Source organism: Deminuibacter soli (assembly GCF_003412455.1).
Classification (GTDB): Bacteria; Bacteroidota; Bacteroidia; order Chitinophagales; family Chitinophagaceae; genus Deminuibacter; species Deminuibacter soli.
The window spans coordinates 115,343-164,425 of the sequence record NZ_QTJU01000011.1 but is presented as its reverse complement, the minus strand read 5'-3'; the positions used below and the strand labels follow the sequence as shown (position 1 = coordinate 164,425).

The 49,083-nt window shown below is 46.8% G+C and carries 41 protein-coding genes and 1 tRNA gene (1 of these 42 running past the window's edge); 28 read left to right on the top strand and 14 right to left on the bottom strand.

Annotated elements, in window-relative coordinates; genetic code table 11:
• Positions 1–151: 151 nt before the first annotated feature.
• Positions 152–307 carry a hypothetical protein gene (locus DXN05_RS24785; protein WP_158559394.1) on the bottom strand — a complete coding sequence of 52 codons (156 nt, stop codon included), beginning with the start codon at positions 305–307 and terminating at the stop codon, positions 152–154.
• Between the two features lie 364 nt (positions 308–671).
• On the opposite strand from DXN05_RS24785, the gene DXN05_RS21725 reads away from it, so the two are divergent.
• Positions 672–1,622, top strand: coding sequence for a hypothetical protein (locus DXN05_RS21725; protein WP_116849398.1), 951 nt, complete (start codon positions 672–674; stop codon positions 1,620–1,622).
• A gap of 39 nt (positions 1,623–1,661) precedes the next feature.
• On the opposite strand, the gene DXN05_RS21720 is transcribed toward DXN05_RS21725, so the two are convergent.
• Positions 1,662–2,303, bottom strand: a complete 642-nt coding sequence (locus DXN05_RS21720; RefSeq protein WP_116849397.1) for a putative polyvalent protein kinase domain-containing protein — start codon at positions 2,301–2,303, stop codon at positions 1,662–1,664.
• A gap of 344 nt (positions 2,304–2,647) precedes the next feature.
• On the opposite strand from DXN05_RS21720, the gene atpD reads away from it, so the two are divergent.
• The 4 genes from atpD (at position 2,648) to DXN05_RS21700 (ending at position 6,309) form a co-directional block, all read left to right on the top strand.
• Complete coding sequence (gene atpD, locus DXN05_RS21715) at positions 2,648–4,147, top strand: F0F1 ATP synthase subunit beta (protein ID WP_116849396.1); 1,500 nt, start codon at positions 2,648–2,650, stop codon at positions 4,145–4,147.
• Between the two features lie 114 nt (positions 4,148–4,261).
• Positions 4,262–4,516, top strand: a complete 255-nt coding sequence (atpC, locus tag DXN05_RS21710) for an ATP synthase F1 subunit epsilon (protein ID WP_116849395.1) — start codon at positions 4,262–4,264, stop codon at positions 4,514–4,516.
• 497 nt (positions 4,517–5,013) lie between these two features.
• Positions 5,014–5,649: a DUF4136 domain-containing protein gene (locus DXN05_RS21705; RefSeq protein WP_116849394.1), complete on the top strand. Its 636-nt coding sequence runs from the start codon at positions 5,014–5,016 to the stop codon at positions 5,647–5,649.
• Positions 5,650–5,682: 33 nt separating this feature from the next.
• On the top strand, positions 5,683–6,309 hold the full coding sequence (locus DXN05_RS21700; protein WP_116849393.1) for an outer membrane beta-barrel protein: 627 nt from the start codon (positions 5,683–5,685) through the stop codon (positions 6,307–6,309).
• A gap of 83 nt (positions 6,310–6,392) precedes the next feature.
• On the opposite strand, the gene DXN05_RS21695 is transcribed toward DXN05_RS21700, so the two are convergent.
• Positions 6,393–6,947: a YqgE/AlgH family protein gene (locus tag DXN05_RS21695; RefSeq protein WP_116849392.1), complete on the bottom strand. Its 555-nt coding sequence runs from the start codon at positions 6,945–6,947 to the stop codon at positions 6,393–6,395.
• Between the two features lie 123 nt (positions 6,948–7,070).
• On the opposite strand from DXN05_RS21695, the gene DXN05_RS21690 reads away from it, so the two are divergent.
• Positions 7,071–8,426 carry a sensor histidine kinase gene (locus tag DXN05_RS21690; RefSeq protein ID WP_116849391.1) on the top strand — a complete coding sequence of 452 codons (1,356 nt, stop codon included), beginning with the start codon at positions 7,071–7,073 and terminating at the stop codon, positions 8,424–8,426.
• Positions 8,427–8,490: 64 nt separating this feature from the next.
• Here DXN05_RS21690 and DXN05_RS21685 read toward each other — a convergent pair whose 3' ends face one another.
• Positions 8,491–9,729: an S-adenosylmethionine:tRNA ribosyltransferase-isomerase gene (locus DXN05_RS21685; protein WP_116849390.1), complete on the bottom strand. Its 1,239-nt coding sequence runs from the start codon at positions 9,727–9,729 to the stop codon at positions 8,491–8,493.
• Between the two features lie 338 nt (positions 9,730–10,067).
• On the opposite strand from DXN05_RS21685, the gene mraZ reads away from it, so the two are divergent.
• From mraZ to DXN05_RS21610, 15 genes are all read left to right on the top strand, one after another.
• A complete protein-coding gene (mraZ, locus tag DXN05_RS21680) occupies positions 10,068–10,523 on the top strand; it encodes a division/cell wall cluster transcriptional repressor MraZ (protein WP_116849389.1) in 456 nt (151 codons plus the stop codon).
• Between the two features lie 34 nt (positions 10,524–10,557).
• The gene (gene rsmH / locus DXN05_RS21675; protein ID WP_116849388.1) at positions 10,558–11,484 is read left to right on the top strand and encodes a 16S rRNA (cytosine(1402)-N(4))-methyltransferase RsmH; all 927 of its coding nucleotides are present in this window, start codon (positions 10,558–10,560) and stop codon (positions 11,482–11,484) included.
• 22 nt (positions 11,485–11,506) lie between these two features.
• Entirely contained in the window at positions 11,507–11,860 is a 354-nt protein-coding gene (locus DXN05_RS21670) for an FtsL-like putative cell division protein (protein WP_116849387.1), read from the top strand.
• 75 nt (positions 11,861–11,935) lie between these two features.
• Positions 11,936–14,053: a penicillin-binding protein gene (locus DXN05_RS21665; protein ID WP_116849386.1), complete on the top strand. Its 2,118-nt coding sequence runs from the start codon at positions 11,936–11,938 to the stop codon at positions 14,051–14,053.
• A gap of 21 nt (positions 14,054–14,074) precedes the next feature.
• Positions 14,075–15,538 carry a UDP-N-acetylmuramoyl-L-alanyl-D-glutamate--2,6-diaminopimelate ligase gene (locus DXN05_RS21660; RefSeq protein ID WP_116849385.1) on the top strand — a complete coding sequence of 488 codons (1,464 nt, stop codon included), beginning with the start codon at positions 14,075–14,077 and terminating at the stop codon, positions 15,536–15,538.
• A gap of 44 nt (positions 15,539–15,582) precedes the next feature.
• Positions 15,583–16,890 (top strand): phospho-N-acetylmuramoyl-pentapeptide-transferase, encoded by a 1,308-nt coding sequence (mraY, locus tag DXN05_RS21655; RefSeq protein WP_116849384.1) that lies wholly within the window; start codon positions 15,583–15,585, stop codon positions 16,888–16,890.
• 3 nt (positions 16,891–16,893) lie between these two features.
• A complete protein-coding gene (gene murD / locus DXN05_RS21650; protein ID WP_116849383.1) occupies positions 16,894–18,234 on the top strand; it encodes a UDP-N-acetylmuramoyl-L-alanine--D-glutamate ligase in 1,341 nt (446 codons plus the stop codon).
• 7 nt (positions 18,235–18,241) lie between these two features.
• Positions 18,242–19,537: an FtsW/RodA/SpoVE family cell cycle protein gene (locus DXN05_RS21645; RefSeq protein WP_116849382.1), complete on the top strand. Its 1,296-nt coding sequence runs from the start codon at positions 18,242–18,244 to the stop codon at positions 19,535–19,537.
• 12 nt (positions 19,538–19,549) lie between these two features.
• The gene (gene murG, locus DXN05_RS21640; protein WP_116849381.1) at positions 19,550–20,635 is read left to right on the top strand and encodes an undecaprenyldiphospho-muramoylpentapeptide beta-N-acetylglucosaminyltransferase; all 1,086 of its coding nucleotides are present in this window, start codon (positions 19,550–19,552) and stop codon (positions 20,633–20,635) included.
• 52 nt (positions 20,636–20,687) lie between these two features.
• A complete protein-coding gene (gene murC / locus DXN05_RS21635; RefSeq protein ID WP_116849380.1) occupies positions 20,688–22,070 on the top strand; it encodes a UDP-N-acetylmuramate--L-alanine ligase in 1,383 nt (460 codons plus the stop codon).
• 7 nt (positions 22,071–22,077) lie between these two features.
• Entirely contained in the window at positions 22,078–23,157 is a 1,080-nt protein-coding gene (locus tag DXN05_RS21630; RefSeq protein ID WP_116849379.1) for a cell division protein FtsQ/DivIB, read from the top strand.
• Between the two features lie 42 nt (positions 23,158–23,199).
• Positions 23,200–24,579, top strand: a complete 1,380-nt coding sequence (gene ftsA / locus DXN05_RS21625) for a cell division protein FtsA (protein ID WP_116849378.1) — start codon at positions 23,200–23,202, stop codon at positions 24,577–24,579.
• Between the two features lie 122 nt (positions 24,580–24,701).
• Complete coding sequence (gene ftsZ, locus DXN05_RS21620; RefSeq protein ID WP_116849377.1) at positions 24,702–26,576, top strand: cell division protein FtsZ; 1,875 nt, start codon at positions 24,702–24,704, stop codon at positions 26,574–26,576.
• 123 nt (positions 26,577–26,699) lie between these two features.
• Positions 26,700–27,626 carry a TIGR01777 family oxidoreductase gene (locus DXN05_RS21615; RefSeq protein ID WP_116849376.1) on the top strand — a complete coding sequence of 309 codons (927 nt, stop codon included), beginning with the start codon at positions 26,700–26,702 and terminating at the stop codon, positions 27,624–27,626.
• A 39-nt stretch (positions 27,627–27,665) separates the two neighbouring features.
• Positions 27,666–28,124, top strand: coding sequence for a hypothetical protein (locus DXN05_RS21610; protein ID WP_116849375.1), 459 nt, complete (start codon positions 27,666–27,668; stop codon positions 28,122–28,124).
• A gap of 66 nt (positions 28,125–28,190) precedes the next feature.
• Here the strand turns inward: DXN05_RS21610 and DXN05_RS21605 are convergent, their stop codons facing one another.
• The 3 genes from DXN05_RS21605 to DXN05_RS21595 form a co-directional block, all read right to left on the bottom strand.
• Positions 28,191–29,024 carry an ABC transporter permease gene (locus tag DXN05_RS21605; RefSeq protein ID WP_116849374.1) on the bottom strand — a complete coding sequence of 278 codons (834 nt, stop codon included), beginning with the start codon at positions 29,022–29,024 and terminating at the stop codon, positions 28,191–28,193.
• A 5-nt stretch (positions 29,025–29,029) separates the two neighbouring features.
• Entirely contained in the window at positions 29,030–29,923 is an 894-nt protein-coding gene (locus DXN05_RS21600) for an ABC transporter ATP-binding protein (protein WP_116849373.1), read from the bottom strand.
• A 216-nt stretch (positions 29,924–30,139) separates the two neighbouring features.
• Positions 30,140–30,721, bottom strand: a complete 582-nt coding sequence (locus DXN05_RS21595; RefSeq protein WP_116849372.1) for an RNA polymerase sigma factor — start codon at positions 30,719–30,721, stop codon at positions 30,140–30,142.
• Between the two features lie 235 nt (positions 30,722–30,956).
• Between DXN05_RS21595 and uvrA the strand changes: the two genes are divergently transcribed.
• Positions 30,957–33,794 carry an excinuclease ABC subunit UvrA gene (gene uvrA / locus DXN05_RS21590; protein ID WP_116849371.1) on the top strand — a complete coding sequence of 946 codons (2,838 nt, stop codon included), beginning with the start codon at positions 30,957–30,959 and terminating at the stop codon, positions 33,792–33,794.
• A 258-nt stretch (positions 33,795–34,052) separates the two neighbouring features.
• Here the strand turns inward: uvrA and DXN05_RS21585 are convergent, their stop codons facing one another.
• Positions 34,053–34,475 carry a DUF4293 domain-containing protein gene (locus DXN05_RS21585; RefSeq protein ID WP_116849370.1) on the bottom strand — a complete coding sequence of 141 codons (423 nt, stop codon included), beginning with the start codon at positions 34,473–34,475 and terminating at the stop codon, positions 34,053–34,055.
• Between the two features lie 104 nt (positions 34,476–34,579).
• Positions 34,580–35,860, bottom strand: coding sequence for a serine hydroxymethyltransferase (locus DXN05_RS21580; RefSeq protein WP_116849369.1), 1,281 nt, complete (start codon positions 35,858–35,860; stop codon positions 34,580–34,582).
• A gap of 258 nt (positions 35,861–36,118) precedes the next feature.
• Between DXN05_RS21580 and DXN05_RS21575 the strand changes: the two genes are divergently transcribed.
• Complete coding sequence (locus tag DXN05_RS21575; protein WP_116849412.1) at positions 36,119–37,111, top strand: sugar phosphate nucleotidyltransferase; 993 nt, start codon at positions 36,119–36,121, stop codon at positions 37,109–37,111.
• 165 nt (positions 37,112–37,276) lie between these two features.
• Here the strand turns inward: DXN05_RS21575 and DXN05_RS21570 are convergent, their stop codons facing one another.
• Positions 37,277–38,605 carry an ABC transporter permease gene (locus DXN05_RS21570; protein ID WP_116849368.1) on the bottom strand — a complete coding sequence of 443 codons (1,329 nt, stop codon included), beginning with the start codon at positions 38,603–38,605 and terminating at the stop codon, positions 37,277–37,279.
• Positions 38,606–38,636: 31 nt separating this feature from the next.
• Entirely contained in the window at positions 38,637–39,569 is a 933-nt protein-coding gene (locus DXN05_RS21565; protein ID WP_116849411.1) for an ABC transporter ATP-binding protein, read from the bottom strand.
• A 143-nt stretch (positions 39,570–39,712) separates the two neighbouring features.
• Here DXN05_RS21565 and DXN05_RS21560 point away from each other — a divergent pair, with 143 nt between their 5' ends.
• The gene (locus tag DXN05_RS21560; RefSeq protein WP_116849367.1) at positions 39,713–40,717 is read left to right on the top strand and encodes a zinc dependent phospholipase C family protein; all 1,005 of its coding nucleotides are present in this window, start codon (positions 39,713–39,715) and stop codon (positions 40,715–40,717) included.
• 181 nt (positions 40,718–40,898) lie between these two features.
• On the opposite strand, the gene DXN05_RS21555 is transcribed toward DXN05_RS21560, so the two are convergent.
• Together DXN05_RS21555 and DXN05_RS21550 are read right to left on the bottom strand one after the other, a co-directional pair.
• Complete coding sequence (locus DXN05_RS21555) at positions 40,899–42,542, bottom strand: NAD(P)/FAD-dependent oxidoreductase (RefSeq protein WP_116849366.1); 1,644 nt, start codon at positions 42,540–42,542, stop codon at positions 40,899–40,901.
• Positions 42,543–42,737: 195 nt separating this feature from the next.
• On the bottom strand, positions 42,738–43,130 hold the full coding sequence (locus DXN05_RS21550; protein ID WP_116849365.1) for a DUF3127 domain-containing protein: 393 nt from the start codon (positions 43,128–43,130) through the stop codon (positions 42,738–42,740).
• Between the two features lie 218 nt (positions 43,131–43,348).
• Here DXN05_RS21550 and DXN05_RS21545 point away from each other — a divergent pair, with 218 nt between their 5' ends.
• The 4 genes from DXN05_RS21545 (at position 43,349) to DXN05_RS21530 (ending at position 46,898) form a co-directional block, all read left to right on the top strand.
• Positions 43,349–44,086 (top strand): 5'-nucleotidase C-terminal domain-containing protein, encoded by a 738-nt coding sequence (locus DXN05_RS21545; RefSeq protein ID WP_116849364.1) that lies wholly within the window; start codon positions 43,349–43,351, stop codon positions 44,084–44,086.
• Positions 44,076–45,011 (top strand): bifunctional metallophosphatase/5'-nucleotidase, encoded by a 936-nt coding sequence (locus tag DXN05_RS21540; protein ID WP_116849363.1) that lies wholly within the window; start codon positions 44,076–44,078, stop codon positions 45,009–45,011. The genes DXN05_RS21545 and DXN05_RS21540 overlap by 11 nt, the downstream gene beginning before the upstream one ends.
• A 138-nt stretch (positions 45,012–45,149) precedes the next feature.
• Entirely contained in the window at positions 45,150–46,580 is a 1,431-nt protein-coding gene (gene dnaA / locus DXN05_RS21535; RefSeq protein WP_116849362.1) for a chromosomal replication initiator protein DnaA, read from the top strand.
• A gap of 229 nt (positions 46,581–46,809) precedes the next feature.
• Positions 46,810–46,898: transfer RNA gene (locus tag DXN05_RS21530), tRNA-Ser, on the top strand.
• Between the two features lie 296 nt (positions 46,899–47,194).
• On the opposite strand, the gene DXN05_RS21525 is transcribed toward DXN05_RS21530, so the two are convergent.
• On the bottom strand, positions 47,195–49,083 hold the 3' end of the coding sequence (locus DXN05_RS21525; RefSeq protein ID WP_116849361.1) for a carbohydrate-binding protein. It continues 2,176 nt past the right edge of the window; 1,889 of the gene's 4,065 nt are visible here — the last part of the coding sequence; its start codon lies beyond the right edge, outside the window — the gene reads right to left on this strand; the stop codon is at positions 47,195–47,197.

The window sequence follows — 49,083 nt, the reverse complement described above, 5'->3', positions numbered from 1 at the left end:
CTGCAACGAAAAAATATCCAGATCAGGTGTATAACTATAAAAACAAAATGAGGCTGCCTCTTTCTTGAAGTGCCCCCTAAAAGCGTCTAACTTTAAGGGGGCACTTCATCTTTTGAGACAGCCTCTTATCATAATGAATACACCGGGAAGCTTAGTTGCCGGGAGGGTTGGTTGGTGGTTTAGGCGGTATATGACCTGTTTCGCCACCGGTATCCGCGGTTGCTTCTGAGTTGGTACGAACGGTTGTTGTGTGGTTATGATTAGGGCATGCGAGTGCCATAACCATGGCTATAAAAAGCTGGAACATTGTTTTTGATTTTTTGGAATTAGAAAAGGTGTTACACCCGGCAGCAAAGTGCCGGTGCAACGTTGAGGAGGTAAGCAAGAAGCGCTTCTTGCTTTGTTTGGGAAGAATGCGGGCCTTGGGGCAGAAGCTTATAAACGCTTCCCAGGCCGGGTACAAACCGCTGCTTCCGCAGCCCGCTGAAATTCATTTGTACAGTGGGCGCCCATTAGCCAGGCAGGCGTCCGATGAATTTCGAAAACGAAGATAGGACGGTGTAAGTGGTTGATCCTAAGGTTGTTCCGGTAATTCCGGTCATTCCTTTCAGATTCCGGTAATTCCGGTGAGATTCCGATAATTCCGTTAGTAAATCCTTATAAATACTGAAATGTTTCCCGATTATGAATTGCTGGTATGGCAGGACTACCAGAAAAAAAAGACTGCCAATGTGCTCCCGGTAAGTTTAACTGAGCCTACACCCGGTCAATTAAAAACTGAATGCGCCGCTGTCTGCAATGTGCGCTTTAGAAAAAAAGATGAGAAAATATTGGTGGCTGTGTTTGGAAAAAATGACGACCTGAAAGGGTATTTAACAGCGATTGATCAATACAAAACAGACCTGTTCAAGTCACTTGTAAACTATTTGAAACAAGAAACCAAGAGTACAAGTAAGAAGAATATAGAGTTGTTGGCCTGGCTGATCGACTTTGAGCCAAGACCCTTCGAATACGGAAAAAAATATGTCATTAAAGAGGAGGAAAAAGAAATTTTTGAAGAGATAGAGGAAACAGAGAAAGAAGCAGACGTTATCGCTGAAGGTGTGAAAGAGGAAGGAGAAACAAAGAAGCCAGAAGCCGTTAACCCACCCACAATAATACCCGGCAAACCACACCCGTCTTCCAAAATCAGGAGCATAATAGCAGCGGTTGCACTTTTACTAGTGGCGGTAGGTGGCTTTACCTTGTTTCACCTGTGGCGGGCTAGTAATACACAAATGGCAGCAACCCTGCCGACCGATAATAATGATACTACTAACAAGCACCTAGTTCCCGGGCAATGCATGCACTGGACAGGAGATCATTACGAAGTTATTGCCTGCAATCCGGGTACCGGTGACACGTTTAACCGGGTACCGCTTGATACAGCAATACTTAACAATTTTAAGCGAATAGTTCAATGGGATACAATTACTTATAAGTCAATAGGTTTTGTGTGGTATGTGAAGGTCAACCGTGATAGTTTAGAATATTACACTTCCAGCGGCTTCCACCCAATATACAATCAACTACGCCTCAGGCAGATTACCCGTTATATTATTGACAAGCATATACTCCACTAGAGTGAATGAGTATGTTTCAGGCATGTAAGTGCGTGTGATTTACCCCATTATGTAGAATACCGTATCAATAAAAAATAAGATATCGCCCTGGTTAAGAACATTTTCATCATGCATATCTTCAAGTGCCAGGTTAAATTCATTATTATAATAGTCCTGGCGCCTGCTTTTCGCAAAGCCGTTAAAATTCAAAAGTTCTTCAATAGCCTCCAATGCTGCATTTTCGCCTTCAATAAAGGGTTGTTGCAACACAGCCAGGAGCTGATTTTCATTTTCTGTAAAGCCTAACAGTGAATATCCTGTATTAGGAAAAAATAAATTATGCAGGCACAGGCTGGTAAAAAACTCTGTCCACGTGGCATAGTAGCTCGCGTCATTGGTTTTGATAACTTGTCGTCCGGTATGTGCCAGATAAACAATAGATTCTCCACCGGCAGCAATACGCCTGCTGCCAGAGGGGAGTTTATTTAGCCAGAGATGGTTGTTTTGAGTATGATTTTTTAGGAAGCCAGTTTGCTTTTCTTTGAGGATTGCGCGATCCGCGAATTCGCTTTTATTCGTTGCACTTGTTCCAAAGCTTTGGCATAGGAGATTTCTGATTGCTGTGCAAGAATCTCCCGGCCTCTCCTGGAGTTCTCCTCGAATGATATTTTGAAGTTTTTGGCGGATGTCATCAGCGATCATTTAGACAAAACTAAGAAAAATCGCATAGAACAGAAAGCGCCCGCCCTATTCCTTCGCTCTCGTAAAATTTCTTTGTCCATAGGGTTCCTTCGGGGTGGGGTTTCTTTTGGGGAATAATGCCGGGGGAAATAGCCTCCCTGGAATTTTACCCTACTGAAACCCTTTTTTACGCCATTTCCCCCAAAAACCAGCCATAAAACCACAAAAACCATCAAACAATTTAAATTTATCCCGTCGCTTTTTTTCTTTCAAACACCTATTCCCTTACCTTTGCCGCCAAATTGAAAAAGAACATTTCATATAAGTAAGAACCCTGTTCATTCAAAACCTTACTCAATTAATATATGGCTAATAAAGGTAAGATCAAACAGATCATCGGTGCGGTGGTAGACGTACAGTTCGAGGGCACACTCCCCGAAATCTACAACGCCCTGGAACTCACAAAGGAAAATGGTGACAAGCTGGTACTGGAAGTACAGCAGCACCTGGGTGAAGACAGCGTGCGTACCATTGCAATGGACGGTACGGAAGGGCTTGTTCGCGGCCTGGAAGTAAGAGATACCGGAAGGGCTATCGCAATGCCTACCGGTGAAGGCATCAATGGCCGTCTGTTTAACGTAACCGGTGACCCTATTGATGGTTTACCTGCCGTTGATAAAACCAATGGCCGCGCCATCCACGCCTTACCTCCCAAATTTGAAGAGCTGAGCACAGCTACCGAAGTACTGTTTACCGGTATCAAGGTAATCGACCTCATCGAACCTTATGCGAAAGGTGGTAAAATTGGTCTGTTCGGCGGTGCGGGTGTAGGTAAAACCGTATTGATTCAGGAGCTCATCAACAACATCGCCAAAGGTCACGGTGGTTTGTCAGTGTTTGCAGGTGTAGGTGAAAGAACCCGTGAAGGGAATGACCTGCTGCGCGAAATGATTGAAGCCGGCATTATGAAATACGGCGATAAATTCGTTCACTCCATGGAAGAAGGTGGCTGGGATCTCAGCACTGTTGACATGGAAGGACTGAAAGATTCAAAAGCGACTTTCGTTTTCGGACAGATGAACGAACCCCCCGGAGCACGTGCACGTGTAGCCCTGTCAGGCTTAACCATCGCGGAATACTTCCGTGACGGCGACGGCACTGGAAAAGGTAAAGACATCCTGTTCTTCGTAGATAATATCTTCCGTTTCACACAGGCCGGTTCTGAAGTATCAGCCCTGCTGGGCCGTATGCCTTCAGCGGTGGGTTACCAGCCTACACTGGCTACTGAAATGGGTTTGATGCAGGAACGTATCACTTCAACTAAAAACGGTTCTATTACCTCTGTACAGGCGGTATACGTACCTGCGGATGACTTGACCGATCCGGCTCCCGCAACTACCTTCGCTCACCTTGACGCGACTACGGTATTAAGCCGTAAAATCGCTGACTTAGGTATTTACCCTGCGGTAGATCCCCTGGATTCTACTTCACGTATCCTTACACCGGCCGTTGTAGGTGACAAACACTACGATTGCGCCAACCGTGTAAAACTGATCTTACAGCGCTATAAAGAGCTGCAGGATATCATCGCCATCCTTGGTATGGACGAGCTGAGCGACGAAGATAAACTCACCGTTGCCCGTGCACGTAAAGTACAGCGTTTCCTGTCACAGCCTTTCCACGTAGCTGAACAGTTCACCGGTCTGAAAGGTGTATTTGTTAGCATCGACGATACTATCCGCGCATTCAACGCCATCATGGACGGTGAAGTAGACGAGTATCCTGAAGCTGCATTCAACCTGGTGGGTACACTGGAAGATGCCATCGAAAAAGGTAAAAAATTACAGGCTCAGGCACAGGGTTAATTTGAAAATGTGGAAGTGTGCTAATTTGTCCAATGAACTCCTTTGGAGAAAATTTTAGCGCGAAGGTTTTTCTCTTTCATTTTCAAATGGTCAAATCACAAATTTCAAATTGTTATGACATTAGAAATATTAACTCCTGAAAAAAAGCTCTACAGCGGTGAAGTGTATGGCGTTCAGCTGCCCGGTATTTCCGGTTTGTTTGAAGTGCTCGACAAACACGCTCCACTGGTTAGCGCTTTGGGCAAGGGCCGCGTAAAAGTGCTGAAAGACAAAAACAATTTTGTGCACTACAGCATCAATGGCGGTTTTGTAGAAGTACTCAACAACAAGGCAACTGTTCTGGTAGAAGGCGCAGAAGCCATCGATTAACTTTACCTGTTGTTTTAAATAATACGAAGCCTTCCCCGTTATCCGGGAAGGCTTCGTCATTTACAGATTTAATTAATGCGTTCACGGTGAGTTAATGTAATAAGATGAGCCAAATGCATTAATTTTCCGCGCGATTAATATTTCAACCCGCCTGCAGGCAACACACCGCAGCAATCGTTCAAAGAACAAAAAGTAGTGCTCCCGGCCAAGGTGCAGTTTAATGCCGGGCTGCACCGGCAATTGATGAACGTGTGGGCATACAGGGTGAGCTTAACTACGCACGCCAGCGAGCTTATAACGAGTTGCTGCTCGGTGCACTGGTGCAGTACAATTTAACAGGCTCTTCATTCTCCAAGCATATTAATAGTGCTTTAACGTTTGCGCTAAAACTCTCTTAAAATAGGCAGGCGCATGTAACCATACCCATTGTTTTCGTTCTTAATAACGTATCTGGTTTTGAGATATGTTTTGTACTCCTAAAAACGAAAACAGACATTATGAGCACTAGAATTTTACTGCTATGCACAGCTTTTGCAGCAGCAGTTGCGGGAACGGGTTGCACCAAACAACCACTGGATCACATTTCACAGGATGAATCGCGTATTTACATCACCAACTTCGATTCAACAGCCAACTTTAAATCGTACAACACCTACACTATCTCCGATTCTGTCGCGGTGATCAGCGATCAGTCGCACAAAATGGAATCAGGCAGCACAGACCAGGCTTACCTAGCTGCCGTTAAAAAATACATGCAGCAACAGGGCTATACCTACGTTGCACGAACCGCCAACCCCGACCTCGCAGTAAACGTAAACCGCATTTACAACACCACTTCCGGTGTAATCAGTTATGGTGATTACTGGGATTACTACGGCGGCTACTGGGATCCTTTTTACTACGGGTACGGCGGTTATGGTTACGGTATTCCTTATTATGGCTACAGTGTGTATTCCATTACAGAAGGCGCCATGAGTGTGGATTTGCTTGATCTGAAAAATGCAGCGGCAAAAAAAGAGATCAACATTATCTGGACTGGTCTTATACGCGGCTCAGGCATCTTCAACACATCTGTTGCCGATGCACAGGTGCAGGCGCTGTTTACACAGTCGCCCTATCTCACCAACAAATAATTACTGGCATATCTATCAATCAAAAGCATCATTATGAAACGTATGAATATCGTGCTTACTGCCTGTATACTGTTGCTGGCAGCTGTATCGGCCAAAGCACAGGAAGGAGGTTTAAAAGTTGACCTGTATTATAACTACAGCAACCCGGTAGGAAGTTTTAAAAACAACTATATATCCAACAGCTCGCCCCGTGGTGTGGCCGGTGATGTGATGTACAATATCAACAGGCAGTGGAGTGCAGGCCTGTATTTCGGTTACCAGGATTATTACCAGAAATACCCGCGCAGCACATACCACACCGCACCCGGTGAAGATATTTCTGCCGTGGTATCCAACTCTGTACAAACCGCACCCTTTATGGCCAAAGGCGTTTTTACACCATTGGGTAACAAGCTCAGCATTGTGCAGCCTTACATTTCAGCAGCTGCCGGTGTAAATTTTATTACCGATAAACAATACCTCGGCCAGTTTGGAACTTCGAATACCGCAGGCCGTTTTATTGCGCAGGGTGGCGCAGGTGTGCAGATAAATTTTGGCAGGCTTAGTGATGCAGGCATTACCCTGGGGGCAGTTTACAACTATGCACCATACAACAGGTTTGGTGTTGGCTCGCTCAACAGCATCGATTTCCAGGCAGGCGTGCATTTCCCGCTGCGGTAACCTGGTTTCTGCAAGGCAAAGGCTGTGTAAACTGTACAGTGGAAGGTACAGGATACACAGCCTTTTATATAAAATGCAGTTGATTAATTCAGTTGCGGATCAATGGGGTAGTGGATCAGCTGTTCAAAATCGCCGCCCATCTGTTTCAGTGCTTCAGGCCATATCTGGTTTTCATCGGGCATAAATACCAGCTTGCGGTTGCCGGAAGTGGTGAGCCAGCTTTTTTCCTCCAGCTCCCCGGCCAGCTGTCCTTCGCTCCAGCCGCTGTAGCCAATAAAAAAACGGATATGATGGGGCTTTATTTTCTCTTCCTGTATCAGCTCTACCAGTGTGGCAAAATCACCGCCCCAGAAAATGCCATCGGTAATTTCAACACCGCCCTGTATCAGGTCGGGCCGCTGGTGTATAAAGTGAATGGTATCCATTTGCACCGGTCCGCCATAAAACACCGGCAGCTGGCAGCCGTCAAGATCATTTACCAGGTCGCCCACTACCTTATCATACTTCCTGTTCAGCACAAAGCCAAAGCTGCCTTCCGACTGGTGCTCACAAATAAAAACGGCAGTGCGCATAAAGTTCGGATCTTTCAGGAAGGGGTCCGCGATCAGTATTGTTCCGGGTAATACTCTTTCATCCATATCAGTAAATTACTATATTCGGTTCATTTCAGGAAAAAACAGGGCCTGAAAAACAGCTTTACAAGTTGTTAATGATACGCCCGGCGTATACATTATTCAATCTATTCCTGTAGGTTTGTAACAATGAAGAAGGTTTTTCCAGCCATTGTTGTATTAATTGCACTTTCTTTAGCCGGTATCATCGTTTTCCAGATATCCTGGCTCAAGAACCTGTTACAGGTACAGCAACAAAATTTATTTCAAAATGTTGATTATGCCGGCATTGAAGTAGCCAACGATTTAAGCAGGCAGGCTTCGGGTGCCCAGGTGCACGTACACCTGCACAGCCGCCAGCTGCCGGGTTTGCGCATGGCGCCCAAATACGAACTGGGTATCATTAAACCGCCCCAGATATCAGAGCGTTACACCGATTTTGAAATATACGACAAGCTCAAAAAAGCCTTCGACAAAAAGGGATTACACAAACTGCGTTTTGAATTTGCCGTAGCCACCGCTAATGATTCTGAAGGCTGGCTGCTCGAAATGCAATCCCGCAATTTTGCTACCGCAATACTCGATTCTACCAAAAACAATCCGCAGATCACCATTCCCATCAGCCCCGAAAGCGGCAGCGACCTGGAAGGACTGGTTGGTTCAGAACGCCTGGTAATATTGATACCCGACGTTAAAACACAGGTATGGCAGTCTCTTGTACCCCAGATCATTGCTTCGGGTGTGTTTGTACTGATATTGATCGCCGCATTTTATCTCACCGTAAAAACCATGCTCAACCAGAAAAAGCTGAGTGAAATCAAAAGCGATTTCATCAACAACATGACGCATGAGTTTAAAACACCGCTGGCCACCATATCGCTTGCAGTAGATGCATTGCGCAATGAAAAAGTGCAGAACGACCCGCAGAAGATGGGCTACTTCAATGGCATTATCAAGGAAGAGAATGTGCGCATGAACAAGCATGTAGAAACCATTCTGCAGGCCGCACTCATGGAAAAACAGGAATTGAAATTAAACCTTGAACGCCTGCATGCACATGATATCATTAACCATGTAATGGAAAATTTTGCGCTGGTGTTACAGCAAAAAAATGCACGGCTTGAAACTTACCTCAATGCATCCAACGATTTGATTGAAGCAGATGAAGTACACTTCACCAACCTGATCTCCAACCTGGTTGACAACGCGATCAAATACTCCAAGGAAAACCTGCTTATCAAAATCACCACTCATAGCAGCAATAAATTCCTGCTCATCCGCATTGAAGACAATGGCATCGGCATGAGTAAGGAAACGGTGAAACGCATCTTCGAAAAATTCTACCGCGCCCATACCGGCAACCTGCACAATGTAAAAGGCTTTGGCTTAGGCATGAGCTATGTTAAAACTGTAATCGATATTCACAAGGGAAGAATAAAAGTAGACAGCGTATTGGGCAAAGGCAGCACCTTCACCGTAGAAATGCCCCTGCTCAAGGAAGCCTGAAAATGTTCAAAAGTTAAAAGGTTCAATTGTTCCAATGGTATTCCATTGTGTCGGCTCACGCGGCTTATTTCCACAACAAACTTCCATCTCCATAACTCAGGAAACGGAAATCGTGCTCCATGGCATAATTATAAATGGTGCGCCAGTTATCACCCGTGATAGCAGCAATCAGCAACAGCAAAGTTGATTGCGGCTGGTGAAAATTGGTGATTAGTGCATCTGCCACTTTTAACCGGTAACCCGGTGCAATAATAATCTGTGTTTTTACAATCAGCCGTTCCAGTGCATTGGTGCGCATCCATGCGGCAAGTGCCTGCAATGCAGCAACCGTGCTTGTTTCAGCCTGTGGTGTTTGGTAGGGGGCCCATTGCTGTACATGCATGGCGGCGGGTTGCAGTTGCGGTTGTTGCAACACTTCTACGCCCAGCCAGTACAAACTTTCAATGGTACGCAGCGAAGTAGTGCCTACAGCGATCACCGGCTTTTGTATGGTTTCAATGTGATGGGCAATGTGTTCAATCAGCTGCAAAGGCACATCCATAAACTCGGCATGCATTTCATGCGCTTCCAGGGTTTCGCTTTTCACCGGTTTAAATGTGCCGGCGCCTACATGCAGTGTTACATATTGCTGCTGTACCTGTTTGCTGGCCAGTGCCTGTTGCAGTGCGGGTGTAAAATGTAACCCGGCTGTGGGCGCTGCAACCGATCCGTCGTGCCGGGCATACACGGTTTGATAACGTTGTTTGTCTTCTTCTTCTGCTACACGGTTTAAATAGGGAGGCAAAGGCAGCACGCCTGCAGCATGCAGCAGTTCGGCAAAACTCAGCGAATCATCATCCCATTCAAATTCTATGAGGAAGCTGTCGCCCGATTTTTCCAGTTTATGCGCCTGCACCAGCACCGGGTGGTTGTGTATGGTAATGGTTTTTTCCAGCGCACCTTCTTTCCATTTTTTTGCACCGCCTACCAGGCATTTCCAGCGTACACTTTTTTTCTGCAGCATGGCCGTGGTAATGTCAGGATAATTGTCGCCCGGCTCCAGGCAAAACAGTTCAATGGTGCTGCCGGTAGATTTCTGAAAAAGCAGCCTTGCTTCTACCACCTTGGTATTGTTAAACAGCAGCAGGCTTTCTGCGGGAATGAAATCCGGCAAATGCCGGTAGTTGCTCTCGCTGATAGTACCGTTACGGTACACCAGCAGTTTGCTGGCATCGCGTTCGGCCAGCGGGTAGCGGGCAATACGTTCGTCGGGCAGATGGTAGGTAAAATCTTTTATGCTGATATGCCGGGGGTGTAAATGCATGGCGCGAAAGTACAATTTAGCGCTGAGAGGTGTATTTGCCGCAATGCAAAATGAAATTGTGGTGGCAGTTGCCGGACAAAATGTTGAAAAGTGGGAGATGGCCGGAGGGGCCGACAGGCGGATAAAAAACCATGCGTTACTTATCCACAGGTTATGCACAGTAATTCACATCTAAAATACAGGAAGGCCGCAGGATGGGCGTTGTAAGCCATTGACTGAGGGGAGTTTAAGTCATTTCGGGCATGTGGAAAAAATAGCCAGTCCGAATGTTGGCATGAAAGTGGGAAAAAGTGTTATTTTGTGGTAATAAATGGTGAAAGTATAGTCAAACTACATAAATGATTGGTTTTCTCGGTGAATATGAAGCTACGCTCGACGCAAAAGGGCGCTTCCTGTTACCGGCAGGCTTTAAGAAGCAGCTGCCGGAGGGGGAGGGCCGCTTCATTATTAACCGTGGGTTTGAGAAATGCCTCAGTTTATATCCTATACAAAGTTGGGAACCCATTTACGCAAAAATTAGCCAGTTAAACGATTTTGACCCTAAAGTACGGGATTTCCGGCGTCAGTTTTTAGGTGGCGCTTCAGAAGTTGAGCTCGATGCCGCAGGGCGATTGTTGTTACCGCCCACTTTAAAAGAGTTTGCGGGGCTTTCAAAAGATATCATACTGGTGGCAGCAACCAATAAAATTGAAATATGGGATGCTGCTAAGTACAAAGAGCTCTTTGAAGCATTCTCGGCAAACGCTTTCAGCAGCCTGGCTCAGGAAGTAATGGGCGGGTTGGGGAATGGTTAAGTATCATCAAACAATAATGTTTTAAAATAAATCCATGAGCGAACAGTCTGGTGAGATGGGTTCTTCGTATCACGTTCCGGTTCTGTACCGGGAAGTGCTCGATGGGTTGGCGATAAAACCCGGTGGTGTGTATGTAGACTGTACGTTTGGCGGTGGTGGTCACAGCCGCGGCATTTTGCAGCAGCTGAACGAAAACGGCCGGCTCATTGTGTTTGACCAGGATGCCGATGCGCAACGCAATGTGCCTGCCGATGAGCGGGTGTTGTTTGTTCCGCAAAATTTCAGGCACCTGCAACGCTTTCTGCGTTTGTACAAACACACAGCGGTGGATGGTATACTGGCCGACTTGGGCGTAAGCAGTCACCAGTTTGATGAAGGAGAGCGGGGGTTTTCTACCAGGTTTGACGGCCCGTTAGATATGAGAATGGATCGCCGCCAGGAAACAACCGCAGTAGATGTGCTGAAGACTTTAAGTGAACAGGCATTACACAAGTTATTTGAACAATACGGGGAAGTGACCAATTCAAAAACACTGGCGAAGCACATTGTGCAGCAACGGCAGCATATGCCGCTTAGCAGCATAGCCAATTTTAAAGCCATGTTGCAGCCGGTGGTGAAAGGCAATCCCAACAAATACCTGGCGCAGGTTTTCCAGGCGCTGCGTATTGAAGTGAACGATGAAATGGGGGCACTGCGCGATATGCTGCAGCAGGGAGTTGAAGTGCTAAAGCCTGGTGGCAGGTTTGCGGTGATCACCTTCCACTCTATCGAAGACAGGCTCGTGAAAAACTTTTTCAGGCAGGGCACATTTGAAGAGGAAGATGACAACCCGCTGCTGCCTACACAAAAAACCGTATTGCTGAAACCGGTTACTAAAAAACCTGTATCAGCATCGGAAGAGGAATTGAAAAAGAATCCACGCTCACGAAGCGCAAAACTGAGAGTAGCAGAAAGAGTATAAATACCGGCGGAAAAAAAAGAATATGAGTGAACAGCAGGAGCAAATACAAAACGGTAGTGCCGGTAAAAATCCGCTGAAGCGCTTTTTCCGGTATGAATGGATACTGGGTAATATCCGCTTCTTCCTGTTCCTGGCAGTGCTGGCAGTGGTGTATATCGCCAACGGGCACATGGCAGATAAAACCATCAGGGATGCAGATAAAACCGGGAAAGAGCTGAAAGAGCTGCAGTACGTATACAAAACGCTGAAAAGCGAAGTGATGTTCAGGAGCCGTGAATCAGAAATAGTACGCGCAGCAGAACCGCTGGGTTTAAAAATAGATAGTGTGCCGCCCGTACGCATTGTGCTGGAAAAAAGCGGTGATAAAAAGGATTAACAAGGCAGGCGCAGTTTAACGTAGGTATCCCGTACAACTTGCAATAAACGCTGTTGAAAAAAGGAGAAAGTAATTGTGGAAGTAAAGCGTGACATATTATGGCGTGTGTATCTCTGCTACATGGTAGTAGCTGTGGTATGCGTGCTCATTATCGGGAAGGCGTTTTACATTCAGCAGGTACAGGGCAGGTACTGGCGCAGCATGAGCGACAGCCTGCACCAGCACATAGAAGAAATAGACGCCGAACGCGGCACCATTTATAGTGAAGACGGGCAGATGCTGAGCACCAGCATTCCGCAGTTTGATATTTATATCGATTTCGCCGCAGACGGTCTGCGCGACAAAAGCGGTAAACGCTTCAGGGAAAACGTTGATTCGCTGAGTATTTGTTTGTCTGCTTTGTTTAAAGACCATACGGAAGCGGAATACCGCAAGCTGCTGAAAGACGGCTACCGTGAGAAAGACCGTTATTTTTTGCTGAAAAGAAAAATCAGCTTCAGGGAATACGAGCAGTTGCGTGCATTCCCGCTGGTTCGCCTGGGTAAAAACAAAAGCGGTTTTATTGCTGAAGTACGCAACATTCGCTTAAACCCTTACCAGATGCTGGCTTTCAGAACCATTGGGCTGGACAGGGATTCGTTTAAAGTAGGTTTGGAAATGACCTACGACAGCATACTCAGTGGTATCAAGGGCAAAAGGCTGGTGCGTTATATCGGTGGTGGTGTAAGTGTTCCGGTAGATGATGAATTGCAGGTGGAATCTGAAAACGGTAAAGACATTATCACCACACTGGATGTACACATACAGGATATCGCAGAAAATGCACTCATGAAAACCATGGTGCAAAGCGAATCGGCCAATGGTACCTGTATTGTAATGGAAACAAAAACCGGTAAAATACGCGCCATCGCCAACCTGGGTCGCAGGACTGATGGCAGTTACTGGGAAGATTATAATTACGCCCTTCGTGCAACCGAACCGGGCTCAACCATTAAACTGGCTACGCTTTTATCTGTACTGAGCGATGGTGGAACCACCATTAATGATCCGGTAGAGGTAGGGATGGCCGGTAACACGTTTGTAGGCGTACGCAATATTGTGGATGCAGAACCGCATCCCAAGGCCGTCCTTTCTGTGAAAGAATGTTTTGCGCACAGTTCAAATATAGGCATGGGTAAAATTGCGTTCAAGGAGTTTGCATCCCGGCCAGACAGGTTCAGGACTTACCTGCACAAGTTCAGGTTGGATACCCTCACCGGTATTGACCTGCTGGGAGAAGAGAAACCGCGCCTGCCGAAAATGAGCAGGAACAATGAAGGGCTGCATGCAATGGTAACCATGAGTTTTGGTTATGCCATACAGGTAACACCGCTGCAAACACTCACCCTGTACAATGCCATTGCCAACAACGGGGTAATGATGAAGCCTTACCTCGTGAGCAGTGTGGTGAACGATGGTGCCGTGGTAAAGCAGTTTGAACCAACTGTGCTGCAGGAAAATTTTGTAAAACCTGCAGTAATAAAAGATGCGCAGGAATGTATGCGTGCTGTGGTTACCGAAGGTACAGCCATGGCTTTGTTTAAAGGATCGCCCTATACTGTTGCCGGCAAAACCGGTACGGCCAATGTGGCCGATGGTAAGTTCGGATACGATGATGGTGTATACCAGGCATCGTTTGTTGGTTACTTCCCTGCTGATAACCCGCAGTACACCTGCATCGTGGTAATTAAAACAAAACCACATGCAATTGTGCATTTTGGCGGTGCACTGGCAGGGCCGGTGTTCAGGGAAATATCCGACAGGTTGTATGCGATGTATGTAAAACAAAGTGCACCTGTGCAAATGGCCATCATCAGCAAACCGGATAGTAACTATTACAGCTACACCGGTATGCGCAAAGAAATGAAAGCCCTGTTTAATACGCTGCAGATCAGCAGTGCCGATTCAGGAGCAGGGAACAGCGACTGGGCCAAGGTGTACCGCAGGCAGGATAAGCCAACCGTGGCAGATTTCACCGTAGGCAACAAGCAAATGCCGCAACTGGAAGGAATGGGTTTGAAAGATGCTTTGTACGCCTGCGAAAACATGGGACTGAAAGTAACGGTTAAGGGAAGGGGCAAGGTAGCCGGGCAATCAATTATGGCCGGGCAGCCGGTTGCAAAAGGACAGATAGTTAATCTTCAGCTGAATTAAGCTGATAAAAAATAAAAACGCTTGAGCACACTACAGGACATATTATACAAGGTTCCCCTGCAGTCAGTAAACGGAAATACTGCACTGGAGGTAAAGGACATACAAATCGATTCACGCCGGGTAACCGACGGATCGGTGTTTGTGGCCATACGTGGTGCGCAGGCAGACGGGCACCTGTTTATAGAAAAAGCCATTGAGCTGGGTGCCATTGCCATTGTTTGCGAAGCCATGCCTGCACAATTGCAAGCGGGTATTACTTATATACAGGTACAGAACACACACGAAGCGGTTGCTTACATGGCGCATCATTTTTATGGTGAACCTTCTGCACACCTGAAACTGGTGGGTGTTACAGGCACCAATGGCAAAACCACCATTGCTACTGTGCTGTACAACCTGTTTACTGAGCTGGGCCACAAATGCGGCCTTGTAAGTACGGTTGAGAATAAAATAGCAGGTGTTATTGTTCCGGCCACACATACAACGCCCGACGCGGTAAGCCTGAACGCATTGCTGAAACAAATGCTCGATGCAGGTTGCACACATGTGTTTATGGAATGCAGCAGTCATGCCATACACCAGCACCGCATTACCGGCTTGCATTTTACCGGTGCACTGTTCAGTAACATTACACATGACCACCTCGATTATCATAAAACCTTTGAAGAATACATCCGTGTAAAGAAATCGTTTTTTGATAACCTCGGTTCAGATGCATTTGCTATCTCCAACCTCGATGATAAGCGTGGTATGGTGATGCTGCAGAATACGGTAGCAAAAAAATATTATTACAGCCTTAAAACCATGGCTGAGTTTAAAGGCAGGATACTGGAAAATGCATTGACCGGTTTAGTGATGATGGTGAATGAGAAGGAAGTGCATTTTCGCCTGATTGGCGAGTTCAACGCCTACAACCTGCTGGCCGTATACGGTGCCGCGGTAAACCTCGGCGAAAACAAAGAAGAAGTATTGCGTGTGCTGAGCATGCTTACCGGCGCGGAAGGTCGTTTTGACTACATGGTAAGCGGCCAGAAAATCATCGGAATTGTTGACTATGCACATACACCCGATGCGCTGGAAAATGTGCTGAGCACCATTAAGAAACTGCGCAAGGGGCATGAACAGATTATTACCGTTGTGGGTTGCGGTGGCGACAGGGATAAAACCAAACGCCCGATAATGGCAAAGGTGGCTGCGGAGTTAAGTGACAGGGTTATTATGACAAGCGATAACCCGCGCACAGAAGATCCGCAGGCTATTTTAAACGATATGGAAGCAGGACTGAACATAGCGGCGAAACGAAAAACCATATCCATACTCGACAGGAAGGAAGCGATAAAAACCGCGGTGAGCCTGGCAGGGAGAGAAGACATTATCCTGGTAGCCGGTAAAGGACATGAGAAATACCAGGATATCAACGGGGTAAAACACCCGTTTGATGATAAAGCGGTACTGAGGGAAGTGTTTGCATTGCTGGAAAAGTAACACAGGAAACAACAATATACGGGATTGACTATTTAAAAACCATTATGTTATATTATTTATTTACCTGGCTTAAACAACATCACAACCTGAGCGGTGCGGGACTGTTCCAGTTTATCACGTTCCGTGCAGCGCTGGCTATATTGTTGTCGTTGTTTATTGCTACGGTATACGGCAAACGTATCATCAATTACTTAAAGCGCAAACAAATAGGTGAAACCGTTCGTGACCTTGGATTAGCCGGTGAGCAGCAGAAAAAAGGTACGCCTACCATGGGTGGTATCATCATACTGCTGTCTATTCTTATTCCAACGCTGTTGTTTGCCGATTTAAATAAAGTATACATACGCCTGATGCTGCTGTGTACTGTATGGTTGGGCATGATTGGTTTCCTGGATGACTATTTCAAAATCAAGGCACGCAAATCAGCGCAGGCCAAGGGTGAACAATACAAAAAGAAAGATTCTGACGGGCTGGCCGGTAAAGTGAAAATCTTTGGCCAGGTTGGTTTGGGTATTATTATAGGTGCAACGCTCTATTTCAACAACAGTGTAGTGGTAGAACGTGAAATGATCAACGACCAGAATGTGGCAAGCAGCATTCATCCCGGCGATCGTCCGCTGAATATTATCACACGCCAGATGGATGGTAAGAACAGGGATTTTGCACGTGTAAAAACACCCATCACCACCATTCCGTTTGTAAAAAACCATGAGTTCAACTACAGCAGGTTAATTACCTGGATGGGGCCATGGGCAGAGAAATATACCTGGGTTATTTACATATTGATCGTAACATTTATCATCACTGCCGTATCCAACGGGGCCAATTTAACCGACGGGCTGGATGGACTGGCAGCCGGGGTGAGTGCGATTATTGGTGCAGGCATCGGCATATTCGCTTATGTAAGCGGTAACTACCGCATAGCCGATTACCTCAATGTAATGTATATACCCAACCTGAGTGAGCTGTCTATTTTCATCGGTGCGTTTGTGGGTGCGTGTATTGGTTTTCTGTGGTACAATGCATTCCCGGCGCAGGTATTTATGGGCGATACGGGCAGCCTGGCATTGGGTGGTATTATCGCTTCGCTGGCAATCATTATCCGCAAGGAATTACTGATACCTATTTTCTGCCTGGTGTTCCTGGTAGAAAGCATGAGTGTGATACTGCAGGTTAGTTACTTCAAATACACCAAGAAAAAGTTTGGGGAGGGGCGGCGTGTGTTTTTGATGAGCCCGCTGCATCATCACTACCAGAAAAAAGGGTTTCATGAAAGCAAGATTGCAGTGCGTTTCTGGATATTGACTTTGTTGTGTGTGGTATTCTCGATCATCACTTTAAAAATACGCTAGTGCATGGCCAAACGATTAGTGATACTGGGCGGCGGTGAAAGTGGTGTAGGTGCGGCCATACTTGGCAAACAGCGCGGTTACGATGTGTTTGTAAGTGACGGGGGCGCGTTAAAAGATGTGTACCGTAAAACACTCGCTGAACAGGGAATTGAATTTGAAGAAGGAAAACATACGGAAGAAAAAATACTGTCGGCAGATGAAGTAATGAAAAGTCCGGGCATACCTGAGAAGAACGAGATGGTGAAGAAGATAAGGGCAAAGGGTATACCGGTGATCAGTGAAATTGAACTGGCGTACCGGTACAAGGGCAACAGCAAAATAGTAGCGATCACCGGCAGCAACGGCAAAAGCACTACCACCTCGCTGATTTACCATATCTGCAAACTGGCAGGGATGGATTGTGCGCTGGTAGGCAATATCGGGTACTCGTTTGCGAGGCAGGTGGCAGAAGATCCGAAGGACTTGTATGTGGCAGAGATCAGTTCGTTTCAGCTGGATGACATTCAAACCTTCAGGGCCGATGTAGCATTGCTGCTGAATATTACGGAAGATCATTTAGACAGGTACAATTACCAGTTTGAGAATTATATAAAGAGCAAGTTCAGAATAACAGAAAACCAGACAGCCGGAGATTATTTTATCTACTGCGAAGACGATGAAGTGATTATGGCGCATTTAAAATCAATATCCATCACATCTAACCCATTGCCATTTACCATGAAACAAGAAGTAAAAAAAGGCGCATACATAAAAGGAGACCAGATGATGTTACGCGTTCAGGAAGAGCGGGTGAGCATGAGCATCTATGACTTTGCTTTAAAAGGCAAACACAATCAGTACAACACTATGGCAGCAGGTATCGCAGCCGCTACACTGGGCATCAGGAAAGAGAAGATCAGGGAAGCGGTTAAAACATTTGAAAGCCTGGAGCACCGTATGGAGCATGTGGCAACCGTGCGCGGCGTTGAATTTATCAACGACAGCAAGGCTACCAATGTAAACAGTACCTGGTATGCGCTCGAAAGCATGAACAAACCCACCATCCTTATTCTCGGTGGCGTTGACAAAGGCAATGACTACACGCTGATTGAAGACCTGGTGAAAGAAAAGGTAAAGGCCATCGTTTGTATGGGTACCGACAACCAGAAAATTCATGAAGCATTTGGCAGCACCGTAGCTAAAATAGTGGATACTGCCACTGCCAAAGATGCGGTAACCACTGCATTTGAACTGGCCGGTAAGGGTGATGTGGTACTGTTAAGCCCGGCTTGCGCCAGCTTTGACCTGTTTAAAAACTATGAAGACAGGGGCAAGCAGTTTAAAGAAGCAGTAAACGATTTATAATAACAACATGGTAAACGAAACATCCGATAAACTTTTTTCACAGTTCTCTTCCGTTGACGGGGGGCGTTCCGGCCTTTTGAATAAAACGAAGGGTGATAAGTTTATTTGGGGTATCGTGGTGTTGCTGGCAATGATTTCATTGCTGGTAGTATACAGCGCAACGGGGTCTCTGGCCTATAAAATGTACAAGGGTAATACCGAAGTGTACCTGTTTAAACAGCTTTCGTTTATTATCCTCGGCATACTGGTTATTTATTTTTTACACCGTGTTAATTACACCCTGTATTCGCGGGTAGCCATGATATTGTTCGCGATATCAGTTCCGCTGCTGATTTATACGCTGTTCTTTGGTGCACGCATCAATGAAGGCAGCAGGTGGATTAAACTGCCGGTAATTAATATGACCATTCAAACCAGTGACCTGGCCAAACTGGCGTTGTTTATGTATTTATCGCGCCAGCTGAGCAAGAAACAGGAGCAGATCAAAGACTTTAAAAAAGGCTTTATCCCGCTGATTGTACCCATTGCCATTACCTGTGTGCTGATTATGCCGGCGAACCTTTCCAATGCATTGCTTACAGGAGCCACTTCGCTGCTGCTGCTGTTTATAGGAAGGGTAAGTGTAAAACATATCCTGCTGGTAATAGGTGTGGCGCTGATACCGATTCTGTTTATAGTAACGGTGGCGGTAACTACTTACAAGGGGCCGCAACACGAAACAACGGCCAATACACACCAGGCCACAGCTGAAAAGATTCACGGCTTTGGCCGTTTTGGAACATGGGTACGCAGGGTGCAGGATTTTATTTATGCCAAAGATGAAGAAGTGCCTTACCAGGTACAGCAGGCTAACATCGCCATTGCCAATGGCGGTGTGTTGTTTGGATTAGGTCCTGGTAACAGCAGGCAGCGTAATTACCTGCCACAGGCATACAACGACTTTATTTATTCGGTGATTATTGAAGAATACGGATTGGCAGGCGGAGCATTTATTGTATTTGTGTACCTGATATTCCTATTCAGGTGCATCCGCATATTCAGGCGATGTCCCTATGCGTTTGGTGCATTCCTCGCATTGGGATTAAGTTTTACCATGGTGATACAGGCCATTGCCAACATGGCGGTAAATGTGCACCTGGTACCGGTAACAGGGGTAACCCTGCCGCTGGTGAGTATGGGAGGCAGCTCGTTTTTGTTTACCTGCGCATCTGTTGGTATTATATTAAGTGTGGCGCGCAACGTAGAGCAGATGGAAGGAAAAAAAGAAGAACAAACGCCGGCAGTAACGGCACAAGCAGCTTAACGCAGCAGCAACATGAAAAAAATAATTATAGCCGGTGGAGGTACCGGCGGACATATATTCCCGGCCATCGCCATTGCCAATGCCATTAAGCAGCAGGCACCCGGTACCGACATCCTGTTTGTTGGTGCAAAGGGTAAAATGGAGATGCAGCGCGTACCACAGGCTGGTTATTCCATCAAGGGAATTGATATAGCCGGTTTTAACAGGAGCTCTTTGATTAAAAACCTGGGTCTGCCCTTTAAGCTGATCAAAAGTTTTTTCCAGGTAAAAAACATTATCCGCGACTTTAAACCTGATGCGGTGATAGGTGTGGGTGGTTATTCCAGTTTCCCGGTGCTGCGTTCGGCACAGGCGAAAGGCATACCCACTTTCATACATGAGAGCAACTCATTTGCAGGTAAAGCGAATATTATGCTCAGCAAAAAAGCAACGCAGGTATTCGTGGCAAGTGAAGGCATGGACAAGTTTTTTCCTGCAGAAAAAATAAAGATCACCGGTAATCCGGTACGTAAGGCCATCGTAAATGCACACGCAACCCAAAAAGAAGCATTGCGTTTTTTTGGATTGGACGATAGCCTGAAAACCTTGCTGGTGGTTGGTGGCAGTCTGGGTGCACGCAGCATTAACCAGGTAATTTCATCACACGTGCAGGATTTTGAAACCGTGGGGTTGCAGGTGATCTGGCAAACAGGTAAAAACGGCGCGGAAGCCTATATACAACGTGGTAAAAGTTTTGAGAATGTGTGGGTGAGTGAGTTTATTACCGAAATGGATAAGGCTTATGCGGCGGCCGACCTGGTAATATCAAGAGCAGGCGCAATGGCAGTAACAGAATTGTGTGTGGCGAAAAAGCCGGTGATTTTTGTGCCATTCCCATTTGCGGCAGAAGATCATCAAACGGTGAATGCGCGATACCTGGTAGAAAAAGAAGCGGCCATACTGGTGAAAGATGAAGAGGTACAGGCCAAATTATATCCTGCGCTGGTGAAGCTGGCCATGGATGAAGAAAAGCAGGAGAAATTGAAAACGAATATCGCAAAACTGGCAGTAACCAATGCAGATGAAGTGATTGCCGGCGCGGTATTAAGTGCGATATAAAAATAAAATGTGCAGGGCGTTTTGAACGGTGATACGTTAAGCTCAATAAACAATGGACAAACTCAGTAACATACGGAAGGTTTACTTCATAGGTATCGGCGGCATAGGTATGAGCGCGCTGGCCAGGTATTTCCAGTCGAAAGGCGTGGAAGTAAGCGGCTACGATCGCACAGCAACGCCGCTTACCAAAGAACTGGAGCGCGTGGGCATGCCCATTCATTACGATGAAAACGTGCACCTCGCGCCCAAGGATGTAAACCTGGTAGTATATACTCCCGCTATACCTGCCACCAATGTAGAGCTGCAGTTTTACCGCAGCAACGGTTATGAAGTAGTGAAGCGAAGTGATGTGTTGCAGTGGATTACAGAAAGTTCATTTAACGTGTGCGTTGGCGGCACCCACGGCAAAACAACCATTACCACCATGGTGGCGCATATGCTGCGGCACAGCGGTTATGGCTGTAATGCTTTCCTGGGTGGTATTGCAGCAAACTATGGAACTAATTTCTGGCCGAACGACCGGAATGTGGCGGTGATTGAAGCAGATGAGTACGACCGCAGCTTTTTGAAGCTGGTGCCCGATGTGGCTGTGGTAACAGCCATGGATCCTGATCACCTGGATATTTATGGCACGCCCGAAGCGGTGGAAGATGCCTTTGTGGAGTTCTCCAAACGTATTAAAAAAGGCGGCTGCCTGGTAAGCAAATACGGATTGAGCCGTGACGCAGAACTGAGTGGTGATACCCATTTCAGGTACCATTTCAATGATACACGCGCTGATGTGTATGCGGCCAATCTGCGTGTTGAAATGGGATCGTATGTATACGATGTAATAAGCAAAGACTGGACTATCAGCAATGTTTTATTGCACATGGGTGGGTTACATAATGTGGAAAACAGTATTGCTGCTATTACAGTTGCCAGGTACATGGGTTTACCTGATGAACAGATTAAAGCAGCCGTAGCAGATTTTAAAGGAGTGAAACGCAGGTTTCAATACATTTTAAAACCTGCGGCAGATGAAATAAATAAAGGGCATGTGCTGATTGATGATTATGCACATCACCCGGAAGAATTAAAAGCATTGATAACAGGGGTTCGGAGCCTGTATGGTTCGCAAAAGTGTACAGTCATATTCCAGCCCCATTTATTCAGTCGCACACAAGACCTGGCAAACGGTTTTGCAGAAAGCCTGAGCCTGGCCGATGAAGTGGTGCTGCTGCCCATTTACCCGGCCAGGGAACTGCCGGTACAAGGGGTAACCAGTTCTTTGATTCTCGATAAAATGACCATTCCTGCCAAACACCTGCTTACGAAAGAGGAGATGCTGGAATGGGTGCAGCAACAGCAACCGCATTTGCTGGTAATGGCAGGCGCGGGTGATATTGATGCATTGATTAAGGATGTGAGTAAAATTTTATCAGCCAACAGTTAACGCAAGCATGTGGAAGAAACGCATACAATTTATTGCCTGGTGTACGCTGGGAGCAGGCATCCTGGTGTTGCTGGTGATGGCTATGCGTAAAAAAGACGAAGCGCAGTGCACAGATATCAAAATTGAAATTGAAGGTGCACAGGATCATGTGTTTGTAGATGAGAAAGATGTGCTGGATGTGCTGAAACGCAATGGCGCCGCGGTAAAGGCTCCGCTGGCAGGTATCCCGCTTCGCAGGCTGGAAACCATACTGGAAAAGGATGCGTGGATTAAGGAAGCCAATTTGTTCTTTGATAACAACCATGTATTGCAGGTAAAAATTGAAGAGCGTGAACCGCTGGCAAGGGTGTTTACCAAGCAGGGTAATTCATTTTATATCGACAGCAGCGGCAAACGCCTGCCGCTGAGCGATAAGTTGTCTGCCCGTGTACCCGTATTCACTTCGTTTCCTTCAGAGCGCGTGCATTTGTCGGGGCCTGATAGCGCGGTGCTGCAGGATGTGCGTCACATAGCAGACTTTATTGCACGCGATTCGTTCTGGGTAGAGCAGGTGTCGCAGATAGACATCACATCGCAGCACACGTATGAAATGACACCCGTACTGGGCAACCAGGTAATTATGCTGGGCGATGCGAGTGATCTGGAAGGCAAATTTGGCAGGTTGCTGAGCTTTTACAAACAGGTGTGGACGAAGACCGGCTTTGAGAAATATGAAAAAATTGATGTGCAGTACAGTGGCCAGGTGGTAGCAGTGAAGAAAGGTACGGCTAAGCAGGTGATTGATTCTGCCAGGGCCATGGAGGTATTAACCAATGGCATGGCGCAGGTGAATTCCATGCTGGGCGATACCAGTGGTGTAAGAAAGCTGGCTGCACAGGCAACATTGGCAAAGGCTGTAAAAGATACGGCGCATACGGCAGCAGCAGCACCGCCCAAACCGCCGGCAGTGCGGCCTAAACCGGGAGCAGCAACTGCAGCAGGAAACAAACATCCGGCGGCAGCGGCCAAACCACCGGCAGGTACAGCAGTACATGGCGGTGCACCAAAACCCAGGGCGGTTATGCCGGCCAGGAAAAACAAACGATAACAACAACTTTCGACAAATAACAAACAACTAAAACACTTATTTATGAACCCGAATGAAGCACCCATTATTGTGGGTCTGGACATTGGAACAACGAAGATTGCTGCCATTGCCGGACGCAAAAACGAATATGGGAAACTGGAGATACTTGGTTTTGGCCGGGCCAACAGTTCTGGAGTGCAGCATGGCCAGGTGCTCAATATTGACCAGACCATCAAAGCTATTCAACAGGCTTTGGCCAACTGCAGTGAGAGCAATCCCGACCTGGAAATTAATGAAGTATACGTTGGTATTGCAGGCCACCATATCAAAAGCCTGCAAACCCGCGGTGACCTGGTACGCCAGGATGCCGAAATTGAAATACAACGCTGGGAGGTAGAGCAGCTGATCGATAACCAGCGCAAAACCTTTATCCCGGCAGGTGATCAGATTATCGACGTGATTCCGCAGGACTTCCACGTAGATAATTTTCAAAACATTAAGGACGTTGTTGGATACAATGGCGTGAAAGTTGGTGCCAATTTCCACATCATTACCGGCGACAGGAATGCCATCCGCAACATTAACCGTGCGGTGGAAAGAAGTCAGCTGAAAACAAAAGACCTGGTGTTGCAACCACTGGCTTCTGCTTCTGCTGTAATGAGTGAAATAGATATGGAAGCAGGTGTGGCCATTCTCGATATCGGTGGTGGTACCAGTGACCTCGCTGTATTTTATGAAGGCATTCTGAAACACACTGCAGTAATTCCGTTTGGCGGCGAAAACATCACCAACGATATCCGTATGGGTTTGGGTGTATTGAAAAGCCAGGCAGAAGCCATGAAGGTGCAGTTCGGCAGCGCGCTGGCAGATGAAGCAAAAGCCAATGCCTTTATCACCATCCCTGGTTTAAAAGGCATGCCTGCCAAAGAAATCAGCGTGAAGAACCTGGCGAATATTATCCAGGCGAGGATGAGTGAGATCCTGGATTTTGTTACCTATCATTTAAAACAGGTTGGTCTTGACAACCGGGTATTAAACGGCGGTATCATTTTAACAGGTGGTGGTTCACAGCTGAAACACCTGATACAGTTAACGGAATATGTAACCGGCCTCAATGCACGCATTGGTTATCCCAATGAGCACCTGGCGGTAAATCATATAGATGAGCTGAAGAAACCCATGTATTCAACCTGTATTGGTTTAATACTGAAAGGTTACAGCGATTACGAACACAAACGCAAGGAATTTGAAAACAGGTTCAGAAGGATTGATGTTCCGGAAAGCCTGAAAAAAGATGAAGTGGCTGAAGTAGCAGTAAAAGGGCCGGTAGCGGAAGTTACCGTGGATATGCGCAAACGCAAAGGCATTAATAGTTTCTGGGATAAATTCAAAGATGGTATCATTGACCTGTTCAAAGAAGAAGGAGATCACGAAATCAGATAATATTGCGGGCTGCAATAAACAAACCGGTACCCTGGTTATGCATTGCAACCCATTGTTAACCTATTTGACCCTTTACCCTACTCTATTGAAAATTACTTACTAATCCATTTAAACGTAGAACTATGATACACTTTGATTTGCCTAAGCAAAAATCATCCATCATCAAGGTACTTGGTGTGGGTGGAGGAGGAAGCAATGCTGTGAATTATATGTATGCACAGGACATTGAAGGTGTTGATTTCATCATTTGTAATACAGATGCCAAGGCTTTGGAACAAAGCCGGGTACCTAATAAAATTCAGCTGGGGCCCTATCTTACACAAGGGCTGGGTGCAGGGGCAAACCCTGTAGTGGGCAAGGAAGCCACAGAAGAATCACTCGAAGAGATCAAACGCATTTTGGAAGTAAATACTAAAATGGCTTTTATATGCGCAGGTATGGGCGGCGGCACCGGTACAGGTGGTGCGCCTATTATCGCGAAAATTTGCCGTGAGCTGGGCATTTTAACGGTGGGTATTGTAACAACGCCTTTCGGCTTTGAAGGTCCGCGCCGTCACCAGCAGGCAGAAACAGGTATTAAAGAACTGGAGCCGTATGTAGACACCTTGCTGGTGATCAGCAACGATAAACTGCGTATCCAGTACGGCAATCTTAAAATGAAGGAAGCATTTGGCAAGGCCGATAATGTATTGGCTACAGCTGCCAAATGTATCACCGATATCATCAACAGCCGCGGTCATATTATCGTGGACTTTGCAGACGTATGTACCGTAATGAAAAACGGTGGTGTAGCTATCCTGGGCAGTGCAGCAATGGAAGGTGAAGACAGGGCGCAGCATGCTATTGAAGAAGCACTGAACTCTCCGTTGCTGAACGATAGCGAAATTCAGGGTGCCAAATGGATTCTCATCAACATCAACAGCGCCGAAGGCGACCATGAGTGTACGATGGATGAGCTTGAAATCATCAACAACCACCTGCGTATGCAGGCTGGTCCCAATACCGATGTAATTGTGGGTATGGGTTACGACAACACGCTCGACCGCAAAATTGGTATCACGCTTATCGCTACCGGCTTTGAACACAAAGATCCTTTCAAGGTAATGGAAGCAGCTGCGCCTGCATTGCCCAAAGTAGAGAAAATTGTGATGACCCTGGGGGTGGATGGTGAAGAAAAAAAGATGTATCACCAGCAGCAGAAAGCACAGCAGGCGCTTCCTTTTGAAGAAAAAGATCCGTTTGCACCGCACCTGTCTGATGGTAATACCCCTGCACCTGCAGTGGCAGAACAGCCTGTTGAAGAACAGCAGCTGCCCGAGCCTACGGTAGCGCCCGACGGTTCTTTGTATTTTGAACTGAGCACCGAGATCACACAGTCTGTAAAACCTGCTGAACCGGTTGAACCAACCGAACCGCAGATGCAGTATGTTGAACGCCCGGTAAGCAATAGCACCAATACAACAGCCGGCGGCTTTTTAAATAAGCCATCGAATATTTACGCGCAGCAGCCTTCAGGCAGCACACAGCAACCGCAGGCCCCTCAGCCACAGGCGCCGCAACCGCAGCAACAGCGTCCGCAAGCGCCAACTGCCATGCAGCCATTGCAGCAGGAGCCCCAGAAACAGCCGGTGAAGCCGAAAGAGCAGGAAGAAACAATGGATTTTCAACTGGTGATTAAAGACGAACCTGTACCAACACAGCCGGTTCAGCAAATTACCAGCTACGATATCGATGATGCGGAAGAAGACCAGAAACGCCGTGCAGCAGAACGTATCCAGAAACTGCGTAACCTGAGCTTTAACATGAGCAGTTCAGGCGACAATAGCAGCGAGTTTGAAAACGTGCCTGCCTACATCCGCAGAAACATGGATTTGTTTGGCAACACCTTGTCTTCAGTAGAAAACTTCTACAGCAAGTACACGGTGAAAGCAGACGAGAACAATGACGGTAAAATTTCAACCATCAATACTTTCCTGGATGGTAAAAAACCGGATTAATCATATTGAAAAGCTCTCTTAGTGTTTTTAGTTGTTGTTTCCCTCCCGTTTCCCGGGAGGGATTTTTTTTCCATACAGGTTGCGCATAAGCCATAATTTTACAGGAACGATTAAAACAAGCAAATGGCAACGGTAACCATTACGGGTGTTACGGGGTTAGTTGGTAAAAGACTTGCACAGTTATTACTGGAAAAAGGCTACCGGGTAATCGGCCTTAGCCGCAGCGGTAATGCACCCGTTATTGGTGTGCAAATGGCCAGATGGGATATTAAAGCCCAAACGATTGATGCCACAGCGATAGAACAGGCCGATTTTATTGTGCACCTTGCAGGCGCCGGTGTTGCAGAAAAACGGTGGACAAAAGAATATAAACAGGAAATCATTGACAGCCGTGTAAAAAGCGGTGAGCTGCTGGCACAGGCCATGAAACAGCACAGCAATAAAGTACAGGCGGTGGTCTGCGCTTCGGGTGTGGGCTGGTATGGTGCTGATACAGCTGGCAGCCGCGCAAATGGTTTTGTAGAAACCGACAAGGCTGATGATGATTTTTTAGGCAAAACCTGTGTGGTGTGGGAGCAGGCCAATAACAATATCGGTGCGCAAACTGGTGTGCGCGTGGTGAGCATCAGAACAGGTTTGGCAATGAGTAACGACGGCGGTGCATTTGCCGAGTTTAAAAAGCCGCAGCAATTTGGTGTTGCCGCCATCTTTGGATCTGGCGAGCAGGTGATCAGCTGGATACATCTCGATGATCTTTGCCGCATATACATACATGCCATTGAAAATGCACAACTGCAGGGCGCATACAATGGTGTTGCCCCGGCACCTCTAACCAATAAGCAGTTAATGCTGATGCTGGCGAAAAAGCTGCGTGGTAATTTTTATATCCCCATTCATGTGCCTGCCTTTGTTTTAAAAACCATGCTCGGCGAAATGAGCGTGGAGATTTTAAAAAGCTGCACCGTTAGTGCCGCCAAAATAAAAAGTACCGGCTTTACTTTTCTATACCCTTCTGCAGAAGCAGCGCTGGAGGAGCTATTGAAGAAATAAGTTTGAGTGGATACATGTATCAACAACTAAATATAAACAATGGCAACAAACAAAATAACGCCTGCAGATATTGAAGTAAGGCGCATAAAAGACTTTGCTTTTTTTGTAAATGAATCAATGTTCGACCAGGAAAAAATTCAAACCATTGAAGTGCGGTTTCAGCATAAACTGGATATAATGCAGGCCATCAGTTTTACGCTGCGAACGGTGTTTATTTATCCCGGTGTAGACGACCTGATCGCAGATTTACATGTAGAAAACGTTTTCGCTGTTAATAACCTGGAGCAATACAGTGATGGTAAAGGTGGCTATAACCTGCCGCATGACTTGCTGGCTATCATCGTTGGTGAATCTGTAAGTCACAGCAGGGCTTTATTCCAGAAGAACATTGCAGGAACTGCATTCCAGGGCCTAAACATCCCGATGGTAGATGCTATACAAATGACGCAGTCGTTGTTCCCTGACACAACTGCGCCTTCAAAAGAATATTTCGTTTAAAAAGCAAGCGGCGTACAAATGCAATACTGCATGTACGCCGCTTGTTGTATGAAAAAAGCAGTAAGCTTATAAATCTGCTGTTTCGAGTTTGCGTTTGCAAAGGAAGAAATACAGCGTAAGGTAGATGGCCGACATCAGTAAGAAAGAACTTACCGGTGGTGGTGCTTTTACCAGTTGTTCTACCACGCGCCTGAAAAAGGGAAACCGGATGAGCCGGTCTGTTGTTTCAAGCGGCAGGTAAGAGCCTACCGGGTTGAAGTAATGGTTGAGCAGGCCGCTGAGCATGTTTTCGAGTACCAGCGAATACAGGAAAAACAAGCCAATTGCCACACCTGATCTTTTTAATACAATACCTGTAAGCAAGGCAAACGCAGTATAACTCAGTGCCTGTATAAAAAAGTAACCGACATATTCTATTTTATCGAAGCTAAAGCTGCTGCCTCCCGATAAGCCAAAGCCCACGGCAGTAAGGAATACAAATAGTGTTGCAGCCAATGCAATAATTACCGTGAGCAGCATTTTTACAAAAATGAACTGTGTTCTGCTCAGGCCATCAATAATATTCTGGCGGTGCGTTTTATACGTGTATTCGTTGGTAATGGAGGTAATGATCAGCAGGCCGGGAATAAACAATAAAAAGCCGCTCACGTAAGTTATGCTTTGCCATACCTCTGGAAAGTCAAATGGCGAGCCTACCACTTTTTTTATCAGCGTATCGGCGGCGGCGGCCTGCTCCGGTTTTTGAACGGGGCCGGTGCCTGCATTGATGTGCGCGGTATTCTGAATATTGAACATAATGTAATTGATGCCAAAAATGCTCACCATAAACAGGATAGACAATACCCAGAACGTGCGGTAGTTTTTTACTTTCAGCCATTCTATTTTTAATAAATGCAGCATAACGATTAGTTGTTGGTGAGTTCGAAGAATTTGGTTTCAAGACTTTTCTTTTTCAAATGCAGGTGGTTGAGTACCGTGCCCTGGTTAAAGCAGTGCTGGTTAATCTGCTCCAGGTTAGCTTTTCCAACCGGGTAAGAAAGCAGCAGCACCTGGCCATCCTGCTTTACAGAAGAGTAGCCGTTCATGCTGTTTACGGCCTGCTGCAGTGCTTGTATATTCGCTGCGCCTATTTCCACCACATCTTCATTTACCAGTATTTCATCAACTGCACCGGCTGCAATAAGTTTTCCTTTTTTAAGAATGGCCACATGGGTACAAACCTTTTCCACTTCATCAAGCAGGTGGCTGGCCATGATAATGGTTTTGCCTTCTGCAGCCAGCTGTTTAATCAGGTTACGTATTTCAGCGATACCTACCGGGTCAAGTCCGTTGGTAGGCTCATCAAGCACCAGCACATCGGGGTTGCCGAGCAGGGCTGCTGCAATGGCCAGGCGTTGTTTCATACCCAGCGAATACGTGGTGAATTTGCTGTTCCTGCGTTCGTACAGGTTTACTTTTTTCAGTACAGTATCAATATCATCCAGGCCTCGTTGTTTTATTTCAGCAGTAATACGCAGGTTTTGTACGGCGGTGAGATAATGATAAAAATTAGGTGTTTCGAGCAGGGTGCCTATTTGTTTACGCAACTCTGCTGAAGAGGGTTGATCAAACCAGCGCAGGTTTCCTGCGCTTGCACGCAGCACATCCATGGCGATACCCAATAAAGTTGTTTTACCGCTGCCATTGGGGCCTAAAATGCCGAATACGCAACCTTTGGGAACGGTGAACGACACATTATCGAGTGCCTGTATGGGGCCATAGTTCTTGCTGATGGTATTAAGGGCTAGAACAGGTGTCATGTATCAGGAATTATTTGCTTTGAAGATAAGCATACTGCAGCAGTATCTGTATGCTGAATGTGTAAATGGCGCCAGGTTACAGCAAACGGCAAGTGTGGCTGACCGGTTGCGGCAGCCTGTTTGTTCAGGTATATACATGCGAAAGCGCCCCCTTGTTATTACAAAGGTGCACTTACCAACAGGCTGCCATATTATTGTTACCGCTACGCGGTGTTGCTACAGGGCAATCTGTTTTTCCTGCATTAGTTTTCGTAAGTTGATTAAGCCGTAACGCATGCGGCCCAGTGCAGTGTTAATGCTGCAGTTGGTAAGCTCTGCGATCTGTTTAAAACTGAGATCGGCAAAGTGGCGCAGTACAATTACTTCACGCTGCTCGGCGGGTAATTTCTCGAGCATGCGGTGTACACGGTCGTGGTTCTGGTGCCGGATGATCTTCTGCTCCGGCGATTCTTCTGCCACCTGTATCCAGTCGAAAATGTCGTTGTTGTCGCTGTCTACGATGGTAGGCATCCGTTTCACTTTACGGAAATAATCCACACACAGGTTGTGCGCAATACGCATGGCCCAGGGCAGGAATTTTCCCTCCTCGTTGTAACGGTTGTTGTGAATGGTGTCGATTATGCGGATAAATGTTTCCTGGAATAAGTCTTCCGCCAGGTATTTATCTTTTACCAGGAAGACAATTGAACTGAACAATTTATCTTTATAACGGTTGATCAATGCTTCAAAAGCATGCAAATCGCCTTCACTGAAGGCATGCACCAACTGAGTGTCGGTAAACTGTATAAACCTCCTCATAAACGGGTTTTTTAGGGGGTGTAAAGGGTTGAATGTCAATAATATGGGTTAAATTAAGCCTTTATGAGTAGAGATTTTTCTATATAGAATAATTTTAATGAATTGTGAATGTTATGTGAATATAAGAAGAAGATTTGTGAGAGCTGCACGTTAAGTGCAAAAAAATTGTGAATAAATATAGTTTAGTATAAGTAGCTTGCTAACTGATAGCAGAATCTGAAGAAAAAGGGGAATAATGAGCAAAACAGCAACAAAAACCGCCGCCCGGCCGGAACTTACTTCCACTAATGAAATTCTCGTAAAAGGTGCGCGGATCCACAACCTGAAAAACGTAACGGTTGCCTTTCCCAGAAACAAATTTATCGTGGTTACAGGCGTCTCAGGCAGCGGAAAATCTTCGCTGACCATCGATACCCTGTTTGCCGAGGGACAGCGGCGTTATGCAGAAAGCCTGAGCGCTTATGCCAGGCAGTTTATGGCACGTATGGTAAAGCCTGATGTAGATTACATCAAAGGGCTTTGTCCGGCTATTGCCATTGAACAAAAAGTCATTACCCGCACGCCACGCAGTACGGTAGGCAGTATGACGGAGATTTATGATTACCTGCGCCTGCTGTTTGCACGCGTGGGCCGTACCATTTCACCGGTAAGCGGGCGCGAGGTAAAGAAAGATGATGTGGCCGATGTAACGGCAGCCGTTAAACAAATGCCGGAAGGCACCCGTGTAGTGATACTGGTGCCGTTTAAGCAACATGCCAAACGCGAGGTGCGGGAAGAGCTGAACATACTGATGCAGAAAGGTTTTTCGCGCATGTATATACGTGGTGCAGCAGGTGAAAAAGCTTCGCTGCTGCGTATTGAAGAGCTGCTGGAGCAGGATGACAAGGCCCTGAAACAACAGTTGAGTAAACAAACATTACCCAATACGTATGTGCTGATTGACCGTGTGGCCGTAAAGGAATTTGAAGAAGATGACCTGCACCGCCTGTCTGATTCAATCGGTACTGCGTTTTATGAAGGCGAGGGTGAAATGTTTATTGAAATAGACGGTGATCAACTGCAGCACTACAGCAACAAGTTTGAGCTGGACGATATGCAGTTTGAAGAACCGGTACCCAACCTGTTTTCTTTCAATAACCCTTATGGCGCCTGCCCAACCTGTGAAGGTTTTAGCCAGGTGCTGGGTATTGATGATGACCTGGTAATACCCGACAGGCGGCTGAGTGTATATGAAGGCGCTGTTGCTCCCTGGAAAGGGGAGAAACTGGGCTGGTGGCGCGACCAGTTTGTAAAAGGCGCCAAAGCTATCGACTTCCCGATTCACAAGCCCATTGCTGATTTAACACCATCGCAGTACAGACTGCTGTGGGATGGCAAGGGTTCTGTTTACGGCATACATGCCTTTTTTAAGGAGGTTGAGCAAAACCTGTATAAAGTGCAGTACCGTGTGCTGTTAAGCCGCTACAGGGGCCGTACATTGTGTCCTGACTGCCATGGTTACCGTTTGCGTAAGGAAGCGCTGTATGTGCAGGTAGGCGGCAAAAATATCGGAGAGCTGTGCGAGTGGCAGGTGAAAGACCTGCTGCAGTGGTTTGACAAGCTCACCCTTACCGAGCACGAAAACCAGATAGCGAAGCGTATACTCTTGGAAATACACCAACGCATACAAACGCTGGTGAGCGTAGGCCTGGGTTACCTCACACTTAACCGCCTGGCCAATTCACTGAGCGGTGGCGAAAGCCAGCGTATACAGCTAACCCGCAGCCTGGGCAGCAACCTTACCAATTCCCTGTACATACTCGACGAGCCTTCCATTGGCTTGCATTCCCGTGATACCGAACGTTTGATTGAAGTGTTGAAACAGCTGCGCGATCTCGGCAATACGGTGGTGGTGGTGGAACACGATGAAATGATGATGCGCGAAGCTGATTACATCATTGACATGGGGCCACTGGCATCGCACCTGGGCGGCGAAGTAGTGGCTGTAGGTAACTACGATCAGCTGGTTGCCAACCCCGACAGCTTAACCGGCAAATACCTGAAAGGAGAGCTGAGCATTGACCCGCCCAAAAACGTGCGCAAATGGCGGGAGAAAATAACGGTAGAGGGCGCCAGGCAAAACAACCTGAAAGATATTTCGGTATCGTTTCCGCTGAATGTATTGTGCGTGGTTTGCGGTGTGAGCGGCAGCGGTAAAACAACCCTGGTAAAACAGATACTGTACCCTGCATTGAAAAAAATGAAGGGCGAAATAGCAGACAAAGTTGGTTTTCATAAAGCTATTACCGGTGCGGTGGAAAATATCAGCCAGATAGAAATGGTGGATCAGAACCCGATTGGTAAATCATCGCGCAGTAACCCTGTAACGTATATCAAGGCGTACGATGAAATCCGCGACCTGTATGCGAAACAGCCGCTGGCAAAAATGCGCGGCTTCCTGCCCAAACATTTCTCTTTTAATGTAGACGGCGGCCGTTGCGACGCCTGTAAGGGTGAGGGCGAACAGATTGTAGAAATGCAGTTTCTTGCCGATGTACACCTGACCTGCGAAGTATGCGGCGGCAAACGTTTTAAAGAAGAAGTGCTGGAAGTGCAATACAAAGGCAAAAGCATTTACGACGTGCTGGACATGAGTGTGGATGATGCCATTGAATTTTTTAAAGAGGATAAAGCGCTGGCCAAAGCCATACAACCTTTACAGGATGTAGGCCTAGGTTATGTAAAACTGGGCCAGAGCAGCGATACCCTTAGCGGCGGTGAAGCGCAGCGTGTAAAACTCGCCAGCTTCCTGGGCAAGGGCAAAAGCAGCGGGCAGATACTGTTTATCTTTGACGAGCCTACCACGGGTTTGCATTTTCATGATATCAAGAAACTGCTGGCCTCGTTCCAGGCGCTGATTGACCAGGGGCACTCACTGGTGGTAATTGAACACAATACCGACGTGATCAAAAGCGCCGACTGGGTAATAGATCTTGGTCCCGAAGCCGGCGACGCAGGCGGCAACCTGGTATTTGAAGGCGTGCCGAAAGATTTGAAGAAGGTGAAGGAGAGTTATACAGGGAGATTTCTGTAAGCCGGAGGCTTACAGAAAATTTGGGAATGTGGTAATTTGAAAATGTGCAAATGGGAAAACCCAAGTCTCTTAATGGGGGTAATGTGCTAATGGAAAAAGATCAAAGCGAGCATAAAAGCTATTGGAAATAAGACGGCAGGTTGTTTGTTTTGCCTGTATAAAATGACAGCGCCCTTGCATGTTTCATGAAACAATGCAAGGGCGCTTTTTTGTTTTAGTATTCTCAAATTAGCACACTTTCAAATTTTCAAATTGGCGTTACCGCAGCCTATCTACACTTTTTATCAGCTTTTCGTCCCTGCGCATACCGCGGATGGCTAGTAGGAGGAAGATGGGAATGGCGACTGCGAGTATGGATGTTAAGTCGTATTTGCCTTCGTTGGGCACAAATTTTTTAGCCTCGGTAACGTATACCACAATGTTAATGATAGACACCAGTGCGGTGATTACCGTTACCAGTACCTGCCTTTTCCGGTCTTTATACAGGAAAATGGCCACCAGTGAGGCAATGGCTACTGCTACGGTTAATATGGTAAGCACCAGGCTTTCGCGGGCATCGAGTGAAATGAATGTTTTTACATTATTCACCATTTTATTGCCGCTGAAGAACGAGAGTTTGAGTGTAAGAAAGGCTACTGCCGAGGCCAGCAGCAACCAGATGGTTTGTACACGTTGAATCATAAAGCGTTGTTTGGATGAAAGCTAAACAAGATACAAATTGTTACCGCTTTTGTTGCTTGCCCTGCCAGGTATTTCGCGGCAGGGTAAGCAACAACGCCTGCCGATTAACCCATTTCAGGATACAGTACAAACTGGCTCATGAAGTTGTTTACTTCACCTTTAAGTTGTGCCAGCAGGGTTTCATTATCGGGATTGGTTAATGCTTTGTCAATGGCATTTACCACAAATTCCATATGCTCTTCCTTCATGCCGCGGGTGGTAATGGCGGCTACGCCAAAACGAACGCCTGAAGTAACGAAAGCGCTTTTATCATCAAAAGGAACCATGTTTTTGTTGGCAGTAATGTCTGCCAGGCCAAGCACGTTCTCTGCTTTTTTACCGCTGATGTTTTTGTTGCGCAGGTCAATCAGCATCAGGTGGTTGTCGGTACCGCCGCTGATAATCTGGTAATCTTTGGCAACAAATGATTTGGCCATGGCCTGTGCATTTTTAACTACCTGCTGTGCGTAGCCGGTAAACTCATCGCTCAGAATTTCACCGAAAGCAACTGCTTTGGCAGCAATCACGTGTTCCAGCGGGCCGCCCTGTGTGCCCGGGAATACCGCCAGGTCAATCAAATTGCTCATGGGGCGGATATTGCCTTTCGGATCTTTCAGTCCAAGTGTATTGTCAAAATCCTTGCGCATCATAATGATACCGCCACGTGGCCCGCGCAGTGTTTTGTGCGTAGTGCTGGTTACAAAATGACAATGATCGAAAGGATCGCTCAGTAAGCCTTTGGCGATTAAGCCGGCGGGGTGAGCAATATCGGCCATTACAAAAGCGCCAACTTCGTCGGCTACCTTGCGGATGCGGGCATAATCCCAGTCGCGGCTGTAAGCGCTGGCGCCGCAGATGATGAGTTTGGGTTTTACTTCGCGTGCTTTTGCTTCGAGCATATCGTAATCAACCAAACCGGTTTCTTTTACCACGCCATAAAAATGCGGTTTGTACAGTTTGCCGCTGAAGTTAACGCCGGAGCCGTGGGTAAGGTGGCCGCCCATGCTCAGGTCGAGGCCAAGAATATCATCGCCGGGCTGCAGAATGGCCAGCATTACTGCGGCATTGGCCTGTGCGCCACTGTGCGGCTGTACGTTGGCATATTCAATATTGAAGATCTGTTTTAAACGGTCAATTGCCAGCTGTTCAGTCTGGTCTACAATTTCGCAACCGCCATAGTAACGGCGACCGGGATAACCCTCGGCGTATTTGTTGGTCATTACATTTCCCATTGCTTCCATTACCTGTGCACTGGTAAAGTTTTCTGAAGCAATCAACTCGATGCCATGGCGCTGGCGCTCTAACTCTTTACGAATCAAATCAAAAACCTGGGTATCCCTTTGCATGTGATTGGAAATTTGGCGCAAAAGTACGAAAACCGGGGGAGAGTGTAAAAGACCTGATCTGCCAATTCCCATGTTATGCAATCTTTTACTATTTTCACGCCCTCGAACAATGTGGGTAGGGCGCATGTTGAAGAGGAACTTGTAAGAGCAGGCACCGGCAGTAAGCGAAGCCGCAACGTGAAAAAACGGGTACAGGGGATCAGCAGAAAGACATTGATCTCTACGCAGTTGTTGCCGGGCATAAAAATGATTTCGAAAATGAAAGCGATTATTCCAGTAGCAGGTGCAGGTACTAAATTAAGGCCACATACATATACACAGCCTAAGGCACTGATACCGCTGGCAGGAAAAACCATCCTGAGCTTTATCGTAGACCAGCTGCACGATGCAGGCATACAGGAGTTTATTTTTATTGTTGGTTACCTGGGCGAAAAAATCCAGGAATATGTAAAACAGACTTATCCGGATCTTACCTGTCATTTCGTTTACCAGAACGAACGCCTCGGTACAGGTCATGCCATAGAACTCACCAAATCTATTGTAAACGACGACGAGGTATTTGTTGTACTGGGTGATACGATTTGTGAATACGATGTAAAAGAAGTAATTGAAAGTGAGTACAGCATGCTGGGCATTAAAAAGGTAGATGATCCCCGCAATTTTGGTGTGGCAGAGCTGGATGACGACGGTTTTATTGAGCACGTAATTGAAAAACCGGCCATTCCCAAAAGCAATATGGCGCTGGTAGGTTTGTATAAAATAAAAGAAAGTCATTTTTTATACGAATGCCTTGAATACCTGTTTAAAGAAGATATCCGCAGCTATGGTGAATACAACCTTACAGATGCGCTGGATTGCATGCTGAAGCGTGGTGCGAAATTCAAATCGTTCAAGGTGAAAAACTGGTTCGATTGCGGTAAGAAAGAAACCCTGCTTGAAACCAATGCCATCCTGCTGAAGAAATACGGCGCTGTAGTGCATGAAACGGTACAGAACGAAAACGCCATCATTATCCCCCCTGTAAGTATCGGCCCCGGCTGTACACTGAAGAACGCGATTATTGGTCCGCATGTGGCCATCGGCGCCAATACCACGGTGTTTTTCTCTACTGTGCGCGACAGCATCATTGGTTCTTATACACACCTGTTCGAGGTAGTGCTGGACAATTCCCTCATTGGCAGCGATGCCAGTGTAAAAGGGTTAAGCCGCAGCCTGAATATCGGCGATAATACCGAAATCGATTTCGGGTAAATTGTATGGGTGTCACCCTTCAGGGTGGCTGGTGACGAGCTGCAAGCTGATAGCAGCGAACCTGTTTGAGGTGCTTTCGGGCTGATTGGTAAGTAAACATTTTATCCTTGTTAGCGATAATAAAAAAAGTCCCGCCTGGCGGGACTTTTTTTATGGGTCATGAACTTAAGCGCGTTTAAAGGCCCACTTCATCATTTCCCCCCAGGTTATTTTTTTGCCATACATGAGTATGCCGGTGCGGTATATTTTGCCTGCCATCCAGGTGGTGAACAGGAAGCTGGCCACCAGTAACAGTATGCTGCTGATGAGCTGTACATAGGTTACCGTGCCTGGTACGCCATAGGCGATGCGCGCCATCATTACCATGGGCGAACTGAAAGGTATAATGCTGGCCCAGATGGCAACAGGGCTATCGGGTACCTGCACAGCGTTGGTCATTACAATGAAAGAAAAAATAATGGGCATGGTTACCGGCACTGTCAGGCTGCGTGAGCCTTGTATATCTTCGGTTACACTGCCAACTGCGGCAAACAGCGATGCATAAAACAGGTAACCGCCCAGGAAGTAAAAGATAAAGCAGCCGATAATCAGCGGCCAGTTGGCGGTGCTGAGGTTGTGCTTCAATTTATAGATGGCCTGCGCTTTTTCGCTGGCCTGCATCATGCCGCCGCCGGGCATAACACCACCATTTTGCTGCAGGGTTTGCACCTGTTGTAATGTTTCGTGCGGAACAAAACTGGTGGCCAGTGCAGAGAGCCCAATGATAAGTATACCCCACATTAAAAACTGGGTAAGACCGACAGCACCGATACCGATAATTTTACCCAGCATCAGTTCAAAAGGTTTTACGCTGCTTACCACTACTTCGGCAATGCGGTTGGTTTTTTCTTCCATAACGCCGCGCATCAGCATCATGCCATATAGCAGCATGGTAAGGTAAATAAGAATACCGCTGCCATAGCCTATGCCATAGGCAAGTCCCTGGTTGCTTTCACCGCTGTTATTGCCTTGCTTCAGCACCGCTTTGAGTGAGCTGATGCGGGCTGCATTGTGAATAGAATCCAGCTTTTCGCGTTGTACGCCTGCCTGCAGCAGCATGCGGTTTTCCAGGGCAGCGTTTACACTGTTTTCAATCTTGCCCATGGTCATCATGCCCAGTGATTTCTTCGATACAATAGTGTATTCGCCCTGTTTGTTGTTTGAGGCAGGCACTATCAGTAAGGCTGTATAACCTTTGCTCATGAAATTGGCAGTATCTACCTGCTGCGGGAAACTGAACTCCACATCGCCGTCGCTTTTAATACCGCTGTGGAAATAGTTTTGCGTGTCGGCAACGGCAACGGATACTTTTTCCTTGCCTGCAATGGAGAGATAAGTAGCGCCTGCAATAAACCCTACAAACAGCAGGGGTGTTAACAGGGTGGTTAATATAAAGGTCTTATCCTTTACGCGGCTCAGGTATTCGCGTTGCAGGATGAGTGAAATTTTGCTCATGTGAAATGCTTTTGCAGTGTATGGTGATGGTTTACTGTACCGGTTGAAATGCCCGGGTGATTGCTTTGGTGCCTTCTACCTCGCGGATAAAGATGTCGTTGAGGGAAGGCAGTATTTCGTGAAAGCTTTCGATGGTGATATCCTGCTGTATAAAATACTGCAGCACATCGTTGCTTTTGTAGCCATCGCTGATACTAACTTCCAGCTGTTTGGGCGATACAGCTTTGGCAGTGAAAGCCGCATGCTGCGGTGTTTGCACGGCTGAGCCCAGCTGCAGGTGAAATTTGTTTTCCTTGAACTGCTGTTTAATCTGGTTTACACCGCCATCGAGTATTTTTTTGCCGAGGTTTACCAGTACAATCTTGTCGCATATTTCTTCTACCTGCTCCATGCGGTGTGTGCTGAAGATAATGGTAGCGCCCTGTTTGGCGAGGTTAAAGATTTCATCTTTGATCAGGCCTGCATTAACGGGGTCAAGACCGCTGAAAGGCTCATCCAGAATAACCAGTTTGGGTTCGTGCAGAACGGTGGTAACAAACTGCAGCTTCTGGCTCATGCCCTTGCTCAGGTCTTCCACCTTTTTGTTCCACCAGCTTTCCATTTCCAGGCGGCGAAACCAGTATTTAATTTTTTCCATGGCTTCAGCCTTGCTGAGGCCCTTCAGCTGCGCCAGGTATAAAGCCTGTTCGCCTATTTTCATTTTCTTGTACAAGCCGCGTTCTTCGGGCATATAGCCAATATAACGCGCATCACTGGCTGCGTTAAAGGGCTGGCCGTTAAACAGGATCTTGCCTTCATCCGGGTAAAAAATGCCGGTAATCATACGAAGCAGGGTGGTTTTGCCTGCGCCATTGGGGCCAAGCAAACCGAAAATACTGCCCTGCTCAATAGAGAAGCTGATATCATCCACGGCTTTTTGTGTGGCATAATATTTTTTCAGCCCCTGCAGTTCAAGAAGCGCCATACGTAACAGGTTTTGGTGTGAACAGCGGTACAACAATGGTTGCGCCGCCGCATATGCATTATTAGTGGATGAATTTACCGAATTATTACGGGTGGTGATGCAGGTTATAATACCTTCGCTCCGATTTTAAAACCATTCATCCAATGCGTAAGATATTTACCCTGAAAACGATATGTTTTGCAGCTGCTTTAGCCCTTATTACCCTGCTCACATCGGGCTGGGGTTTTCTTGTACACAAAACCGCCCACCAGCTGGCCGTATACGAATTGCCCGGTACACTGCAGGGCTTTTTCTTCCATAACCTCGATTACCTGGAGTATAATGCACCCAGACCTGATATCAGGCGTAGCCAGGACAGCACTGAGGCTTCCAAACATTTTATTGATATTGATGCCTATGGTAACAATGCCATACATGAGCTGCCGCTGAAATGGTCTGCGGCAGTGGCAAAATATTCTGCCGATACCCTGTACAAATATGGTTATGTGCCTTACCACATCATATATATGAAAGAAAAGCTGACTGCTGCGTTTAAGTCGGGCAATAAAGACAGCATTCTTTTTTATGCGGCAGATCTTGGTCATTATGTAGAAGATGCACATGTGCCCCTGCACACTGCAGTTAATTACGATGGGCAGCTGACCAACCAGAAGGGCCTGCACTCCCTGTGGGAAAGCATGGTGCCTGAACTGGAGATCAGTAATTACAACCTTAGCACCACACACAAGGCAACGTACCTGAAAAAGCCCGATGAAGCTGTATGGAATGCCGTTCGCGGCGCCTACGCGTTGCTGCCCGATGTGTTTGGAAAAGAAAAAGAAGTATCTGCACAGTTTACTGATGCACAGAAATACCGTGTGCAGGTGCGCAAAGGCAAAGAGTATAAAAGTTATACCACAGAATTTGCCAAAGCCTACGCTGCTGCATTGAAAAATACGATTAATGAACAGCTCATCCGCTCTGCCAACCTGGTAGCCGATTTCTGGTACACTGCCTGGGTAGATGCCGGCAAGCCTGATGTAAGCAAGCTGTATACCGCGCAGGCTGATGAAGCAACCAGCCTGAAGCAGCAGCTGGATGCTTTTCACAACAATACCCTGATACAGCAACACCTGTTGCGCGCAAAGGAAGAAAAAAGCAGCGAATAGGGGCGCTGGTGAAGCCATTTCGAGAATCGAGAATCGACAGTCGAGACCATCTTAGCGAATTAGTGATCGGAGCTTAAACAGGAAAAGAGCGCAGCGCGCTCTTTTCCTGTTTAATTCACTATTGACTATTCACTATTCACCAGTAAAGCAACTTCCGCCGCAGGCGGGTAACGCCTTAACCTTAACTTACTGCTGCTATGGCAAGTGCTACGCGCTCACCGTCCATGGCTGCGCTTACAATGCCACCGGCATAACCGGCACCTTCACCGCAGGGGTACAAACCCTTTATTTGCGGGTGTTGTAAGGTAGTTGGGTCGCGGGGTATGCGTACCGGGGAGGAGGTGCGGCTTTCTGTAGCTACTGCAATGGCTTCGTTGGTGTAATAACCGCGCATTTTTTTGCCAAAGGCTTTGAAGCCACCCTGCAGGCTTTTAAATACAAAACCGGGCAGGGCCTGTTGCAGGGAGGTGCTGTGTACGCCGGGCAGGTAACTGCAATCGGGCAGGGAGGCAGAGACTTTGTTTTCACAGAAGTCGGCCATGCGTTGTGCAGGTGCTACAAACAAGCCGCCGCCTGCATTAAACGATTTTTGTTCTACTGCCTGCTGAAAATGCATAAGCAGCAGCGGGTCGGTTTCATTAAACTTTGTGTTGGGTGCCAGTGCACTAAACAAGGCCGGTTGTTTGCTGAAATACTGGAAAGCATCGTGCTGGCTCACCTGTACCACCATACCGCTATTAGCGTAAGGGTTGTTGCGTTTACTGGGGCTCCAGCCATTGACCACCAGTTCGCCGGGGCTGGTTGCTGCGGGTGCAATAATGCCGCCGGGGCACATACAAAAGCTGAATACACCGCGGCCATCAACCTGCTCAACCAGGCTATACGATGCGGGTGGCAGTTCAACCGGGCGAACCATGATATCCCTTGCCACAGCTGCCACCGCGGGTACGCTGCAATGGTATTGAATGCAATCAATGAGCGACTGCGGGTGCTCGATACGCACACCCAGTGCAAAAGGCTTTGATTCAATAAGCAGGTTATGGCTGTGCAGTAATGTAAAGATGTCACGGGCAGAGTGGCCTGTGGCAATAATAACAGCATGGGCCATAAACCGGTCGCCGCTGTGTGTGGTTACGCCCTGTACCGTTTGGTTGTTAAGTATAAACCCGGTTACTTTTTGTTCAAACAGGAATTGCCCGCCACAGGCAGTGATTTGTTCACGCATGGCAGTGATAATCTGCGGCAGCTTGTTGGTGCCAATGTGCGGGTGCGCATCGAAAAGAATGCTTTCTTCTGCACCAAACTGTACAAAGGTGTTGAGGATGCGGTTAATATCGCCTCGCTTGTTGCTGCGTGTATACAGCTTGCCATCGCTGTAAGTGCCTGCGCCGCCTTCGCCAAAGCAGTAATTGCTTTCGGGGTTTACTACGCCTTCTTTATTCAGCGCAGCCAGGTCCCTGCGGCGTGCACGCACATCTTTGCCTCTTTCAAGTACAATGGGCTGTATGCCTTTTTCAATCAGCTGCAGGGCTGCGAATAAGCCTGCGGGGCCTGCGCCTATTACAATGGCTTTTTTGGTTGCCTGTGTTACATCGGGGTATTGAACAGGCTGCAGCGGGCGTTGCTGAAAAGGTTCATCAATATAAGCCTGAACAGTGAGGTTAATCCAGGGCTGTTTGCCCCTGGCATCAATGGAGCGTTTGGTAATATAAAAGCCTGCAACCGAAGCCGGCTTTTTGCCTGCAGCCTGTGCAATATAGCTGCGTATAACAGATTCGTCTGCCGCTTCGGAAGGCAGCAGCTTTAAACTGAGTTGTTGTTGCATGCGTGTTAGGTATTTATCCTAAAAAAGTTGACAATAAAAAAAGGGGATTACACATCCCCCTTTGCAAAAATATACAATTACCGGCTTATGGCATGCATTAGCCGGTAGTGAATGCAAATGCCGTTAAAACACCGATGTTGCCTGTGTGAAAATTACCTGGCTATTGGTTTATAGCTGATAGTTGCCGGTTCAAACTCAGAAGGGCAAATCATCTACTACATCGCTGATGCCTGGCGCGGGGTTGCTGACATTATAGCCAGTGTCGTTGCCTTGCTGCGGGGGTGCATCCTGGCCGAGTTTAACGGTTTCCATGCGCCATGCATCGAGGTTGGTGATAAAGTTCTCGCGGCCATCTTTCACCCATTTAGTGCCTTTGATGTTGAAGGATACTTTTACATCATCGCCCAGTTTAAAGCGGTCGGGCATGCTTGTTTTATCCTGAACACATTGGAATTTAATATAATTGGTTATGGTGCGACCATTGATATCTTCAGATTTTTCAATGACGAACTCTCTTGTTTTGAAAGTTTCTGTGCGTTGAACAATATCGAGCCTGGCAACGAGCTTGCCGGTAATTTCGAATGACATACGATAAAATTTTAAACCCCAAACCTACACGATTAAATTGATACTGCATAGGCGGCTGTATGTGTAATTGATTTGCTTTGGACGTAAAAGAATATTTTGTTGGTGTTGTTATATAAATACTGGATAATCAAACTAAAAAAAATATAGCAGCTGAAAACAAAAAATTAAGTGATGGCAAATATTAAAATGATGTATCTTCAGAGATGTGACGCTTAACTATGAAACTGCACCTATCTGTTACATTACTTACCTTCTGGGTGATTGCTTGTACGAATGCCAAACGAACAGTGCAGGTGCAATACAGGGATTATGAGCTACGCGCATCTTACCGCACAGACAGTGTAATGCAACAATTTCTTCAGCCTTATACAGACAGCCTGTACAGGTATATGCACACCATTATCGGTTTTGCAACGTTTACGATGTATAAAAAACAGCCGGAAAGTGCTTTGGGCAATTTTTTGGCGGATGGCATGCGTGCTATGGCGGAGAAAAAGGCAGGTGTGCATATAAGTGCGGCGTTCATCAACTACGGCGGCATCAGATCGGCCATACAGAAGGGAGAGGTTTCCGTTGAGGATATATATGCGCTGATGCCTTACAACAACGTTATTGTGGTGCAGAAATGCAAAGGCAGTATTGTTCGCTCCCTGCTTGATCATGTAGCAGGGCGCAGCGGATGGCCATGCTCAGGCATCAGCATGAAAATACGCAGCCGGCAGGCGCAGGATATTGTGATTGACGGCGCACCCCTGAATGAAAATGCATGGTATTATATAGCAAACACTGATTACATTGCCGGAGGCGGCGACAATTGTTTGATGTTGCGTGGACAGGAGCAGGTAAGCAGCAATTATTTGTTCAGTGATGCAATGGTTGGATACGTGCAATCGCTTACGCAAAATGGAAAAGCCATTGGCGCAGCCGTAGAAAACCGCATAACCTATGCACCTTAACAGGCGATCATTTTTCAAAGAAACGGTTACATCATGCAGTACTTTATTTTTTTCAGCGAAAGCTGCGCGACAGCTTGCTGACGAAAAGGCATGCATTACATTACTGCATACGAACGATATGCACAGCCAGCTGCAACCCTTTCCCATGGATGGCGGGCGCTGGCAGGGCAGGGGCGGTATACAGGCAAGGGCTGCATTGATTCAGGAGATCAGGAAAACAACAGCACAGGTATTATTATTCGATTCAGGCGACTTCTTTCAACCATCACCATTGTTCAGTTTGTATAAAGGCGAACCGGAGATAAAGGCCATGAGCCTGCTGCGGTACGATGCAGTTACATTGGGCGAGCATGATTTCGATGCAGGCATTGATAACCTGTCGCACCAATTACAGCATGCCAGTTTTGCAGTGGTGAATTGCAATTATGATTTCAGCGCCACCAGTATGAAAGAACGGGTAGTGCCGTACAAAACATTTGAGAAGGGAATTATTAAAGCAGGTGTATTTGGTATAGGAATTGATTTGAAAGGGCAGACACAGGCAAACTTGTACGGCAACACAAAATGCCTTGATCCTATCGCCGCTGCAAATGAAACTGCGAACGTTTTAAGAACAAAAGAGTACTGTAACCTGGTTATTTGCTTGTCGCACCTTGGGGATAAATATTTTGACATGGGGATAATGAGTGATGAGCGGCTGGCACAACAATCATACGATATAGATGTAATTCTGGGTGCACACACGCATCGTTTTTTCGATGCGCCGCGTGTATATAAAAATCGCCGGAACAGCGACGTAGTCGTGCATCAGGCGGGTTGGGGCGGTTTGGCATTGGGGCGTTTGGACATAAATATTTCAGGAGGCGGAAAGAAAAATTTGGTTCATACCAATACTGTTATTATTGGCGAAAAAACAAGTGACTAAAAAATTTTTTTTTCAACATTAAAGGTGTGATATTCGCCCTCCTGTCCCAAAAAATTTTTTCAGTGCATTGAACGAATTTTTTGGGATTTTTTTCCCTGGGAATATTCATTACTCATAATAAATCGTTTATCATTTACTATGACCAAAACCGCTGATATAGTCTGGGCAAATTGCTTGAAGATTATCAAGGATATAGTAGAGTGGCAGCATTTCAAGACGTGGTTTGAACCGATCAAGGCGATTGAGGTAAAAGAAAATGTGTTGATGATTCAGGTACCCAGCCAATTCTTTTTTGAGTACCTGGAAGAGCATTACGTGAATCTCCTGGCCAAAACATTGAAGCGGGAACTTGGAAAAGATGCACGCCTGGAATACCGCATCATGGTCGACAGTGGTAACAATGGCCGCAATGGTACCATGGATGTGCCTGCCAGCACTGCGCGCGTATATACCAATAACGAAATGGACTTTCCGCTGGTGATCAACAACCCGGTTAAAAATCCTTTTGTTATTCCCGGTCTTAAGAAAATGCAGATCGACCCGCAATTGAATCCTATTTATACATTCGATTCATTTATAGAGGGCGACAGCAACCGTGTGGCACGAAGGGCCGGTAAAACCGTAGCAGAGAAGCCTGGCGCTAACTCATTCAATCCGCTTGTTATATATGGCGGTGTGGGGTTGGGCAAAACACACCTTGCACAAGGTATCGGTAATGAAGTAAAGCGCCTGCATCCCAACAAAGTGGTATTGTATGTAAGCAGCGAGAAGTTTATTAACCAGTTCCAGGATCATAGCCGCAACAATGCTATTAACGACTTTATACATTTCTACCAGCTTATTGATGTACTGATAATAGATGATGTGCAATTTTTTGCCCGCGCTGAGAAATCGCAGGATGCATTTTTTGCCATCTTCAATCACCTGCACCAGAGTGGCAAACAGCTGGTGCTCACTTCAGATAAGCCACCGAAAGATCTTGATGGCATGCAGGAACGCTTGCTGAGCCGCTTTCGCTGGGGCTTAAGCGCCGACCTGCAGATTCCTGACTATGAAACCAGGATCGAGATACTGGAGCGCAAAATGAAGAATGATGGTTTGGATATGCCGAAAGAAGTAGTAAAATACGTGGCATATAACATTAATACCAATGTACGTGAACTGGAAGGCGCTTTAATTTCACTGCTGGCACAGTCATCCCTCAACAAAAGAGAGATTGACCTGGAGCTTGCAAAAAAGGTACTGCGCAATTTTGTTAAAACAAGCAGCAAGGAAATCACCATCGAAGCCATTCAGAAAATGGTTTGTGAATACTTTGATGTATCGTACGATAAGCTGTTGCAGAAAACCAGGAAACGTGAAATTGTACAGGCACGCCAGATTACCATGTATCTCGCAAAAGCCTTTACCAAAAATTCGCTTAAAACCATTGGTGAACATTTCGGCGGCCGTGACCATACCACGGTAATACACAGCTGCCAGACTGTTAAAGACCTGATGGATACAGATAGCCTTTTCCGTGAAAATGTAATGGAGCTAACGCAGAAAGTGCAACTGGCCGCCATGTAATACCTGTACCACCCAACTATAAACTTATCCGTGCCCGGCGAATGCCGGGTTTCTTTTTGCCGGTAAGTGACTGGTAGTGATGCGTATAGCGCTGCAATGCAGTGAGGCTGCAGGATACGGGCTGCGGCAAATATTTATTCAAAAAAATTACCCGATAAACTTCGAAAAATTTTTGTGATTTCATCAAAACTCCTATTTTTGCAACCCCTTCCAATACGGAGGAAAGGTTGGTGAGGTGGATGAGTGGCTGAAATCAGTAGTTTGCTAAACTGCCGTACGGGTTAAACTGTACCGCGGGTTCGAATCCCGCCCTCACCGCTTGATGAATAATCAAAGACTGTCAAAAGCCCGCAAATATTGAGTTTGCGGGTTTTTTGCGTTTGGGGGAATAGCAAAAAATTGCAAGGTATATCCAATAGCCCATTTACCAGGTTTAACAGGTCTTTGAACCAACGTTGAAACGGTTTTCTCACCAGTAGGAATTGTGCAAGGGAAAGCATAGGTAACGTCGGTTGCTGCTTACTATAAACCGGCAATCATATTGTCAACATACCATGTGTTGCATCAATACAATTGCCGGTTTAATTACAATGCCCGGTTATATAAAGCTGCAGTTAAGGTATTAATACCGGCTGCGTAAAATGTGTGCCTTGCGGCGTAACCAGTTGCAGGTGATAATAACCGGCAGGCAGGTTACGCGTTAAGGGCCAGCTGTAGTTGGCTACGCCGCTTGTTACGGTTAACTGCGTTTGCAATACAGGCTGGTACAGGTTGTTTACCAGTATCACCTGGTACTTGCCTGCAGGCAGGTTGGTTAACTGCAGCCCTATGGTGCCGGTGGTAACGGGGTTGGGGTATACCACTATTTTTGCTTCAGCGGCTGCCTTCTTCACAGGTCTTGAAGTTGATTCAAGGAAGCGCACATAGTTCAGGTTAAAACCATAACTGCCGATAACGATACGCAGTATATGCTGGCCGGCTTTTAACAGCGGTGTAGTTACCGAGGCCGACTGATAAGTTTGCCAGCCACCGGTATTGGGCAGGTTCACGGTGCCGGAGATATTTACCCCATCCATTTCAACCTGCAGTTTACTGCCGTTATTGGGTGAGGCTGCTCTTACCTCCAAGGTATAAACACCGTCCTTTAAAACGTTCACGGTATATTTCATCCATTCGCCCGGTTCTGTAGAACCCACATCGTAGCCGCCTTCGCCACATACTTCCGCATCTACGCTTTCGCTGGGGCGATATTGATTGCCGCCCTTGTTGGCAGAATCATTGTCAAAATAAGCAACACCTTGTCCGCCGTTGTCGAAATTCTCTGCTTCAACAATACCCGGAATAGTATAGGGGGCGCCCAGGTAAGGAGATAGCCCCACAGGTACAGTAACGGTGTCGACGGCATAAATGCCCGCATCAACCGAAGTAACACGTATTATGGCAGTGCCGCCGCCAACAGCATGTACTTTACCGGCAGTATCAACAGTGGCAACAGCGGTGTTATCCGATGTCCAGGTAACTGCTTTATTGGTGGCAATAGCGGGCGTAATAACCGCTGCAAGTTTCGCAGCAGAATCCGGTTTTATCGTACGTATGGGCAATGGGATGGAGATACCGGTAACATTTACTTTGCCAAACGCATAGAACTCATGGATTGACCAGAACATTCCGCCTTTGTAACCGGTTTGCGTAACACGTACGTAACGGCAGGCCGTATCAGGGAAAGTGATTAAAGTCATACCCTGCAAGCCATTGTCGGAAGCAACGGGATTGCTCCAGTGCAGGGTGTCTTTGGCAACGCGCACTTCATATCCTGCGGGAAAATCGTTGATGCTCTGCGTTGCATCCAGCACCACGCGGTGAATGGTATTGATCGTCTTCATGTCAACCGTAAAGGTTTGACCGGGCACTTGCTCTGCGTTGCTATCCCAGCGGGTATAGTCGGTGCTGTCGAGCGCATTTTGTGCAGCCCTGGTATTGGAAGAAGCAAAGGCTGTCCAGCCATGGCGGTCCAGTGCACCTTTTATTACCACCGTATACGCGTTACCCAGGTTGTTTTTGAAAGCAGCTGTTTTGGCCGGAACGATGCCTGTGCTGTCCATGATGGAGGAGCGCACAGAAAAGTTGGCTTCCTCACCGTTTTTCAAAATAGCCGGTACCGGCCATACCGATGCGTTGTGCATATTCAACCTGCCGCTTTTGATGTCTGCAAAACGTAAATTGCCGGCCTGTATGAAGCCGGTGCCCTGCAGGTTAATGGTACCGCCATTCATAATGAAACTTTGCCCGGGGTAACCGGTGAAAGTGCCATTGTATAAATTGAATGTACGGGAAGCGAAGCTGGCAGAAGTTTTAAAATTGGAAGTGCCGGTGTCTGCATCGTTTTCCTTGGTGGTAATTGCGCCCGCGTCAATAAAATCGAAGCCTGCGGTGCCCATGCCCTGGAGGTTGATGGCAGTAGAGGAGCCATCTATTTCCATACCATGGCAAATGCCTGATGCAC

What these genes read in the sequence shown, in the direction of transcription:
- DXN05_RS24785 (WP_158559394.1), bottom strand. Translation starts at nt 307, where the DNA reads ATGTTCCAGCTTTTTATAGCCATGGTTATGGCACTCGCATGCCCTAAT.
- DXN05_RS21725 (WP_116849398.1), top strand. Translation starts at nt 672, where the DNA reads ATGTTTCCCGATTATGAATTGCTGGTATGGCAGGACTACCAGAAAAAA.
- DXN05_RS21720 (WP_116849397.1), bottom strand. Translation starts at nt 2,303, where the DNA reads ATGATCGCTGATGACATCCGCCAAAAACTTCAAAATATCATTCGAGGA.
- atpD (WP_116849396.1), top strand. Translation starts at nt 2,648, where the DNA reads ATGGCTAATAAAGGTAAGATCAAACAGATCATCGGTGCGGTGGTAGAC.
- atpC (WP_116849395.1), top strand. Translation starts at nt 4,262, where the DNA reads ATGACATTAGAAATATTAACTCCTGAAAAAAAGCTCTACAGCGGTGAA.
- DXN05_RS21705 (WP_116849394.1), top strand. Translation starts at nt 5,014, where the DNA reads ATGAGCACTAGAATTTTACTGCTATGCACAGCTTTTGCAGCAGCAGTT.
- DXN05_RS21700 (WP_116849393.1), top strand. Translation starts at nt 5,683, where the DNA reads ATGAAACGTATGAATATCGTGCTTACTGCCTGTATACTGTTGCTGGCA.
- DXN05_RS21695 (WP_116849392.1), bottom strand. Translation starts at nt 6,947, where the DNA reads ATGGATGAAAGAGTATTACCCGGAACAATACTGATCGCGGACCCCTTC.
- DXN05_RS21690 (WP_116849391.1), top strand. Translation starts at nt 7,071, where the DNA reads ATGAAGAAGGTTTTTCCAGCCATTGTTGTATTAATTGCACTTTCTTTA.
- DXN05_RS21685 (WP_116849390.1), bottom strand. Translation starts at nt 9,729, where the DNA reads ATGCATTTACACCCCCGGCATATCAGCATAAAAGATTTTACCTACCAT.
- mraZ (WP_116849389.1), top strand. Translation starts at nt 10,068, where the DNA reads ATGATTGGTTTTCTCGGTGAATATGAAGCTACGCTCGACGCAAAAGGG.
- rsmH (WP_116849388.1), top strand. Translation starts at nt 10,558, where the DNA reads ATGAGCGAACAGTCTGGTGAGATGGGTTCTTCGTATCACGTTCCGGTT.
- DXN05_RS21670 (WP_116849387.1), top strand. Translation starts at nt 11,507, where the DNA reads ATGAGTGAACAGCAGGAGCAAATACAAAACGGTAGTGCCGGTAAAAAT.
- mraY (WP_116849384.1), top strand. Translation starts at nt 15,583, where the DNA reads ATGTTATATTATTTATTTACCTGGCTTAAACAACATCACAACCTGAGC.
- murD (WP_116849383.1), top strand. Translation starts at nt 16,894, where the DNA reads ATGGCCAAACGATTAGTGATACTGGGCGGCGGTGAAAGTGGTGTAGGT.
- DXN05_RS21645 (WP_116849382.1), top strand. Translation starts at nt 18,242, where the DNA reads ATGGTAAACGAAACATCCGATAAACTTTTTTCACAGTTCTCTTCCGTT.
- murG (WP_116849381.1), top strand. Translation starts at nt 19,550, where the DNA reads ATGAAAAAAATAATTATAGCCGGTGGAGGTACCGGCGGACATATATTC.
- murC (WP_116849380.1), top strand. Translation starts at nt 20,688, where the DNA reads ATGGACAAACTCAGTAACATACGGAAGGTTTACTTCATAGGTATCGGC.
- DXN05_RS21630 (WP_116849379.1), top strand. Translation starts at nt 22,078, where the DNA reads ATGTGGAAGAAACGCATACAATTTATTGCCTGGTGTACGCTGGGAGCA.
- ftsA (WP_116849378.1), top strand. Translation starts at nt 23,200, where the DNA reads ATGAACCCGAATGAAGCACCCATTATTGTGGGTCTGGACATTGGAACA.
- ftsZ (WP_116849377.1), top strand. Translation starts at nt 24,702, where the DNA reads ATGATACACTTTGATTTGCCTAAGCAAAAATCATCCATCATCAAGGTA.
- DXN05_RS21615 (WP_116849376.1), top strand. Translation starts at nt 26,700, where the DNA reads ATGGCAACGGTAACCATTACGGGTGTTACGGGGTTAGTTGGTAAAAGA.
- DXN05_RS21610 (WP_116849375.1), top strand. Translation starts at nt 27,666, where the DNA reads ATGGCAACAAACAAAATAACGCCTGCAGATATTGAAGTAAGGCGCATA.
- DXN05_RS21605 (WP_116849374.1), bottom strand. Translation starts at nt 29,024, where the DNA reads ATGCTGCATTTATTAAAAATAGAATGGCTGAAAGTAAAAAACTACCGC.
- DXN05_RS21600 (WP_116849373.1), bottom strand. Translation starts at nt 29,923, where the DNA reads ATGACACCTGTTCTAGCCCTTAATACCATCAGCAAGAACTATGGCCCC.
- DXN05_RS21595 (WP_116849372.1), bottom strand. Translation starts at nt 30,721, where the DNA reads ATGAGGAGGTTTATACAGTTTACCGACACTCAGTTGGTGCATGCCTTC.
- uvrA (WP_116849371.1), top strand. Translation starts at nt 30,957, where the DNA reads ATGAGCAAAACAGCAACAAAAACCGCCGCCCGGCCGGAACTTACTTCC.
- DXN05_RS21585 (WP_116849370.1), bottom strand. Translation starts at nt 34,475, where the DNA reads ATGATTCAACGTGTACAAACCATCTGGTTGCTGCTGGCCTCGGCAGTA.
- DXN05_RS21580 (WP_116849369.1), bottom strand. Translation starts at nt 35,860, where the DNA reads ATGCAAAGGGATACCCAGGTTTTTGATTTGATTCGTAAAGAGTTAGAG.
- DXN05_RS21575 (WP_116849412.1), top strand. Translation starts at nt 36,119, where the DNA reads ATGAAAGCGATTATTCCAGTAGCAGGTGCAGGTACTAAATTAAGGCCA.
- DXN05_RS21570 (WP_116849368.1), bottom strand. Translation starts at nt 38,605, where the DNA reads ATGAGCAAAATTTCACTCATCCTGCAACGCGAATACCTGAGCCGCGTA.
- DXN05_RS21565 (WP_116849411.1), bottom strand. Translation starts at nt 39,569, where the DNA reads ATGGCGCTTCTTGAACTGCAGGGGCTGAAAAAATATTATGCCACACAA.
- DXN05_RS21560 (WP_116849367.1), top strand. Translation starts at nt 39,713, where the DNA reads ATGCGTAAGATATTTACCCTGAAAACGATATGTTTTGCAGCTGCTTTA.
- DXN05_RS21555 (WP_116849366.1), bottom strand. Translation starts at nt 42,542, where the DNA reads ATGCAACAACAACTCAGTTTAAAGCTGCTGCCTTCCGAAGCGGCAGAC.
- DXN05_RS21550 (WP_116849365.1), bottom strand. Translation starts at nt 43,130, where the DNA reads ATGTCATTCGAAATTACCGGCAAGCTCGTTGCCAGGCTCGATATTGTT.
- DXN05_RS21545 (WP_116849364.1), top strand. Translation starts at nt 43,349, where the DNA reads ATGAAACTGCACCTATCTGTTACATTACTTACCTTCTGGGTGATTGCT.
- DXN05_RS21540 (WP_116849363.1), top strand. Translation starts at nt 44,076, where the DNA reads ATGCACCTTAACAGGCGATCATTTTTCAAAGAAACGGTTACATCATGC.
- dnaA (WP_116849362.1), top strand. Translation starts at nt 45,150, where the DNA reads ATGACCAAAACCGCTGATATAGTCTGGGCAAATTGCTTGAAGATTATC.